General features: G+C 66.2%; 60 protein-coding genes and 1 pseudogene (2 of these 61 running past the window's edge). 33 read left to right on the top strand and 28 right to left on the bottom strand.

From position 1 onward, the window contains the following. Both purT and ACFPME_RS03280 read left to right on the top strand, forming a co-directional pair. Positions 1 to 1,010, top strand: the 3' portion of a protein-coding gene (gene purT / locus ACFPME_RS03285; RefSeq protein ID WP_377301976.1) for a formate-dependent phosphoribosylglycinamide formyltransferase. It extends 172 nt beyond the left edge of the window; the window shows 1,010 of its 1,182 coding nt (coding positions 173–1,182); its start codon lies beyond the left edge, outside the window; it ends in the stop codon at positions 1,008 to 1,010. Between the two features lie 57 nt (positions 1,011 to 1,067). Beyond that, positions 1,068 to 2,573, top strand: coding sequence for an FMN-binding glutamate synthase family protein (locus tag ACFPME_RS03280; protein ID WP_377301974.1), 1,506 nt, complete (start codon positions 1,068 to 1,070; stop codon positions 2,571 to 2,573). Positions 2,574 to 2,618: 45 nt separating this feature from the next. On the opposite strand, the gene ACFPME_RS03275 is transcribed toward ACFPME_RS03280, so the two are convergent. From ACFPME_RS03275 to ACFPME_RS03240, 8 genes are all read right to left on the bottom strand, one after another. Continuing rightward, positions 2,619 to 3,326 (bottom strand): arginyltransferase, encoded by a 708-nt coding sequence (locus tag ACFPME_RS03275; protein WP_377301972.1) that lies wholly within the window; start codon positions 3,324 to 3,326, stop codon positions 2,619 to 2,621. 47 nt (positions 3,327 to 3,373) lie between these two features. Beyond that, positions 3,374 to 3,766: a hypothetical protein gene (locus ACFPME_RS03270; protein WP_377301970.1), complete on the bottom strand. Its 393-nt coding sequence runs from the start codon at positions 3,764 to 3,766 to the stop codon at positions 3,374 to 3,376. A 17-nt stretch (positions 3,767 to 3,783) separates the two neighbouring features. After that, complete coding sequence (locus tag ACFPME_RS03265; protein ID WP_377301968.1) at positions 3,784 to 4,650, bottom strand: acyl-CoA thioesterase; 867 nt, start codon at positions 4,648 to 4,650, stop codon at positions 3,784 to 3,786. A gap of 55 nt (positions 4,651 to 4,705) precedes the next feature. Beyond that, positions 4,706 to 5,749 (bottom strand): saccharopine dehydrogenase family protein, encoded by a 1,044-nt coding sequence (locus tag ACFPME_RS03260; protein ID WP_377301966.1) that lies wholly within the window; start codon positions 5,747 to 5,749, stop codon positions 4,706 to 4,708. Next, on the bottom strand, positions 5,746 to 6,111 hold the full coding sequence (locus ACFPME_RS03255; protein ID WP_377301964.1) for a hypothetical protein: 366 nt from the start codon (positions 6,109 to 6,111) through the stop codon (positions 5,746 to 5,748). Before ACFPME_RS03255 ends, ACFPME_RS03260 begins: the two co-directional genes overlap by 4 nt. Beyond that, positions 6,108 to 6,245, bottom strand: coding sequence for a hypothetical protein (locus tag ACFPME_RS03250; protein ID WP_377301962.1), 138 nt, complete (start codon positions 6,243 to 6,245; stop codon positions 6,108 to 6,110). Before ACFPME_RS03250 ends, ACFPME_RS03255 begins: the two co-directional genes overlap by 4 nt. Before the next feature lie 83 nt (positions 6,246 to 6,328). Further along, positions 6,329 to 6,553, bottom strand: a complete 225-nt coding sequence (locus ACFPME_RS03245; RefSeq protein WP_377302839.1) for a helix-turn-helix domain-containing protein — start codon at positions 6,551 to 6,553, stop codon at positions 6,329 to 6,331. Positions 6,554 to 6,577: 24 nt separating this feature from the next. After that, positions 6,578 to 7,132: an N-acetylmuramoyl-L-alanine amidase gene (locus ACFPME_RS03240; RefSeq protein WP_377301960.1), complete on the bottom strand. Its 555-nt coding sequence runs from the start codon at positions 7,130 to 7,132 to the stop codon at positions 6,578 to 6,580. Positions 7,133 to 7,222: 90 nt separating this feature from the next. On the opposite strand from ACFPME_RS03240, the gene ACFPME_RS03235 reads away from it, so the two are divergent. The 3 genes from ACFPME_RS03235 (at position 7,223) to ACFPME_RS03225 (ending at position 10,469) form a co-directional block, all read left to right on the top strand. Continuing rightward, positions 7,223 to 7,750 (top strand): alpha/beta family hydrolase, encoded by a 528-nt coding sequence (locus ACFPME_RS03235; RefSeq protein ID WP_377301958.1) that lies wholly within the window; start codon positions 7,223 to 7,225, stop codon positions 7,748 to 7,750. Then, positions 7,747 to 9,948 carry a bifunctional 23S rRNA (guanine(2069)-N(7))-methyltransferase RlmK/23S rRNA (guanine(2445)-N(2))-methyltransferase RlmL gene (rlmKL, locus tag ACFPME_RS03230; RefSeq protein ID WP_377301956.1) on the top strand — a complete coding sequence of 734 codons (2,202 nt, stop codon included), beginning with the start codon at positions 7,747 to 7,749 and terminating at the stop codon, positions 9,946 to 9,948. Before ACFPME_RS03235 ends, rlmKL begins: the two co-directional genes overlap by 4 nt. 62 nt (positions 9,949 to 10,010) lie before the next feature. Then, positions 10,011 to 10,469, top strand: a complete 459-nt coding sequence (locus ACFPME_RS03225) for a hypothetical protein (RefSeq protein WP_377301954.1) — start codon at positions 10,011 to 10,013, stop codon at positions 10,467 to 10,469. A gap of 90 nt (positions 10,470 to 10,559) precedes the next feature. On the opposite strand, the gene ACFPME_RS03220 is transcribed toward ACFPME_RS03225, so the two are convergent. After that, positions 10,560 to 11,012: a DUF6491 family protein gene (locus ACFPME_RS03220; RefSeq protein ID WP_377301952.1), complete on the bottom strand. Its 453-nt coding sequence runs from the start codon at positions 11,010 to 11,012 to the stop codon at positions 10,560 to 10,562. A gap of 236 nt (positions 11,013 to 11,248) precedes the next feature. On the opposite strand from ACFPME_RS03220, the gene egtB reads away from it, so the two are divergent. Further along, complete coding sequence (gene egtB, locus ACFPME_RS03215) at positions 11,249 to 12,496, top strand: ergothioneine biosynthesis protein EgtB (protein WP_377301950.1); 1,248 nt, start codon at positions 11,249 to 11,251, stop codon at positions 12,494 to 12,496. Beyond that, the gene (gene egtD / locus ACFPME_RS03210; protein WP_377301948.1) at positions 12,493 to 13,482 is read left to right on the top strand and encodes an L-histidine N(alpha)-methyltransferase; all 990 of its coding nucleotides are present in this window, start codon (positions 12,493 to 12,495) and stop codon (positions 13,480 to 13,482) included. The genes egtB and egtD overlap by 4 nt, the downstream gene beginning before the upstream one ends. Before the next feature lie 3 nt (positions 13,483 to 13,485). On the opposite strand, the gene ACFPME_RS03205 is transcribed toward egtD, so the two are convergent. From ACFPME_RS03205 to ACFPME_RS03195, 3 genes are all read right to left on the bottom strand, one after another. Further along, a complete protein-coding gene (locus ACFPME_RS03205) occupies positions 13,486 to 14,988 on the bottom strand; it encodes a S10 family peptidase (RefSeq protein ID WP_377301946.1) in 1,503 nt (500 codons plus the stop codon). A 109-nt stretch (positions 14,989 to 15,097) separates the two neighbouring features. Next, positions 15,098 to 15,724 (bottom strand): NADPH-dependent FMN reductase, encoded by a 627-nt coding sequence (locus ACFPME_RS03200; protein ID WP_377301944.1) that lies wholly within the window; start codon positions 15,722 to 15,724, stop codon positions 15,098 to 15,100. Between the two features lie 37 nt (positions 15,725 to 15,761). Then, entirely contained in the window at positions 15,762 to 16,364 is a 603-nt protein-coding gene (locus ACFPME_RS03195; RefSeq protein ID WP_377301942.1) for a LysE family translocator, read from the bottom strand. Positions 16,365 to 16,456: 92 nt separating this feature from the next. Here ACFPME_RS03195 and ACFPME_RS03190 point away from each other — a divergent pair, with 92 nt between their 5' ends. After that, entirely contained in the window at positions 16,457 to 17,365 is a 909-nt protein-coding gene (locus tag ACFPME_RS03190; protein WP_377301940.1) for a LysR substrate-binding domain-containing protein, read from the top strand. Between the two features lie 9 nt (positions 17,366 to 17,374). On the opposite strand, the gene trxC is transcribed toward ACFPME_RS03190, so the two are convergent. Beyond that, entirely contained in the window at positions 17,375 to 17,818 is a 444-nt protein-coding gene (gene trxC / locus ACFPME_RS03185; protein WP_377301938.1) for a thioredoxin TrxC, read from the bottom strand. Positions 17,819 to 17,918: 100 nt separating this feature from the next. Here trxC and ACFPME_RS03180 point away from each other — a divergent pair, with 100 nt between their 5' ends. Further along, a complete protein-coding gene (locus ACFPME_RS03180; protein WP_377302837.1) occupies positions 17,919 to 18,386 on the top strand; it encodes a hypothetical protein in 468 nt (155 codons plus the stop codon). 5 nt (positions 18,387 to 18,391) lie between these two features. On the opposite strand, the gene ACFPME_RS03175 is transcribed toward ACFPME_RS03180, so the two are convergent. The 5 genes from ACFPME_RS03175 to ACFPME_RS03155 form a co-directional block, all read right to left on the bottom strand. Next, the gene (locus ACFPME_RS03175; RefSeq protein WP_377301936.1) at positions 18,392 to 19,306 is read right to left on the bottom strand and encodes a hypothetical protein; all 915 of its coding nucleotides are present in this window, start codon (positions 19,304 to 19,306) and stop codon (positions 18,392 to 18,394) included. Positions 19,307 to 19,364: 58 nt separating this feature from the next. Further along, positions 19,365 to 19,505: a hypothetical protein gene (locus ACFPME_RS03170; RefSeq protein WP_377301934.1), complete on the bottom strand. Its 141-nt coding sequence runs from the start codon at positions 19,503 to 19,505 to the stop codon at positions 19,365 to 19,367. Between the two features lie 197 nt (positions 19,506 to 19,702). Beyond that, on the bottom strand, positions 19,703 to 20,497 hold the full coding sequence (locus tag ACFPME_RS03165) for an SH3 domain-containing protein (RefSeq protein ID WP_377301932.1): 795 nt from the start codon (positions 20,495 to 20,497) through the stop codon (positions 19,703 to 19,705). 94 nt (positions 20,498 to 20,591) lie between these two features. Continuing rightward, the gene (gene msrB / locus ACFPME_RS03160; RefSeq protein WP_377301930.1) at positions 20,592 to 21,194 is read right to left on the bottom strand and encodes a peptide-methionine (R)-S-oxide reductase MsrB; all 603 of its coding nucleotides are present in this window, start codon (positions 21,192 to 21,194) and stop codon (positions 20,592 to 20,594) included. Positions 21,195 to 21,232: 38 nt separating this feature from the next. After that, positions 21,233 to 22,954 (bottom strand): cytochrome c biogenesis protein DipZ, encoded by a 1,722-nt coding sequence (locus tag ACFPME_RS03155; protein ID WP_377301928.1) that lies wholly within the window; start codon positions 22,952 to 22,954, stop codon positions 21,233 to 21,235. 189 nt (positions 22,955 to 23,143) lie between these two features. Between ACFPME_RS03155 and ACFPME_RS03150 the strand changes: the two genes are divergently transcribed. Both ACFPME_RS03150 and ACFPME_RS03145 read left to right on the top strand, forming a co-directional pair. Beyond that, positions 23,144 to 23,749 carry an RNA polymerase sigma factor gene (locus ACFPME_RS03150; protein WP_377302835.1) on the top strand — a complete coding sequence of 202 codons (606 nt, stop codon included), beginning with the start codon at positions 23,144 to 23,146 and terminating at the stop codon, positions 23,747 to 23,749. Between the two features lie 4 nt (positions 23,750 to 23,753). Continuing rightward, the gene (locus ACFPME_RS03145) at positions 23,754 to 24,407 is read left to right on the top strand and encodes an NrsF family protein (RefSeq protein ID WP_377301926.1); all 654 of its coding nucleotides are present in this window, start codon (positions 23,754 to 23,756) and stop codon (positions 24,405 to 24,407) included. A gap of 40 nt (positions 24,408 to 24,447) precedes the next feature. On the opposite strand, the gene ACFPME_RS03140 is transcribed toward ACFPME_RS03145, so the two are convergent. Then, the gene (locus tag ACFPME_RS03140; RefSeq protein ID WP_377301924.1) at positions 24,448 to 24,930 is read right to left on the bottom strand and encodes a YajQ family cyclic di-GMP-binding protein; all 483 of its coding nucleotides are present in this window, start codon (positions 24,928 to 24,930) and stop codon (positions 24,448 to 24,450) included. A gap of 103 nt (positions 24,931 to 25,033) precedes the next feature. Here ACFPME_RS03140 and ACFPME_RS03135 point away from each other — a divergent pair, with 103 nt between their 5' ends. Both ACFPME_RS03135 and ACFPME_RS03130 read left to right on the top strand, forming a co-directional pair. Then, positions 25,034 to 26,257, top strand: coding sequence for a BaiN/RdsA family NAD(P)/FAD-dependent oxidoreductase (locus ACFPME_RS03135; protein WP_377301922.1), 1,224 nt, complete (start codon positions 25,034 to 25,036; stop codon positions 26,255 to 26,257). Positions 26,258 to 26,351: 94 nt separating this feature from the next. Continuing rightward, entirely contained in the window at positions 26,352 to 27,236 is an 885-nt protein-coding gene (locus ACFPME_RS03130) for an NAD(P)-dependent oxidoreductase (protein ID WP_377301920.1), read from the top strand. Between the two features lie 32 nt (positions 27,237 to 27,268). Here ACFPME_RS03130 and ACFPME_RS03125 read toward each other — a convergent pair whose 3' ends face one another. Next, positions 27,269 to 28,144: a PhzF family phenazine biosynthesis protein gene (locus tag ACFPME_RS03125; RefSeq protein WP_377301918.1), complete on the bottom strand. Its 876-nt coding sequence runs from the start codon at positions 28,142 to 28,144 to the stop codon at positions 27,269 to 27,271. Between the two features lie 200 nt (positions 28,145 to 28,344). Between ACFPME_RS03125 and ACFPME_RS03120 the strand changes: the two genes are divergently transcribed. From ACFPME_RS03120 to ACFPME_RS03105, 4 genes and pseudogenes are all read left to right on the top strand, one after another. Beyond that, positions 28,345 to 28,953 (top strand): rhomboid family intramembrane serine protease, encoded by a 609-nt coding sequence (locus ACFPME_RS03120; RefSeq protein WP_377301915.1) that lies wholly within the window; start codon positions 28,345 to 28,347, stop codon positions 28,951 to 28,953. A gap of 128 nt (positions 28,954 to 29,081) precedes the next feature. Continuing rightward, positions 29,082 to 29,813 carry a hypothetical protein gene (locus tag ACFPME_RS03115; protein ID WP_377301913.1) on the top strand — a complete coding sequence of 244 codons (732 nt, stop codon included), beginning with the start codon at positions 29,082 to 29,084 and terminating at the stop codon, positions 29,811 to 29,813. 132 nt (positions 29,814 to 29,945) lie between these two features. Continuing rightward, positions 29,946 to 30,422: a hypothetical protein gene (locus tag ACFPME_RS03110; RefSeq protein WP_377301911.1), complete on the top strand. Its 477-nt coding sequence runs from the start codon at positions 29,946 to 29,948 to the stop codon at positions 30,420 to 30,422. Positions 30,423 to 30,463: 41 nt separating this feature from the next. Beyond that, positions 30,464 to 31,525 (top strand): annotated as a pseudogene (locus ACFPME_RS03105) (aminopeptidase). 40 nt (positions 31,526 to 31,565) lie between these two features. Here ACFPME_RS03105 and ACFPME_RS03100 read toward each other — a convergent pair. Then, positions 31,566 to 32,378, bottom strand: coding sequence for a cytochrome c (locus ACFPME_RS03100; RefSeq protein WP_377301909.1), 813 nt, complete (start codon positions 32,376 to 32,378; stop codon positions 31,566 to 31,568). A 411-nt stretch (positions 32,379 to 32,789) separates the two neighbouring features. Here ACFPME_RS03100 and pncB point away from each other — a divergent pair, with 411 nt between their 5' ends. The 4 genes from pncB (at position 32,790) to ACFPME_RS03080 (ending at position 36,743) form a co-directional block, all read left to right on the top strand. Further along, positions 32,790 to 33,989, top strand: coding sequence for a nicotinate phosphoribosyltransferase (gene pncB, locus ACFPME_RS03095; RefSeq protein ID WP_377301907.1), 1,200 nt, complete (start codon positions 32,790 to 32,792; stop codon positions 33,987 to 33,989). 316 nt (positions 33,990 to 34,305) lie between these two features. Further along, a complete protein-coding gene (locus ACFPME_RS03090) occupies positions 34,306 to 34,791 on the top strand; it encodes a glutathione peroxidase (protein WP_377301905.1) in 486 nt (161 codons plus the stop codon). A gap of 195 nt (positions 34,792 to 34,986) precedes the next feature. Beyond that, positions 34,987 to 35,469, top strand: coding sequence for an FKBP-type peptidyl-prolyl cis-trans isomerase (locus ACFPME_RS03085; protein ID WP_377301903.1), 483 nt, complete (start codon positions 34,987 to 34,989; stop codon positions 35,467 to 35,469). Between the two features lie 101 nt (positions 35,470 to 35,570). Continuing rightward, complete coding sequence (locus ACFPME_RS03080) at positions 35,571 to 36,743, top strand: FAD-dependent oxidoreductase (RefSeq protein ID WP_377301901.1); 1,173 nt, start codon at positions 35,571 to 35,573, stop codon at positions 36,741 to 36,743. 17 nt (positions 36,744 to 36,760) lie between these two features. Here ACFPME_RS03080 and ACFPME_RS03075 read toward each other — a convergent pair whose 3' ends face one another. Then, positions 36,761 to 37,852 carry a phospholipase A gene (locus ACFPME_RS03075; RefSeq protein ID WP_377301899.1) on the bottom strand — a complete coding sequence of 364 codons (1,092 nt, stop codon included), beginning with the start codon at positions 37,850 to 37,852 and terminating at the stop codon, positions 36,761 to 36,763. Positions 37,853 to 37,989: 137 nt separating this feature from the next. Next, positions 37,990 to 38,187 (bottom strand): hypothetical protein, encoded by a 198-nt coding sequence (locus tag ACFPME_RS03070; RefSeq protein WP_377301897.1) that lies wholly within the window; start codon positions 38,185 to 38,187, stop codon positions 37,990 to 37,992. A gap of 28 nt (positions 38,188 to 38,215) precedes the next feature. Between ACFPME_RS03070 and ACFPME_RS03065 the strand changes: the two genes are divergently transcribed. Continuing rightward, positions 38,216 to 38,722, top strand: coding sequence for a hypothetical protein (locus ACFPME_RS03065; protein WP_377301895.1), 507 nt, complete (start codon positions 38,216 to 38,218; stop codon positions 38,720 to 38,722). Positions 38,723 to 38,776: 54 nt separating this feature from the next. Continuing rightward, positions 38,777 to 40,033, top strand: coding sequence for a winged helix-turn-helix domain-containing protein (locus ACFPME_RS03060; RefSeq protein WP_377301893.1), 1,257 nt, complete (start codon positions 38,777 to 38,779; stop codon positions 40,031 to 40,033). Between the two features lie 15 nt (positions 40,034 to 40,048). Here ACFPME_RS03060 and ACFPME_RS03055 read toward each other — a convergent pair whose 3' ends face one another. After that, positions 40,049 to 40,507 carry a hypothetical protein gene (locus ACFPME_RS03055; protein ID WP_377301891.1) on the bottom strand — a complete coding sequence of 153 codons (459 nt, stop codon included), beginning with the start codon at positions 40,505 to 40,507 and terminating at the stop codon, positions 40,049 to 40,051. A 469-nt stretch (positions 40,508 to 40,976) separates the two neighbouring features. Between ACFPME_RS03055 and ACFPME_RS03050 the strand changes: the two genes are divergently transcribed. The 5 genes from ACFPME_RS03050 to ACFPME_RS03030 all read left to right on the top strand — a co-directional run bounded on the left by ACFPME_RS03050 (position 40,977) and on the right by ACFPME_RS03030 (position 44,555). Further along, positions 40,977 to 41,186: a cold-shock protein gene (locus ACFPME_RS03050; protein WP_007507924.1), complete on the top strand. Its 210-nt coding sequence runs from the start codon at positions 40,977 to 40,979 to the stop codon at positions 41,184 to 41,186. 94 nt (positions 41,187 to 41,280) lie between these two features. Further along, on the top strand, positions 41,281 to 42,216 hold the full coding sequence (locus tag ACFPME_RS03045; RefSeq protein ID WP_377301887.1) for an alpha/beta hydrolase family protein: 936 nt from the start codon (positions 41,281 to 41,283) through the stop codon (positions 42,214 to 42,216). Positions 42,217 to 42,273: 57 nt separating this feature from the next. Further along, on the top strand, positions 42,274 to 43,335 hold the full coding sequence (locus ACFPME_RS03040) for an NADH:flavin oxidoreductase/NADH oxidase (protein ID WP_377301885.1): 1,062 nt from the start codon (positions 42,274 to 42,276) through the stop codon (positions 43,333 to 43,335). 14 nt (positions 43,336 to 43,349) lie between these two features. After that, on the top strand, positions 43,350 to 44,225 hold the full coding sequence (locus ACFPME_RS03035; RefSeq protein WP_377302833.1) for a pirin family protein: 876 nt from the start codon (positions 43,350 to 43,352) through the stop codon (positions 44,223 to 44,225). Between the two features lie 27 nt (positions 44,226 to 44,252). Continuing rightward, on the top strand, positions 44,253 to 44,555 hold the full coding sequence (locus ACFPME_RS03030) for an Mpo1-like protein (protein ID WP_377301883.1): 303 nt from the start codon (positions 44,253 to 44,255) through the stop codon (positions 44,553 to 44,555). A 39-nt stretch (positions 44,556 to 44,594) separates the two neighbouring features. On the opposite strand, the gene ACFPME_RS03025 is transcribed toward ACFPME_RS03030, so the two are convergent. Then, the gene (locus ACFPME_RS03025) at positions 44,595 to 44,993 is read right to left on the bottom strand and encodes a cytochrome c (protein WP_377301881.1); all 399 of its coding nucleotides are present in this window, start codon (positions 44,991 to 44,993) and stop codon (positions 44,595 to 44,597) included. A gap of 138 nt (positions 44,994 to 45,131) precedes the next feature. Between ACFPME_RS03025 and ACFPME_RS03020 the strand changes: the two genes are divergently transcribed. Continuing rightward, entirely contained in the window at positions 45,132 to 45,920 is a 789-nt protein-coding gene (locus ACFPME_RS03020; RefSeq protein ID WP_377301879.1) for a tRNA threonylcarbamoyladenosine dehydratase, read from the top strand. A gap of 96 nt (positions 45,921 to 46,016) precedes the next feature. On the opposite strand, the gene phbB is transcribed toward ACFPME_RS03020, so the two are convergent. Next, entirely contained in the window at positions 46,017 to 46,757 is a 741-nt protein-coding gene (gene phbB / locus ACFPME_RS03015) for an acetoacetyl-CoA reductase (protein WP_377301877.1), read from the bottom strand. Between the two features lie 103 nt (positions 46,758 to 46,860). Further along, a complete protein-coding gene (gene gluQRS / locus ACFPME_RS03010) occupies positions 46,861 to 47,727 on the bottom strand; it encodes a tRNA glutamyl-Q(34) synthetase GluQRS (RefSeq protein ID WP_377301875.1) in 867 nt (288 codons plus the stop codon). A gap of 145 nt (positions 47,728 to 47,872) precedes the next feature. Between gluQRS and htpX the strand changes: the two genes are divergently transcribed. The 4 genes from htpX to ACFPME_RS02990 all read left to right on the top strand — a co-directional run bounded on the left by htpX (position 47,873) and on the right by ACFPME_RS02990 (position 53,800). Then, positions 47,873 to 48,766: a protease HtpX gene (gene htpX / locus ACFPME_RS03005; RefSeq protein ID WP_377301873.1), complete on the top strand. Its 894-nt coding sequence runs from the start codon at positions 47,873 to 47,875 to the stop codon at positions 48,764 to 48,766. A gap of 98 nt (positions 48,767 to 48,864) precedes the next feature. Beyond that, positions 48,865 to 50,733: a molecular chaperone HtpG gene (htpG, locus tag ACFPME_RS03000; RefSeq protein WP_377301871.1), complete on the top strand. Its 1,869-nt coding sequence runs from the start codon at positions 48,865 to 48,867 to the stop codon at positions 50,731 to 50,733. 528 nt (positions 50,734 to 51,261) lie between these two features. After that, positions 51,262 to 52,578 (top strand): ABC transporter permease, encoded by a 1,317-nt coding sequence (locus tag ACFPME_RS02995; protein WP_377301869.1) that lies wholly within the window; start codon positions 51,262 to 51,264, stop codon positions 52,576 to 52,578. 13 nt (positions 52,579 to 52,591) lie between these two features. Next, positions 52,592 to 53,800: an ABC transporter permease gene (locus tag ACFPME_RS02990; RefSeq protein ID WP_377301867.1), complete on the top strand. Its 1,209-nt coding sequence runs from the start codon at positions 52,592 to 52,594 to the stop codon at positions 53,798 to 53,800. A gap of 162 nt (positions 53,801 to 53,962) precedes the next feature. Here ACFPME_RS02990 and ACFPME_RS02985 read toward each other — a convergent pair whose 3' ends face one another. Then, positions 53,963 to 54,237: the 3' end of a protein NO VEIN domain-containing protein gene (locus tag ACFPME_RS02985; RefSeq protein ID WP_377301865.1), read on the bottom strand. Its footprint extends 625 nt past the window's final position; only the last 275 of its 900 coding nucleotides appear in the window; the start codon falls outside the window, past its right edge; its stop codon occupies positions 53,963 to 53,965.

Genomic DNA, 54,237 nt, shown 5'->3' with positions numbered 1-54,237 from the left:
TGATCGACATGCTGGACGGCAAGGCGTTGCGCGCAGTGATCGAACTGGAAAAACCCGACCTGGTGGTGCCGGAGATCGAGGCGATCCACACACCGACCCTGATCGAGCTGGAGAAGGAAGGCCAGCGAGTGATCCCGACTGCCCGTGCGGCGTGGTTGACGATGGATCGCGAAGGCATCCGCAAGCTGGCCGCCGAGGAACTGAAGCTGCCGACCTCGCCGTATCGCTTCTGCGATAGCGAAGCGCAATATCGAGAAGCCGTTGCCGCGATCGGCTACCCGTTCGTGATCAAGCCGGTGATGAGTTCGTCCGGCAAAGGCCAGAGCGTGGTGCGCGGCGCCGACGAATTGCAGCACGCGTGGAACTACGCGCAGTCCGGTGGGCGTGCCGGCAAGGGCCGGGTGATCGTCGAGGGCTTCGTCGACTTCGACTACGAGATCACCCTGCTTACCGTGCGGCACGTCGATGGCGTGAGCTTCTGCGCGCCGATCGGCCATCGCCAGGAGGAGGGCGACTACCGCGAATCGTGGCAGCCGCAGCCGATGAGCGATGTGGCGCTGGCCGAAGCACAGCGCCAGGCTGCGGCCGTGACCGGCGCGCTGGGTGGCTGGGGCGTGTTCGGCGTGGAGTTCTTCGTGAAGGGCGATGCGGTGATTTTCTCCGAGGTCAGCCCGCGGCCGCACGACACCGGCCTGGTCACGCTGATCTCGCAGGAGTTTTCCGAGTTCGCGCTGCACGCGCGGGCGATCCTCGGCCTGCCGATTCCGGTGATCCACCAGTACGGGCCGTCGGCTTCGTGCGCGGTGCTGGTCGAGGGTGACGGCGCGGCGCCGCGCTACCACGGCGTTGCCGAAGCGCTGGCCGAGCCCGATACGCAACTGCGCATCTTCGGCAAACCCGAAGTGAAAGGGCGACGGCGCATGGCCGTGACGCTGGCGCGCGCCGCGTCGGTGGAGGCGGCAGTGGGCAAGGCGGTGCGTGCGGCGAGCCGCCTGCGCATCGAGTTGTGAACGCAGGGCGATGCGATAGGCTTGCTGGACACGAAAGCGGATTGAAGGAAACGGGACATGGAATCGAGCGGATTTGCGCATTGGCTGGTGCTCGTGGTGGAGCTCGGCGTGGCGTTCGCCCTGTTGCTGCTGGCGCTGGCGGTCGTGGTGCTGATGGCAACCTGGGTCGTCGACCGCAACCAGACCGGCAACGCGGTGCTGCGCAACTTCCCGGTGATCGGCCACTTCCGCTACTGGTTCCTGCACCTGGGCGAATTCTTTCGCCAGTACCTGTATTCCAGCGACCGCGAGGAGATGCCGTTCAATCGCGCGCAGCGTACCTGGGTCTACCGCGCCGCCAAGGATGCGGACAACACCAGCGCGTTCGGCTCCAGCCGCGACCTGCGTGCGGAGGGCGTGCCGTTCTTCGTCAATGCGCCGTTTCCCGATCTTGGCGTGGATCATGTCGAGCCGGTGCCGTTGACGATCGGTCCGCATGCGCGTGAGCCCTACAGCCACGCCGCGTTCTTCAACATCTCGGCGATGAGCTTCGGCGCGCTGTCGGCACCAGCGGTGCGCGCGCTGTCGCGCGGCGCGGCGAAGGCGGGCATCTGGATGGATACCGGCGAGGGCGGCCTGGCGCCGTATCACCTCGAAGGCGGCTGCGACATCGTCTTCGAGATCGGCACCGCCAAGTACGGCGTGCGCACGCCCGAGGGCAAGCTGGACGATGACAAGCTGCTGGCGATCTGCGCGCACCCGCAGGTGAAGATGGTCAGCATCAAGCTCGGCCAAGGCGCCAAGCCGGGCATGGGCGGCTTGCTGCCGGGCGCCAAGGTCACCGCCGAAATCGCCGCGATCCGCGGCATTCCGGTCGGCGAGGACTCGCAAAGCCCGAACCGCCACCTCGACATCGGCAGCGTGTCGCAGCTGATGGACAGCATCAGTCACATCCGCGAGCTCACCGGCAAGCCGGTCGGCTTCAAGGCGGTGCTCGGCGGGGTGGAATGGATCGGCGAGCTGTGTGACGAGGTGTGGAAGCGCGGCATCGCGAGCGCGCCGGATTTCATCATCGTCGACGGCTCCGAAGGCGGCACCGGCGCCGCGCCGCAGACCCTGATGGAAGGCGTCGGCCTGCCGCTGCACGAGGCGCTGCCGGCGCTGCTCGACATGTTGATCGTCAAGGGCCTGCGCGAGCGCATCAAGGTGGTGTGCTCGGGCAAGTGCATCACCGCCTACGACGTGGCGTGGGCGCTGTCGATCGGCGCGGACTTCGTCAACTCTGCGCGCGGCTTCATGCTGGCGCTGGGTTGCATCCAGTCGCTGCAGTGCAACCGCAATACATGCCCCACCGGCATCACCACGCAGAACCCGAAGCTGCAGCGCGGCCTGGTCGTGACGGACAAGAGCGAGCGCGTCTATCACTATGCGAAGAACGTGATGAAGGAGGTCGGCATCATCGCGCACAGCTGCGGCGTCAGCGAACCGCGGCAGCTCAACCGCGGGCATTGCCGGGTGGTGGGTGACGACGGCTTGTCGATTCCGCTGGAGAAGTTGTTTCCGTATCCGGCACCGGCCGAATGATCGCGCCCGCGGGCTCGTTCATATGCGCTGTGCGCACAGGCATACCTACGACATCGTGGTCCAGCCTTCGGCGGTGCGGATCTGCAGCGGCCTGAAGCGCCGCTTGTAATCCATCTTGGGATGGCTGTCTATCCAGAAACCCAGATAGAGCCACGGTATGCCGCGAAGGCGCGCCAGTTCAATCTGTTGCAGGATCGCGCAGGTACCGAGGCTGCGCGGGCCTTCGTCGGGATCGTAGAACGTGTAGACGGCCGAAATGCCGTTGAGGCAGATGTCGGTCACAGCCACGGCCAGCAGGCGTTCGCCCAGGCGCAGTTCCAGAAACAGGGTGGGGCTCCACGGCGCGGTGAGGAAACGGCGAAAATCGCTGGCCTCGGCATCATCCATGCCGCCACCGACGTGGCGGGTCTGCAGGTAGCGCTCGTACAGGGCGTGACGTTCGCGGTTGTAGCCGGGAATGGATTCGCTGATGGTGAGATCGGCGTTGCGCTTCAGGCAACGGCGCTGGGCACGGTCGGGCTCGAAGTTCGCCACGTCGATGCGGCACGGCGTACAGGCATGGCACTGCGCGCAATGCGGGAGATACAGATGGCCGCCGGCACGTCGAAAACCGCGTTCCAGCGCGGGGCCGTACAGCTGGTCGAGCTGCGGCGCGGCCGGGTCGAGCACCAGGTTCTGCGCGGTACGGTCGGCGTAGTAGCCGCACGCGTGGGGCAGGGTCTGGAACAGGCGGACTTGGTCGGAGCGGGACATGGCCCGATTCTATGCCCGTGCAGCGCCAACGCACCATCGGCAAAGTGTCAAATGAGGCGCAGGTAGCGCAGCATCACCACGGCGAAAGCGGCAAGCACCAGCAGCAACGTGATGTGCCGTGCCCGCGCCACCGTGTGCTGGCGTCGCGTGGCGGGCGTCGGATGGCGCGCTGCGGCCAGTTCCTCGCCATGGCGGATCACCGGCTCGATGCCGATCTCGCGCAACAGCGCGCGCGCGCGCGCGTAGTCGTCGGCGTGGGTGATCCAGACCTGCGCCCAGCTGTCGCGGTTGTCCTGCCGCTGCGAGTAGCTGAAACGCTGCCAGGTCGCACGGCTGTAGTTGGAACGATTGGCCACGCTGGCCTCGATGCCGTGCTCGGCCATCAGGGCGATCACGCGGTCGATGTTTTCGTGGCGAGGCGAGGTATAGATCTGGCGCATGCGTGGAGTTTACGCGATCAGTCGCTGCGAACGCGGATCAGGCCTTCCTGCGCGGTGGAGGCGACCAGCCGGCCATCGCGGCTGAAGATCTGCCCGCGCGCCAGCCCGCGGCCGCCCTGCGCGGTAGGGCTGTCGAACGAATACAGCAACCACTCGTCGACGCGGAACGCCCGGTGGAACCATAGTGCGTGATCGAGGCTGGCCATCTGCACGTTGTGGGTGAGATAGGAGATGCCGTGTGGCAACGTGGCGGTGCCGATCAGATGGAAGTCCGAGGCATACGCGAGCAGGGAACGGTGCAGGATGGCCGAGTCGCTGATTGGCGAGGTCAGCTTGAACCAGATGTGCTGGATCGGCGGGCGCTTCGCCGGGTGCCGTTCGTCGCGGGGCCACACCTGGCGAAACTCGAACGGACCATCGATGCCCATCCAGCGTTGCAGCTTTACCGGCAACCGGGCCAGCTCGTCCGGCGGCAGCGGATGCAACGGTTCCAGATCCCCGGGCGCGGGCACTTCGGGCATCGAGGTCTGGTGTTCCACGCCCTGCTCGGGTACCTGGAACGACACCGAGCCGTTGAGGATCGGCTGGCCATGCTGGATCGCCACGACGCGACGTGACGAGAACGTGCCGCCGTCGCGGGTGCGCTCCACGTTGTAGACGATCGGCGCCTCGATGTCGCCCGCACGCAGGAAGTAGGCGTGCAGCGAATGCGCCTCGCGCAACGGATCAACGGTTTCCTGTGCCGCTGCCAGGGCCTGCCCCAGGACCTGGCCGCCGAAGACGAAGCGCGTGCCGATATCGCGGCTCTGACCTCGGAACAGGTTGTCCTCCAGCCGTTCCAGCTGCAGCAGCTCGACAAGTTCGGCAACGTGGTCTTCGCTCATGGCGTGTCCTTGCAGGGGGCCGCCAGTATAACGGTGGCGGTGCCCGACCCTGCATTCAGCGGGCGCCGATCGACCCCGCGCCGACTTCGAACGTGACCGTAACTGCCGCGGGATCGAGCGCGGCGAGAAAGTCGCGTGCGTCGAAGGCCTGGCCCGCGGCGAGCGCGCCGCGAGCGCGGACGCGGCCGTCGAGAATGCGTTGCAGCGCCTCGACCAGCAGTGGCGCGGTGACGGCGTAGATGTCGCGTCCGCTGGCGATGGCGCGGCATGCGTGGTTGCCGCGGCGCACGCGCACGTCGACCGCGAAGCGCTGCACGGAGCGGCCGCTGTCGTCGGCGGCGACCGGCGCTGGTGTGGCCGGATCGCGCAAATCGCGCAGCGGGGCCAGGTTCATCCACGCGTGCAGGTTGCGGCAGGCGATGTGGTGAGGTACCACGACGGCCTCGGACAACGGCAGCAGCACCGTTTCCAGCCGCCCGAACGGTGCCGGGAAGTCGGTCTCGCGCACCGGCGCGGGGTCGGGCACGGTGCGGGTGCGGCCATGCTCGATGTACGTGCGCGGGTAATGGTTGCGCTCGCCGGTGAGGCGGGTGCCGCGCGTCGGATGCCAGCCGTCGAGCGCGACGGCGATGTCCACCGTGTCCGCGTCGGTGGCGCCGTCGAGCGCGGCGCTGGCCAGCAGATCGGCAAGGCCGCCATAGAAGGCCATTGCCGGCACCACCGTCACGCCCGCGGCTTTCGCCTCGTCATCGCGCGCCAGGACGTCGGTCACGGCACGCTGTTCCGCCGCCACATCGAGGTAGTGGATGCGTGCGCGCAGCGCCGCCTCCAGCACCGGCGCGGCGGTGTCGAGAAAGGGCCCGGCGCAATGCAGGACGGCGGCGGTGCCGGCGAAGGCGGCATCCAGCGCAGCGGGGTCATCGGTGGAGGCGACGCGGACCTCGACGTCGGCGACCGCGGCCAGTTCATGCAGCCTGGCCGCGTCGCGGCCGCAGGCCACCGGCACGAAGCCGCGGCGGCGCAGTTCGGCCAGCACGAAGCGACCGGTATGGCCGTAGGCGCCGTACACCGCGATGCGAGGGAAAGGATGTGTCGTCATGCCTGGTCTCCCTGCGCAGCCCACAGTCGCCGCGCTTCCTCGGCGATCACATCGGGGTGTTCCTCGGGCCACAACGGCTTGCTGCCCTGGCACGCGCCCAGCCAGCGGTCGAGCACACCACCGCGCCAGTGGAAGCCGTAGAGCGGGAAGCCGAACAGCGCCGCCGGCCCGCTGCCACGTTCGACGTGGGCGATGCGGCCGAATGCGGTACGGGTATAGCGGCGCGCGGCCTGGAAGCCCGCCGCTTGCATCGGTGCCGACACGGCGCCGGCCAGCGTACCCGCGGACGCGGCGAGGAAGCAGCGCCGGTTCATGCCCGGCGCTGCCAGTCGTGCGGCGAATGATGAGGTTCCGCCGCTCACGACTTCGCTTCCGCCTCGCGCAGCTTCTGCGCGCACTCCTCGCAACAGACCTCGACGGTGCGGCCGCCGATGGTGACCTTGATGGCGTTGCCGTCGAGCGGATAGTCGCAGGCGGCGCAGGTGTTCTCGTTCATGGCGTATCTCCGGTAAGGCCCGCGATCGGGCAGGCACAGGAGACCACCGGCCGGCGGCGGCGGCTGTCAGGATATTTAGCGATTCACGACGACTGCGACAGCGCGACCCGGCGGAACGCCGTGGGTGTGCGGCCGTAGGCCTGGTGGAATGCGGCGCTGAAATGGCTGTGGCTGGAGAAGCCCAGGTCCTGCGCCAGCGCGGCGACGTCCTCGCAGTCGGCCACCAGCATCGCCGCTGCAGCACACGTCGTGCACTGCGACGGTGGTCGATTGCAGCAGCGGCTGGACGTCGAACTCCGGCCATGGATGCGGCTCGAAAGGGGCGATGCGGTCTAGCGCAGTCGCTGCAGGCCGCAGGCCGGGACGATGTCGGTCCAGGGGAAGCGCGGGCCGGGGTCGAGCTTGCGGCGGACCTGCAGCGCGGGATCGTCGCTGGACGGCATCAACGCGGTGTCCAGGTCCTCATGGCCGGCGATCTGGCGAAGGTTCGGGAATTCCGCACGCAGTTGCGCCAGCAGGGCATTCAGTGCCGCGATCTGGGCTTCGCCGTACGGCTCGGTCATCTGCTGGTGGCGCGAGTCCCACCACTGCGGGTAGCGGCCAAGATTGACCAGTTCGATGCCGATCGAGCCAGGGTTGTGCCCGCGCACGTGGTTGGCCACGCGCGTGCCGGGTACGTAGCGATAGATCGCGCCGTCGCGGTCGATGTAGTAGTGCCCGCTGTTGCCGGCGCCGCTGGGGTGCAGGACTTTTTCGCCGTACTCGCGTGCCGTGGCCAGGTCCGGCAGTTCGGTGCAGTGGATCACCACCAGCTCGACCGCGCCGGCGGAACGCTCGGGCAGCACGTCGACGTAGGGCAGTGGCTGGTCACGGATGCTCAGGCTCATGCGCGGCAGTTTCGCATGCAGCAAGGCCCTGCGGAAACGCCGCCTGTTACCATGAACACCTTGCATTCTGCAGTTTTCATGGAGACCGCCATGCGCGGCCAGATCATTCTTTCCCACGGCTCGGACTCCGGCCCGGACGCCACCAAGGTGAGCGCGTTGGCGGTGCTGGCCGAATCGCTGGGTTGGCGCACGCAGCGGCCGGACTACGGCGCCGACGATGCGCGCGGCCATGCCGGCTCGGTGGAACCACGCATCGCCCGGCTGCGCGCCACCATCGCGGCACTGGATACGCCGCCCCTGCTGGTCGGTTCCAGCATGGGGGCGTTCGTGTCGGGGCTGGTCTCGCTGGACGTGCCGGTGGCCGGCTTGCTGTTGCTGGCCACGCCGAGCGAGATCCCGGGCCATGCACGCAAGTTCGATCTGCGAAGCAATGCGCCTACCCTGCTGATCCACGGTTGGCGCGACGAGGTTTGTCCGCTGGCGGGCGTGCAGGCGTTCGCCGCCCGGCGCAAGCTGCCGCTGCTGGTGCTGGACGACGACCACCGACTGAGTGGCAGCATGGACATGATCGCTGCGCAGTTCCGGCTGATGCTGGACCAGCTGGCGACCATCGCATGAGCCCGCTCCCGTCCAGGGCATTCTTCGCGACCTGCCCGAAAGGCCTCGAGTACCTGCTGCGCGACGAACTGGTCGCCATGGGTGCCGGCGACGTGCGCGAGGCGCTGGCCGGCGCGCATTTCTCCGGCACATTGGAAACCGCGTACCGCGCCTGCCTGTGGTCCCGCCTGGCCAGCCGCATCCTGCTGCCGCTGGCCGAGTTCGATGCGGTCGACGACGATGCGTTGTATCGCGGCGTGCAGGAGATCGACTGGAGCCAGCATCTCGCCGCTCATGCCACGTTCGCGGTGGATGCCGGTACCGCAATGAGCAAACTCACCCACAGCCAGTTCATCGGCTTGCGCACCAAGGACGCGATAGTCGATCAGTTCCGCCAGCGCGACGGCAACCGGCCGGGCATCGATACGGACGAGCCGGACATCCGTATTAACGTGCGTGTGCGTCGCGACCGCGCCACGCTATCGCTGGATCTGGCTGGCTCGCCATTGCACCGGCGCGGTTGGCGCGAAGAACAGGGCGAGGCGCCGCTGAAGGAAAACCTCGCCGCCGCGATGCTGCTGCGCGCGCGCTGGCCAGAGGTGTACGCCGCCGGCGGCGCGCTGCTCGATCCCATGTGCGGTTCCGGCACCTTGCTGATCGAAGGGGCGCTGATGGCGGCTGACGTGGCGCCGGGCTTGCGCCGCGAGTATTTCGGCTTTCTCGGCTGGCAGCAGCACGACATCGCGCTGTGGCGGGGCTTGCTGGATGAGGCGAAGCAGCGCGCCGAAACCGGCCTGCGCGGATTGCGCAGTGTGTTCTTCGGCAGCGACGCCGACCCGCGCATGGTGCAGATGGCCAAACGCAATGCACAGGAAGCGGGTGTCGCCGGCTTCTTCACGCTGGACAAGCAAGACGTGGCGCATGCCGCACCGCCGCCTGGTGTTGCGTATGGATTGGTGATCACCAATCCGCCGTATGGCGAGCGCCTGGGCGAACGCGCCGAGATGCCGAAGCTGTATCGCGCCCTGGGGGATGCCTTGCGTGCCCACTTCACCGGCTGGCGCGCTGCCGTGCTGGCTGGCGATGTGGAACTGGGCCGGGCGATGCAGCTGCATGCGGACAAGCGCTATGCGTTGTACAACGGCGCACTGGAAACCGTGCTGCTGACCTTCGACCTCGGCAGGCGCGACGAAGCCCCGCGCGAGCCCAAGCCACTGTCTGCCGGTGCGCAGATGCTGAAGAACCGGCTCGAAAAGAACGTCAAACACCTGCGCAGGCGGCTCACCCGCGAAGGCATCCATTGCTGGCGCGCCTACGATCAGGACCTGCCCGAGTACGCAGCCGCGATCGACGTCTACGGCGACACCGCCGGCAACGATCACTTGCACATCCAGGAGTACCGGGCACCGGCCGACGTGCCACCGGACATCGCCCGCCTGCGCCTGCGCGAGATCGCTCGCGTCGCCGGCGAGGTGCTGGGCGTGCCGCGCGAGCGCATCGCGATCAAGACGCGCGAACGCGGCAAGGGTGGTTCGAAATACGGTCAGCTCGACCAGCGCAACGAGTTCATCGAGGTGGAGGAGGACGGCCTGAAGTTTCTGGTCAACCTCACCGACTATCTGGACACCGGCCTGTTCCTCGATCACCGGCTGGTGCGCGCCAAGGTGCGCGAACTGGCGGATGGAAAATGTTTCCTCAACCTGTTTGCCTACACCGCCACCGCCAGCGTGCATGCAGCTGCCGGTGGCGCGCTTGAAACCACCAGCGTGGATCTGTCCGCCACATACCTGGACTGGGCGTCGCGCAATCTCGCGTTGAACGGGTTCAGCGGAGCCAGCCATCGACTCATGCAGTTCGACGCGCTGGAGTTCCTGCAGCGCGACCGTGGCCATTACGGTTTGATCTTTGTCGATCCACCCACCTTTTCAAACTCCAAGCGCGCCGAGGATTTCGACGTGCAGCGCGACCACGTCAAGTTGCTCGACGCCTGCAACGAACGGTTGACCCGCGATGGCGTGATCGTGTTCTCCAACAATTTCCGCCGTTTCAAGCTCGATCGGGCGGAGCTGGAGCAACGCTTCGAGATCGAGGACTGGACCGCTCCCAGCATCCCGTTCGACTTCGCCCGCCGCGCCGACATTCACGGTTGCTGGCTGCTGCGGCGACGCAAGGCCGACCCCGGGATAAATCCGTGGGATACGGCACGCATCAAAAAGTGAACGCTTCAGTCCACATTAAGTGTGATCAGCCGAGCATCCGTGCTGCACAACGGAGAGAAATCATGACTCGACATTTCAGTGGCGCGAGCAAGCTGGCGGTACTCGGTTTCGCGATGATGGCAGTGCTGGCCATGCCGCTCGGCGCGTCGGCACACGGCTGGGGTGGTGGGCACGGCTATCACGGCGGGGGCCACGGTGGTTACTACGGCGGTCATGGTTACTACGGCGGCCATGGGGGCTATTACGGCCATGGTGGCGGGCACTGGAGCGGCGGGCGCTGGATCGCCGGCGCCATCGTCACCGGCGCCGTGCTTGGCCTAGTAGCTGATTCTATGCGACCGGCGCCGGTGTATTACAGTGCGCCGGTCTATGCTCCGCCGCGCACGGTCATCTACGAAGACGGCCCGCCGATCGTGCGACGTCGCGTGGTCGAAACCCGCACCGTGGTGTACGACAATCCGCAGACGCGGTACATCCGCGACGATGGTTACGATCAGGACGACGGTTACGACGGCGACTGAGATGCACGACGTTGCCATTTGACGCAGAAGAGCCCGGCATGTCCGGGCTCTTCTGCTTTCGGCTTTCCGCATGCTGGGTCGGGCGGGGAACTAGTGGGCCGGGATGGCCGTCGGCTGGTCCGCACCGCTGCCATGGCGCTTGGCTTGCGCGCTCATTTCATCAAAGCGGGTCTTGTCGATCTTGCCGATCGACTCGATCGCACATGGCGGCTGGTTGCGCGAGCGCACGGTCTCGCCAACCTCGCCGCAGATGCGGCCCCGGTTGACGGCTGCGTTGGACCGGTTGGGCCGGAAGATCAGGCCGGCAGGCGGCATGCCCAATCGCGGACACGCGTGCTGCAAAGTCACCAGATAGCGTTTCGGTCCGGTGCGCACGATGGCAGTATGTGCGTCCACGATGTGCCACTCGTTGATCTGGGTGGTGTCGATGCACTCAGCCGCCGGCAGCGGTGATCGCGCGGCTGCGGTTTCGGACGCCTTGACGGGGCCGACATGGGTGCACGCAATGACGATGAGCAGCAGGGTGGGAGTGATCATTTTCATGGGCGTTACCTCGGTCTGTCGGGCTGGACGCGTGCCGTGGCGGGGCCACGGGGAAGGGCTTGTGCCGGCATCGGCGCAGGTGCGTCGGACGGCCGATGCAAAGTATCTGACATCCCCCTATCACAAGAAGTGAACGGCAGGCACGGCATGCTGACGGCCATGTTTTTGAACGATAAGCGCTACCCGATGCCCCGGCTTGCCGCCGCCGCTCCGGCCTTGCCGGGGCAGCAGTGACGATGACCGCCCGGCAGATGCCAGCGACATCCGCGATGGCGGCACGCTTCGACCACGTGCGCCGTCGCACGCTGGATCTATGTGTCGGCCTGAGCGCCGAGGATCTGCAGTTGCAATCGATGCCCGACGCCAGTCCCGGCAAGTGGCATCTGGCGCATACCACCTGGTTCTTCGAGCAGTTCGTGCTGGGGCGCGATCCGGCCTACCGGCCGCGCGACGCCACATGGAGCCGACTGTTCAACTCCTACTATGAGTCCGTCGGGCCGAGGCATGCGCGCCCCCAGCGCGGCCTGCTGTCGCGGCCTTCGCTGGATGACGTGCGTGGCTATCGGCACGCCATCGACGACGCGGTGCGCGACCTGCTGTCCCGCGATAGCGATCCGGAGCTTGCCACCCTGGTCTCTTTGGGCCTGCAGCACGAGCAACAGCATCAGGAGCTGTTGCTGACCGACATCAAGCACGCGCTCTGGTGCAATCCGCTGCAGCCGGCGTATCGCGCGCCGATGCCGCCGACAGCCACGGCCACCGTGCCCTTGCGCTTCATCGACGGCCACGACGGCATCGTCGAGATCGGCCATCGCGGCGACGGCTTTGCCTTCGACAACGAAACCCCGCGCCACCGCACCCTGCTGCATCCGCATGCGCTGGCCAACCGGCTGGTAACCAACGCGGAATACCTGGCGTTCGTGCGCGAGGGAGGGTATCGCGAGCCGGGCCTGTGGTTGTCCGACGGCTGGGCCACCGTGCAGCGCGAAAGCTGGCAGCACCCGCTCTATTGGCGGGATGATCTGGCCAGCGAGTTCACTCTTGCTGGCGTGCGGGCGCTCGATCCGCACGAACCGGTCTGCCATCTGAGCTACTACGAGGCCGAGGCGTTTGCGCGCTGGGCCGGTGCCCGACTGCCCACCGAGGCGGAGTGGGAGACGGCGGCGCAGCGCGTTCCCGTGGAGGGCAACCTGCAGGACGAGCAACGCTTCCAGCCGCGCGCGGCGCACGGCGATGCGGATCTGCTGCAGATCTATGGCGATGTATGGGAGTGGACGGCTTCGCCGTACATCGGTTATCCCCGCTTCCGTCCGCTGCCCGGTTCGCTGGGCGAGTACAACGGCAAGTTCATGTGTGGCCAGTGGGTCTTGCGGGGAGGTTCGTGCGTCACCCCGCGCGATCACCTCCGCGCCACCTACCGCAACTTCTTTCCACCTCACGCCCGTTGGCAATTCGCCGGGCTGCGATTGGGACAGGACCGATGAGCAGTGTGCAACCTTGTGGCGTCAGCGACGACGATCGTCGCCCGCCCGTAAACGATCTGCTGGAAATCGCCCAGCGCGGACTGGCGCTCAAGCCGAAGCGATTGCCGTCGTGGTTGTTCTACGACGAACGCGGCTCCGCGTTGTTCGACAAGATCTGCGAGCAACCTGAGTACTACCTCACGCGCTGCGAAATCGCGTTGATGGACGAACACGCGCAGGACATTGCCGATACGCTCGGCAGCGAGGTGCGCCTGGTCGAATACGGAAGCGGCAGCGCGCGCAAGACGCGCATGTTGCTGCAGCATCTGCATGCGCCCATCGCCTATGTGCCGGTGGAGCTCTCGGCCGAGCCCCTGCGGCGCAGCGTGGAGCAACTGGCGATGGACTTTCCGCAGCTGCCGCTGCAGCCGCTGTGCGCGGATTTCAGCAAGCCATTGCGGCTGCCGATTCCGCCACGGGCGCCGCGTCGCACGGTGGTGTATTTCCCCGGTTCCACCATCGGCAACTTCGAGAACCGCGAGGCCGCCGTACTGTTGCGCAAGATGCGCAACGAGATGGGCGATGCCGGCGGCATCCTGATCGGCGTCGACCTGAAAAAGGATCCGGCGGTGATCGAGGCGGCCTATAACGATCGCGCCGGCGTCACCGCCGAGTTCACCCTCAACATGCTGCGCCGGTTGAATCGCGACATCGGCAGCAATTTCGAGCTGTCGGCCTTCGCCCATCGGGCGCATTACAACCCGATGGCCGGACGCATCGAGACCCATCTCGTGAGCCGCCGCGAGCAACACGTCAAAGTGGGTCGCGTCAACGTGCCGTTCCGCGCGGACGAAGCGATCCAGGTCGAGTACAGCTGCAAGTATTCGCTGGAGGATTTTGCCGCCCTGGCGGCCAGGGCCGGCCTGGCTGTCCAGCAGGTCTGGACCGACTCCGGACGCATGTTCAGCGTGCAATATCTGGTGCGCGCCAGCACGCTGGTGCGCTGAGCGCTACTTCACGCCGTACAGCGCCCGCACATCCGCGGTCAACGCGGCCTGGCTGTCCGCGCGCGCATAGAACATGTGGCCGCCCGGATAGCTCTTCACCCGCACGCGGGTCGAGTCGCCCATGGCCGGCATCTGGTCGACGATCAGCACCGAGGCCATGAACGGGCAGGAGAGGTCGTCCCAGCCGTGCGCGATCAGCACGCGCAGGCGCGGGTCGTTCGCCACCGACTCGCGCAACTGCGACACCGAACCCTCGCGGGCGTCGTCGTCCTCATGCCACAGCTTGGCCACTTCGTAGCTCAGCGCGTTGTAGCGGCCGTCGTACTTCCAGCCTACCGTCCGGGTGACGAAGTCGACCATTGCGCTGGTGGTCGGCGCAATGATGCCGTTGAGTATCGGGTCGCCGGTCTGCTGATGTGGCGCATACGGGAATGGATCCCAGGCGGTGACGTTGGAGTCGTAGCGGCTGCCGAGCCGGCCTTCGGCACGGTACACCTCGCGCAGGTAGGCCTGGGTTTCCAGCCGACCGCCGGAACGCTTCACGAACAGCGGGTCGAGCCCGGTCAGCTCGGTCACCTTCTTGATCACGCGAGCGGTCGCCTGCGGTTCGGAGCGGCCGCGCATGAGGTCGCTCGCGTACTCGCCGCGGGTGTACTCGATCACGCCAGCCATCGCTTCAGGGGTGAGCTTGTGCTCGCGTTCCAGGTGCGCCGCGGCGATCGAGGGCAGCGTCAGCATCCACGGCAGCGGCGACACGTTCTCGTCGTCGGACGCTGCCGGGTCGAGGTAGGGCGACAACAGCACCACGCCATTCATCGCCACGCCGAGCCGGGTCTGCAGGTAGTCGGTGATGCGCGGGCCGCGGAAACCACCATAGCTTTCGCCCACCAGATACTTGCGCGAGGTCATGCGGCCGTTCTTGACCAGCCAGTCGTAGACGATGCGCGAGAGGTATGTGATGTCGGTATCGGTGCTGTAGAACTGTTTGGTGGCTTCCTTGTCTTCCACCAGTGCCCGGCTGTAACCGGCGCCGACCGGATCGATGAACACCAGGTCGGTGAAGCCCAGCCAGGTGCCGGGATTGTCGTGCAGCGTCACCGGATCGGAAGGGTTGTCGCCCTCGACGCCGAAGTTCACCTTTTTCGGGCCGATCGCGCCGAGGTTCAGATACACCGACGACGCACCCGGCCCGCCATTGAGCGCGAACGTCACCGGCCGATCCCTGCCGGCCATGGTGTAGGCGGTGAACACGACTTCGCCGGTGATGACACCCTTCGCATCGCGGACGGGCAGCGAGCCGACGGTCACGGTGTACTTGAGCGTCCTGCCGTTCGCGGTGGTGGATTGCGTGACGTGTGCATCCGCCGGGAACGGCTGCAGATGGAAACCGTTGCCGCCGGCGTCGTCTGCCGCTGCCGGCTTGCGGGTGTCGGCGGCAAGCGTGGGCGCGCTATTGAATGCGGCCAGCACGAAGGCCAGAAGGGCAGATTGCAGGGGCTTGCGCACGGGCCGCTTCCTCGCGACGAAAGCGCCAAGCCTACCTGCCTGCACGGCGGCGGGAGTGTGCGTAAAGGCATGGGTGGCGGGAACCTGCGCCATCCGGACACGTCGGCGATCAGCGCGCCATCGCCAGCGCGGCTTGCGGCCGGGCGGGCGCCGGCGCGACGCGGGCCATCCACTGTTCGAAGGCCAGCACGAAGCGCTGCAGCGATTCCGCGGTGGCCGGGTCGACCAGCGCGGCATTTTCATCGAAGCGGGCGGCGGCGTTGGCGATGAACAGGGTTGGCGCCGGCATCACCAGCGCGCCGCAGGTGTGCAGCACTTGCCGCAGCGATGCCTGCGCCAGGCGCGTGCCCCATGGACCCGCGCTGGCACCGAACACGGCCACCGGCTTTTCCACCAGCACCTCGCCCTGGGGGGATTCGCGCGAGAGCCAGTCCAGTGCATTCTTCAGCACGCCCGGCATGGCATGGTTGTATTCGGGCGTGGCGATGATCAGGCCGTCGGCGGCGGCGACCGAAGCACGCAACGAGCGCACGCCGGCGGGGCCATCGGGCTCATGTTGTTCCAGATCCTCGTCGAACATCGGTACGGCAGCCAGCCCACCGCAGACGTCCAGATGCAGCGTCGCGGGAGCGTGGGCCGCGGCCACGCCCAGCAGCCGCCGGTTCCACGAGTCTCGGCGCAGGCTGCCGGCCAGGCACAGCACGTGGCGGACGGGAGGTGCATTGGAAAGGGTCATGTTCGATCTCCGGGGTGTTTTGACTGACAAGCGGCAATCACGGTTCAAGCAGCAAGAGCGAAGCGCAGGCGACCAGTAGAACGCCCATCACGATGTCGACGCCGCGGCGTACCACGGGTCGGACCAGCCAGCGTGCGAGCCATGCGCCGAGCGCGGCCCACAGCAACAGGCACACGGTGGGAATCAGCACGAACAATCCGGCCAGCGGCAGGTAATCGCGCAGGGCCGCCGCCGGCAGCGCCGCCAGCGCGGTCAGCACCATGACCCAACTCTTCGGGTTGAGGAACTGGAAGCCAAGCAGGCCCAGCGCGCCCGCCGCCGGGACCGGCTCCGCCGAGGTGGCGCGAGATTGTCGGGGCGACACGCCACCGACGCACAGCGATACGCCTAGCCACGCCAGATACAGCGAGCCGATGGCGCCGATCCCTTGTTTCAACGATGGATGCGCCAGCAACGCCGCGCCGGCGCCAAGCACCGCCAGAGCGAGCAGCAGCAGGCCACCGAGCACGATGCCGGCGATGGCCGGCACCGCGGCGCGAATGCCGCCATGTCCCGCGGCACGCAGCACCACCAGGTTGTTGGGGCCGGGCGTGATCGCGGCAATGCAAAGCAGGCCAGCCAGGGCGATCAGGCGATCCATCGTGATGTGTCCTTCGGCGGCGATTGAATGACGCTCATCATGCGGCGGGGATCTGGTCCGTGGGGGAGGTTCAATGGTCTAGAATTCCGACCATGAACGAATTGCCGTTGAATGCACTGCGCGCCTTTGCCATGGTCTATGCCCACGGCGGCGTCCGAGCTGCCGCCCGCGAGCTGGGCATGGCGCACTCCTCGGTGAGCCGGCATCTGGGCGAACTGGACCGCTGGCTCGGTGTGCCGCTTTTGCGTGCTTCGGCCGGGCGAGGCGCGCTTGTCTTCACGCCGCAGGGCGACACGCTGGGCCGCGCCACGCTGGCTGGCCTGCGCGGGATCGAACAGGCGGTGGCGGCGCTGCGCGAAACCCGCCCTGCACACGCCGTGACCTTGTCGACCTCGCCGTCGTTTGCAATCCGCTGGCTGCTGCCGCGGCTGCCGGCGCTGGAAAAGGCGCATCCGAAAATCGAGCTGTCGGTGCAGGTCGAGCAGCGGCTGGATGCGCTGGACGACGGTCGCATCGATCTGGCCATCCGCATGGGCACGGGACCTTGGCGGGAGCTGCATGCCGAGCCGTTGATGGACGATGCGCTGTATCCGGTGATGAGCCCGGCGTTGTGGCAGACGTCCGGACGTCCATCGAAGCCGGTGCAGCTGGCGGGGCTGCGCCTGCTGCATGACCGCGACCCGCAAGCGTCGTGGGAGTTGTGGCGGCAGGCGCATGGCCCGGCCAGGCTGGCACTGCAGAGCGGTGCGCGCTATACCTCGTCCGACCTGGTGTTGCGTGCGGCGATGCAGGGCCAGGGCGTGGCGCTGGCCCGCCATCGGCTGGCGGCGGACGACGTGGCCAATGGCAGCCTGCTGCGTCCGTTTGGCGAACTTGGCGTGCCGTTGGGATCGTCTTACTGGGTCGTGCGGCCGCTGGCGAAGCCGCGCCCGGCGGTAGCCGCCGTGATCGACTGGCTGCACTGGCAGGCGGCAGGCGGCAACGCGGTGCGCAAGGGCTGAACCCGCCGATCAGCCGCGCGCCAGCGCGCCTTCGACGAACTGCTGCAATTGCGTCGCGTCGAGTGCTCCGGATTGTCGGGCAAGCTCGCGTCCCTGCTTCAGCATGATCAGCGTGGGAATGCTGCGGATGTTGAAGCGCTGGGCCAGCTGCGGCTGCGCTTCGGTGTCCAGCTTGGCCAGCCGCAGGCGGGGTTCGAACTGGCCGGCGGCTCGCACGAATACCGGCGCGAAGCCGACGCACGGCCCGCACCACGGCGCCCAGAAGTCCACCAGTACCGGCAGGTCGCCGCGACCGGCGATCGCGTCGAAATTCGCGGTAGTCAGCTCCGTCGGATGGCCATTGAACAACGCCTGCTTGCAGCGGCCGCAGTTCGGCCGCTCGGTGGCACGGTCCGCCGGCACGCGGTTGAGTGCACCGCAGTGCGGGCACGGGATAGCCAGTGGGGTATTCATGGCAGACTCCGACAAGGGGATGCGCGCACGGCACCGTAGCCGACAAGATGGCGACGGCGGCGCGCAAAGCCAAGTCACGCGCAGGTGTCGCTCCATGACAATGCCGTATCGGTCAACCGGTTTTCGCCGGCGAAGCTTGCCTCGCGGCGTGCTGGCGCTCGGCATGCTGTGGACGCTGCCAAACAGCCTGGCCGGTCTGCTGCTGGGCGTGATCGGTCTCGCTTTCGGTGCGCGGATGCGCTGGCAGGCGCGCGGACTGGCGTTGGTGGTGCGACGCTGGCCGTGGGGCAACGGTGGCGCACTGACCCTTGGCAACGTGATCCTGCATACCGGCGAACGGCTGGATACGCCGTGCTTCACCTATGCGCATCGCGCTGGCCACCGCATCGAGTCGGCCGTCTCGCTGGCCGATCACGAACGGGCGCATGTATATCAGTACATGGCGCTCGGCCCGTTGTTCCTTCCGTTGTATCTGCTGAGCGGCGGGATCAGCGTGCGCAACCGGTTCGAGCGGGCGGCCGATCGTTATGCACTCCATGGCCACGGCTGGTGGCCATGGAGTGCCTGAAGCGGTCAGCGCAGTGGCGCGCTGCGTGCGTACCGGCGCAGGTGATAGACCCGATGCACATGCGCAGCGCCGATCCATCCACCGAACGCCGCGGCCAGCAGCGACAACAGCAGGCTGACGAACAACACCCACATCGCCATGGCGCTGTAGTGGGCCGCGGTGTCGGCCGCGGCCTTCAGGTTTGCCTTGGCCTGACTCACGTCGGCAGAGAGACCCTGCACGGTGCTGTCGATGTCGGCCTGCGACATGCTTGTGTTGGCGCCGAGCAGCGCCCTGGCGGTGTCGGGGTGATCGGCCAGCAGCGCCAGGGTGGCTGCGTTGGCCGTGCGTGGATCGAGCGGTGGTGCGCTGCGCCTGTCCATGCCGCTGCCCGCTGCGGATGCATCTGCCAGCGGCGCGCCAGCGCTGCTTGTCTGCCTGATCCGCTGCATCAGCTGCGCCTGCAGCAAGGTGCTGGCATCGCTGTCGCCCATGCCGCGGATGCCGTGATGGGTCATGGCGCGTCCATGCACGCCACCGGCCGCGCCGCTCACCAGAGTGGCACCACTGCCGATCGCGCCACCGATACCCAGCGCCAGCAGCAGCCCCGAAGCCGCAATGGAAAGCCCCCACACGGTGATGCCGTGCATCACGCCGGTGGTCTGGTCGTCGCGACCGTCGAACCAGCTGGCGAACATGCCGCCGACAAACAGCGACACGACCCAGGTCAACACCAGCCACGCACAGGTGCCCGCGCCGATGCCTTTGGCGGTGGCGTCCGCGTCATAGGGATCGAACGCGGAAAAGCCCATGGCCAGCCCGGCGACGTACATCAGGAAAGCGATGCCCACCGCAACCAGCCAGCCGGCGAGGATCGCGCCCCAACTCATCCCGGCGGGTGACACATCCACGATCGTGGTGCGTTCGACGTCTACGGCCATGTCCTTCTCCTTGTACGTGATCGGCTCGGCAAGATTCGACGAAGACTGCACGCGCGCGTCAGGTGCAGCCACGCAGCAGGAACAGCAGGATAAGTACGGGTATCGGTATGCCGAGCAGCCACAGCAACACCCAGCCGATGCCACCGTTCTGTCTCTGCCGGTCCAGTTGCCGGCGGTAGGTTTCCATTACGGTTCTCATGGGCACTCCTGTCGTTGATGACTGAACGCCGACGCGAACAACTCAGCCGCCGGACGCGCAAAGGCTGCTATGCCGCCCGTGGACAAGGGGTGACGTGCGCGTTGCAAGCCCTACACGCAACGGCATCGCGCAGGCGGCATCGGGCGGCGAGCTTGCTGCGGACGGATGGACCAACGGCGCATGGATGCATCGGGTGATCAGTGCTTGTCGCGGTCGCCTTTCTCGTCGCCGGCCTTCGCCTTGCCCTTGGACGGCCTGCCCGCCGGCAGGACATGGCCGGCCGACGGTTCCGGGCGATGGGATGCCGGTACCGCCGCGCTTCCCGTTGGGCGGGCAGGCCGGGGCATCGTGTGCCCGGCAGGTCGATTGGCCGATTCGTCGCGGCCCGGCCGGGCACCCGATGGCTTGGGTCGATTGCCCGGTACCGGTCGCAGGCCGGGCGGCGGCGTGATCGGCCCTGGCACGGGTCGATGCGAGATCGGCCGTGGCGGATTGGCCGGCGGCCGGCCATGGCCGGGGGAGCCATGCGGAGGTGGCCGGTACGGATGACGCACTGGCGGTGGTGGCGGCCGGCGCGGGATCGGCCGTCGGTACCAGCGGCTGCGTTCGCGGTAGAACGGCCGGCCGCGATAGTGACTGTCCCAATAGTTGCCGATCACGAAGGTGACGATCGGTATGCCGATCCGCGCGCCGTAGACGGGCAGCAGTACGGGCCGGTCCTCGTATTCGTATTCGACATAGTTGCCCGCGATCCAGCCGCGGTTGCCATAGGCGATCACGTCGCACCATTCCCAGGCCTCGGTGCAGCCCAGCACGTCGACCTCGGTGCCAGCCGGAATCAGCGCGATCAACGGGTAGTCCGGCGCCGGTCCGGCGCGCAGGCTGACATTGCCGGTGACGTAGCCGTCGGCGGCATGCGCCAGCGCGGAGGCGGCCAGCGACACCGAGGCCAGTGACAGCGAAATCCAGGCGGACCGGATCAGGCGTTTCATGCGCACCACCTCCAGTAAACGATAAGCAACGATGGATGGCCGGATGGTTATGCGCGCGCGAACGTGATGGCGATGTTGTGGTCCCGGTCCAGGCTCACGCGGTCGTCCTGGGCACGAAGCGCAGCGCGACCGAGTTCATGCAATAGCGCAACCCCGTCGGCGCCGGCCCGTCGTTGAAGACGTGGCCGAGGTGGCTGTCGCAGCCGGCGCAGCTGATCGCGGTGCGCTCCATGCCGAACAGGCGGTCGCGTTGTTCGACCACATTGCGCCTGGCGATCGGCTGCCAGAAGCTGGGCCAGCCGGTGCCGGAGTCGAACTCGGTGGCGACGTCGTAAAGGGCGGTGGCGCAGGCCATGCAACGGAACAGGCCGGCGAGGGCAGGCCTCTCGTGTTCGCCGCTGAATGCGCGCTCGGTGCCGTCGCGGCGCATGATTTCATACGAGGCCGGCGACAAGCGTTGCCGCCATTGCGCGTCGGTCAACACCAGTTTCGGCACCGTACGGGCGCCGAGATCGCGGCCGTCGTCACTGAAAATTTCCAGCACCACGCTGCCCGGCTTTCCGAGAGGTGTGTTTTCTGCGGCAAACAATCGCGGAACGAGCACGCTTGCCCCGGCAGCGAGCATGGCGCCGCCGACGAGGCTGGCGCGCAGGAAGCGGCGTCGGTCCATGGCGAGAGTTTCATCGATGCGTGACATGGCAGCCTCCGTGGAGTGTCGTGTATTGCAGGTTTGTCTCAGCCGAACGTGAACGCATAGGCCTGTGCCCCCGGATCGAGGAAGCGGATCTCGAACAACCGCTCGCCGCTGCCATTGGCCTGGCGCACCAGCTGGTACAGGCGTTGCGCCGTGATGGTGCCGTTGCCGTCGGCATCGGTGTCCATGCCGTGGTCGGCGCCGGGCGGCTTGCCGTCGATGGTCACGCGGAAGCGGATCGGCTTGCCGCCGCTGGCCGGACCCAGCACGAGATGCAGGTCGCGGCCGCGGAAGCGGTAGACGACGCCGTCGCCAGGCTGCATCGATTGCGCGTTCTCGGCGTGCACGGTCCAGCGACCGTCAAGCGACCATTGATCGGCGCCCAGTGCATGCGGCGCGCGGTAATCCCACGCATCGTCGTGCGCCACCCTGCCGCCGGCGAAGTTCTGCGCGCGGGCATAGCCGACGTAGGTCTCGGGCGAACGGGTGGAATCGCTCGATGCGGCGGCCTCGACGCCACGATGCGCATCGCTGATGTAGCCGCCGGGCAGGTTTTTCTGGCCCGCCGCGGTCAGCAGCAGGCGGATCACGTCTTCGCTTTCCCGGTAGTCGCCTTCGCCGAAGTGGTGATTGCGGATCCGGCCCTGCGCGTCGATGAAGTAGTGTGCCGGCCAGTACTGGTTGTTGAAGCCCTTCCAGATGGCGTAGTCGTTGTCCAGCGCGACGGGGTAATCGACGCCCAAGTCCTTGACCGCCCTCGCTACGTTGGCCGGATCCTTCTCGAAGGCGAACTCCGGCGCGTGCACGCCGATCACCACCAGGCCATGGTCCCGGTACTTGCCGGCCCAGCCGCGTACATAGGGCAGCGAACGGATGCAGTTGATGCAGGAGTAAGTCCAGAAGTCGACCAGCACCACCTTGCCGCGCAGCGATTCGCTGGTCAGCGGCGCGCTGTTGAGCCATCGGGTGGCACCGTTCAGCGACGGCATCTGGCCTTCCACCGGCAGCGGCTCGCCGGCCTTCCGCACAGGCGCGGCGGCCGGTGCCGGGCGCACCGCATTGATCAGCTTCTGCTCGATGCCGCCGGTGCTGGCCAGCGAAACGCGGGTAAGCAAGCCGGTATCCAGCCCCAGCGCGATCGCCGCCACGCCGCACAGCACCAGGACGCCGAGCGCACGACGCACCCATTCGCCTGCACCCAGCGAGCGCTTCATTACGGCGAACACCTTGCCGCCGACGAGCAGCGCCAGGCCCAGCGACGTGGCCGCGCCAGCGGCGTAGGTGAGCAGCAGCAGGGTGGTCTGCACGCTGGCGCCATTGAGTGCCGCGCCGGTCAGCAGCAGACCCAGGATCGGCCCCGCGCACGGCGCCCACAACAAGCCAGTGGCGACGCCGAGCCCGGTTGCACCCCAGATCGAATCGCCATCGCCCGCCGAACGCTGCGACAGCCGGTTGCCCAGCACGACGAACGGACGGGTGAGCCACTCCGCCAGGTGGGTGGACAGCAAGGTCAGGCCGAGGAACGCCAGCACCACCAGCGCCACGATGCGCCCGTACTGGTTCGCATGCACGGCCCAGCCGCCGCCCAGCGCAGCCAGAGTGGCCACTCCCGCAAAGGTGACCGCCATGCCCAGCAGCATCGGCAGGCCATTGCGCATGAACGGCTTGTCCGAGCGGGCGAACACGAACGGCAGCACCGGCAGGATGCAGGGGCTGAGGATGGTCAGTACGCCGCCGAGGTAGGCGAGGATCAACACGAGCATGGGAGCGGCTTCCGTGGGAGTTGTCTGCTTATTCGCCGTCAGGCGGACGACGGTTACCTGCGTAGTACGAAGTAACGCAGGCGTGGGATGCAGCGAAAGACCTGGCAGGAACCCCGCTGTGGATCGCGCATGTCGCAAACCTTGACCGCCACCGGCTTCATGGGTCTAGATAGTGGACTTTCCCATGGGATGGGTCGCGTCCGGACCGTGCCAGTCGAGCCCGCCACTGCCAGCACCAGCGAAACGCCCGACCGGCGGCGGGCAGCGTGGATGGCTGCCGCCCAGGCGGGCGACCGGCGCACCTACGAGAAGCTGCTGGCCGACTCGGTGGCACTGATCCGTGTGGCCGCCCGGCGGCAGGGCGTGGCGCAGGATCACATTGACGACGTGGTGCAGGAAACCCTGATCACCGTCCATCGCGTTCGCCACACTTATGATCCAACCCGTTCATACGATGCGTGGCTCACGGCGATCGCCAACCGCCGCGCGATCGACGCGCTGCGCAGCCGCGGCCGGCGCGACAGCCGCGAAGTGCGCGATGACCATGCGCTGGACAGCCACCCGGACCAGCACGATGCCAGCGCAGCCGCCGAGAGCGGGCAACGCGCCCGGCGGCTGCGCGAGGCGATCGCCGAATTGCCGCCGGGCCAGCGCGAGGCGGTGGAGCAACTGGGCCTCAGGGAGCGTTCGCTGAGCGAAGCCGCCGAACTGACCGGGCGCAACACCGGCGCGCTGAAAGTGAACCTGCATCGAGCGCTGAAGGCGCTGCGCGACCGTTTCCATGGAGAACCCTGACGCCATGTCCGACCCGCGCCCCCTTGAGGCATTGATCGACCGACTCGGTACCGGACTGGTGCCGGTGCGGCGTCTGTTGCCGCCATGGTTGCGCACCGCCGGCTGGTTGCTGCTGGTGGCGATGCTCGCGTCGATGCTGCTGATGCATTACGGCGTGGAGCCCATGTCGCGGCGCTGGGCCGCCACGCCCGATCTGGCGTGGGCCGGCATCGGCGCGGCGATCACCGCCGTGAGTGCGGCGTGGGCAGCGTTTGCGCTGGGCGTGCCGGGGCGTAACCCGGCCTGGGCGTGGCTGCCGCTGCCCGGCGCGCTGCTGTGGATCGGCGCCAGCGGTCTCGGTTGCCTGCGTACGTGGATCGCGCCGGGCACCGCGATCGCCGGTGTGCATCAGTCCGCGGATTGCCTGCTTTTCATCATCGGCTTTTCGATCCCGCTGTCGGTGCTGCTCGTCGTGTTGCTGCGTCGCGCCTGTCCGTTGCGCCCGGTTCTCACCGCGGTGCTGATCGGCCTGGCGAGCGCGGCGGCTTCGGCCAGCCTGCTGGAGATCTGTCACGCGTTCGACTCCGCGGCCACCGATCTGCTGACGCATGCGCTGGCGGTGGCGGCGGTGGTGGCGGTCAACGCCGCCATGGGCGGGCGGCTGTTGTCGAAAGGCTGATCTCGGGTCCTGTCGGAGCGACTCGCTGCCGTGGAATGCGTCAGTCGCGGAAGTTGTCGAACTGCAGCGGCAGCTCGACTTCCGATTTGCGCAACACGGCCATGGCGTCCTGCAGGTCGTCGCGCTTCTTGCCCGAGACACGCAACTTGTCGCCATTGATCTGCGCCTCGACCTTGAGCTTGGCGGCCTTCAGTTCGGCCACCAGCTTCTTGGCGATCGGCTGCTCGATGCCCTGCTTGACGGTGATTTTCTGCCGCGAGCCGCCCAGGTTGGTTTCCGGCTCGCCCACGTCCAGCGCGCGGATGTCGATCTTTCGCGCCACCAGCCGGGCGCGCAGGATATCCAGCATCTGTTGCAGCTGGAACTCGCTCGGGGCGCTCTGCGTGATGACGAACTCGTCCAGCGCGTAGGACGCATCCTGACCCTTGAAGTCGAAACGGGTCGACAGCTCGCGGTTGGCCTGGTCGACCGCATTGGTCAGTTCGTGCTTGTCGACTTCGGAGATCACGTCAAAGGAAGGCATGGCGGCAGCTCTTGAGAACGGTAAGCCAGTGTAAGCGATGCCATGCCACGCGGCTGATGGATAATGCGCCGCTGCAACACAAACCGGTGAAGGCGATGGCGGAATGAAAGTGGATGTGCTGATCATCGGCGCCGGTGCTGCCGGGCTGATGTGCGCGATCGCCGCCGGCCAGCGCGGCCGCAGCGTGCTGGTCGTGGATCACGCCAACAAGGTCGGCAAGAAGATCCTGATGTCCGGCGGCGGCCGCTGCAATTTCACCAACACCGGTACGACGCCGGCCAATTTCCTTTCGGCGAACCCGCATTTCGCCAAGTCGGCGCTGGCGCGCTATACGCCGTGGGATTTCATCGCGCTGGTCGAAAAGCACCGCATCGCGTATCACGAGAAGGAACTCGGCCAGCTGTTCTGCGACGATTCCTCCAAGCAGATCGTGCGCATGCTGCTGGGCGAATGCGCTGCCGTCGACGTCACGGTGGAGGCGAGCTGCGGCGTGCGGGCGGTGCGCAGGGCACCGGAAGGTTTCAGCGTGGCCACCGCCCGCGGCGAGGTGCATGCGCAATCGCTGGTGATCGCCAGCGGCGGCCTTTCGATTCCGAGCATGGGTGCCAGTGGCTTCGGTTACGAACTGGCGCGCCAGTTCGGCCATGCCGTGCTGCCCACGCGTGCCGGCCTGGTGCCGCTGACGCTGAGCGGCAAGCATCAGGAGCACTACCAGGATCTGGCCGGGGTGGCCTTGCCGGTGGTGGAAACGCGCGTGGGCAAGCAGTCGTTTCGCGCCGGGTTGCTGTTCACCCATCGTGGCCTCAGTGGCCCGGCGATCCTGCAGATCTCGTCGTATTGGCAGCCCGGAGACGACCTGCGCATCGACCTGCTGCCCGATCAGGACGCCGGAGCCTGGCTGGTTGAGCAGCGCGCGGCGCGGCCGGCGGCCGAGCTGAAGACCGTGCTCGGCGAGGCACTGCCGAAGCGGCTGGCGCAGCGCCTGTGCGAGCGATGGGTCCTCGCCCCCCAGGACGGCGGCCATCCGTGGCCGCTCCCCGCGCACGAGAGCCGGCCGATGCGCCAGTACCGCGACGCCGAGCTGGTGCAGGTTGGCGCCCGGCTCAACGCGTGGCCGATCACTGCCAGCGGCACGGAGGGCTATCGCACCGCCGAGGTCACCCTGGGCGGCATCGATACCGACGGCCTGTCCTCCAGCACGCTGCAGTCGAAACTCGTGCCCGGGCTGTATTTCATTGGCGAAGTCGTCGATGTCACCGGCTGGCTCGGCGGCTACAACTTCCAGTGGGCGTGGGCATCGGGACAAGCGGCCGGGGCAGTGGCGTGAAGGACGCCATGCACATCTGGCGCACGGACGATTTCGCGCGGATTGAATCTCCCGCATGCTCCACTGCGTACCGGATCACATGAGGTAGAACTGCATGAAAGTCGGATTCATCGGTCTGGGCGCAATGGGCAGCGCGATGGCCAGCAACCTGATCGCGGCCGGCCATACGGTGACAGTGTGGAATCGCACCGCGGCGGCCGCCGAACCGCTGGTATCGCTCGGCGGCCGGATCGCAATTACCGCGGATCGGGCGGCGCAGGGCGAGGTCTTGTGCAGCATGCTGGCGAACGATCAGGCGGTGCGCGAGGTGATGCTCGATGGCGGCCTGCTCGACGCCATGGATCGCGGCACCGTGCACGTCAATCACGCCACGATCTCGGTGGCGCTGGCGCAGCTGCTGGCCGAGGAACACGAAAAGCGCGGGCTGGAGTACGTGGCCGCGCCGGTGTTTGGCCGTCCGGACATGGCCGCTGCGGCGAAGTTGAATATCCTCGTGGCCGGCAAGCCTGCCGCGATCGAGCGCGTGCAGCCGCTGCTCGAAGCGATGGGCAGTAGGTTGTGGCCGCTGGGCGAGGCGCCCGAACGCGCGAATGTGGCCAAGATCGCGGGCAACTTCATGCTGGCGAGCGCGATCGAAAGCATGGCCGAAGCCACGGCGCTGACCCGCGCGCACGGCGTCAGCGCGGCGGATTTCCTCGAGGTGATGACCAGCACCCTGTTTGCCGCACCGGCGTATCAGGGCTACGGCAAGCTGATCGCCGAGCAGCGCTTCAAACCGGCCGGTTTTGCGCTGACACTCGGGCTGAAGGATGTCGAACTGGCCTTGTCAGCGGGTTCGGCGGCGCGGGTGCCGCTGCCGTTTGCCGGCGTGCTGCGCGACAGCCTGCTGGAAGCCCTGGCCGCCGGCGATGCCGGGATGGACTGGTCGGCGCTGGCCCTGGTGGCGGCGCGGCGCGCGCACCTGGACGAACGCGGGTAATCGCGTTTCGTAGCCAGCGCCTGCTGCTGGTGTCAGGGCTTCCAGTCCAGGGTGCCGTCGACCACGGTGTGGCTGCGACCGCCTACCCAGATGGTCCTGCCATCGATACGCACGATCAATCGGGCGTCATGGCCGATCTCGCGACCCTGGCTGACCTGATAGCCGCCAGCCAGCGCGCCATGAGGCTCGGCGTGCGCGATGTAGGCGGCGATCAGCCCGTTGGCCGCACCGGAGGCGGGGTCCTCGACGATGCCTACGCCGGCCGGGAACGCGCGCACCACCAATTGGTAATCGTGGTTGCTGCGCGCGAACACGCATAGCCCCATGCTGTCGCTGGCTCGCGCCAGCGCCCCGATCGCCGCGTGATCGGGTTGCCAGGTGCGCAGGTTCGCCTCGTCCGCCACTTCGGCCAGCCACCAGCGCCGGCCGCCATCGACCAGCGCCGGCGGCAGCCTGCCGCGATCGATGCCGTTCAACGTCGCCGCCAGCAGCGGGTGCGCATCATCACCGGTGGCCACCACGCGCTCGCCGGGCGATTGCAGCAGCAGTTCGCGCGCGATGCCGCCGCCTTCCACGCGGATCGGCAGCAGGCCAGCGGCACACTCCTGCCACAGCAGGCCACCGTGCGGCTCGGTCAAGCCGCATTCCAGTGCCGCATGCGCGCTGCCGATACTGGGATGCCCTGCGAACGGGATCTCCTTGTGCGGCGTGAAGATGCGTACGCGATAGCTGGTCTGCGGATCCGTTGGCGGCAGCAGAAAAGTGGTCTCGACCAGCGCTGTCCAGCGTGCGAAACGCTGCATCGCCGCGGCACTCCATTCATTCGCGCCGATCACCACGCCAAGATGATTGCCTCCGCCAGGCGTGGCGGCAAAGACGTCCAGATGCAGATAGCGTAGCGCGGCCATGGTGTCCGTCAGGCGGCGAAGGGCCGCACAAAGTGAGGAATGATAGCGGCGCGGCGGTGTACTTGGCAGTGATGCTTGGCCTTGCCGGTGCAAAAGCAGGCATGGGCGCTCGCCGCGCGGCCTGCCGCAGCGGCGCCCGGTCGACAAGGACGGGCCGGGACGCCAAGATGCCGAGCTTTGCCGCTGCCGTGGAACCGTTCATGCCGATCACCCTCGTCATCCTCGCCATCACTTGCGTTGTCTCGTTCATGGCTTTCAAGAACAGCCGGCTGATGAACGATCTGATCCTGTGGCCGCCGGCCATCACCGGCCAGCGCGAGTACCACCGGCTGGTGACGTACGGCTTGGTGCATGCCGATTTCAGCCACCTGCTGTTCAACATGTTCACGCTGTATTTCTTCGGCCGCGCGATGGAGCCGTTCTTCAGCGACTCGCTGGGCACGTTCGGATTCGCCTTGTTCTACATCGGCGGCCTGGTGGTTTCCATCCTGCCGACCTATCTGAAGAATCGCGCCAACCCCAATTACCGCAGCCTGGGCGCGTCCGGCGCGGTGTCGGCCGTCTTGTTTGCTTTCATCCTGCTGGCGCCCTGGCAGCAGATCATCGTGCTGGTGATACCGATGCCGGCGATCGTCTATGCGGTGCTGTACACCGGCTACTCGATCTACATGGACCGGCGCGGACAGGGCAACGTCAATCACAGCGCGCATCTGTGGGGCGCCGCGTACGGCGTGATCTTCACCCTGCTGGTGAACCCCCGCGTGCTTCCCCATTTTCTCGATGCGCTGCTGCATCCCAGTTTCCGCTGACGTGTATCGGCGACGGCGCCGTCGTTTCGACGCATCGAGCGTGAATGCCTGCCGCAGCACCTGGTGCCCATGACGGCACAGGCGCGCATACTGGTGCCGTCAATCGACCACCGCAGGAGAACGAACGCATGGCTATGACCCGCAAGTCAGCTGCGAAGAAGTCCGCGGCAAAGAGAGCATCCCCCGGGAAGACCCCGGCGAAGAAGGCAGTGGCCAAGGCAGCGCCACGCAAGGCAGCCATGAAGAAGCCGGCAGCACGCGCGCCGGGGCGGCCGGCGGTGAAGAGCGTTGCGACTGGAAAGGCTGCGCCGAAGAAGGCCACCGCCACGAAAGTGGCGACGAAGAAGCTCGCCGCAAAGAAGGTGCCTGCGAAAAAAGTCGCTACGAACAAAGCCGTCGCCCGAAAGCCGGCAACGAACAAGGCTGCCGTCAAGAAGGCCGCTGCCGGAAAGGTTGCCAGGAAAGCGGTGGCGAAGACGCCGCCCGCCAAGAAGGCGGCACCACGCAGAACAGCTGGCAGCTCCACTGCGTCGGCGATGAAGCCACCGCAGGCAGCCGCCGCCAGCGGAAGTACGGCACCGACAAAGTCGGCTGTCCGCGCGAAGCCCGCCAGGCGCAAACCCCGGGAAGCGCCGGTGCATCACATCAGCCAGGAAGACGCAGTGGCGAAAATCCAGGCGCTGCTCGAAGCCAAGCAGGAACGAGTGCGCCAGGGACCGAGCTGGCCCGACGCCAATCCGCCCCACCCCAGTTCAAACGGGGCCGAGATGCACCCGCCTGTGTCGATTGAAACGGGCGGCGAGGGCGCTACCCGGACACTGGCGTCCCAGCGTGGCGACCAGGCCCGGCACAAGGATTGAATGTCGCCCGCCGCGGCGCGGGTTGCCGGCACATGGCTGGCAGGTAAACGCCTGCCAGCCATGTGCCGCAAACTCATCACGCGTTCAAGGGGCGCGTCCTAGCGTGGTGGCGTCACCCTGTGGAGACGGATCATGAAACGCCTGTTGGCCAGTCTTGCCCTGATCGCTGCGGTCTCAGCGCTGTCAGGTTGCTATTACGATCCGGGCTACAGCTATGTACGCAGCACCGGCTATAGCGGCGATGCCTACTATGGCGAGGGCGGCAACGCCTACTACGCGGCGCCGGGGTATTACGACGGGTATTACGGCAGCGGCTACTACGGCTATTCGCCCGGGGTCAGCATTGGCATCAGCAGCGGCTGGTACGGCGGCTCGCGTTATCGGCATGACGACTATCGCGGGCATGGCGACTATCGCGACTATCGGCGCCACGCCGGCCAATGGCAGGGGCGGCGCGATGGCGACGACCGCGACCGTGGTGGCCGTGGCGACCAGGGTCATGGGAGCTACGGCCAAGGTGGACGGCCATCCGGCGATCATGGACGCGGCAGCAGCAGATCGCATGATGGCGGTCAGGATCGGAGCGGCCACAGGGATCGTCGCGATTGACGCCTGACGGACCATCCGGACGTTGGTCGCATCTGAAGTTCGTGCGGTCGCGCACCGGCATTTCATGGCTCATCGCCGTCGCGGCGGTGAGCCTTTTGCTGTGCGCGTGCACCAATCTGCGCTACTACGCGAAAGTCGCGCGCGGGCAGGGCGAGCTGGTGATGCACCGGCGTACGGTGAGCAGGCTGCTGAGGGATCCGACGACCGATCCGCTGCTCGCTGAACGCTTGCGGCAGGCCCAGCAGGCGCGCCGGTTTGCTTCGCAGCGGCTGGGTTTGCCGGACAACCGCAGTTACACCGGCTATGTGGACCTGCATCGTCCGTACGTGGTATGGAACGTGTTCGCCACGCCGCGTTATTCAGTGACAGCGGTGCCTCAATGCTTTCCGATCACCGGGTGCGTGGCCTACCGCGGCTGGTTCAGCGAGGCCGACGCCAGGGCCGACGCGGCGCGGTTGCGGGCTCGCGGCGACGACGTATGGATCGGAGGCGTGCCGGCGTATTCGACGCTTGGCTGGTTCGCCGATCCGATCCTCTCCAGCATGCTGCGCTGGGACAACGATGAACTGGACGGCACCATATTCCACGAGCTGGCGCATCAGTTGATCTACGTGAAAGGCGATACGGCATTCAACGAGTCCTTCGCCACCTTCGTGCAGAACGAGGGGCTGCGCGAATGGCGGCGGTCGCGCGGGCTTCCGCCGCAGGACGGTCATCGCGAAGCGATGGATGAAGGCTTCGCCGGGCTGGTGCTGGATCTGCGCGTGCGACTTCAAACCCTCTACGCCAGCGGGGCGGGTGAAGCGGCGATGGAAGCGGGCAAGCAGGATGAGATCGCGGCATTCCGTAGTCGCTATGTGCAATGGCGTGCGCATGGCTGGCCCGATGACCACCGCTACGACGCCTAGGTTGCGGCTCCGATCAACAATGCGCGGTTGCTGCCGTTCGGCCTGTACGATCAGTGGGTGCCAGCCTTTGCGGCCTTGTTCGAGCGCGTGGGGCGCGGCTGGCCCGCATTCAATGCACGCGTGCGCGAGTTGGCGCGCGAGCCGAAACCGCAACGCGAACGATCGCTGCAGGCGGCGTTGACGGCTCGACGCTGAAACGCCGTGTCGCGCGGGCGGACGCCCGCCGGGCTCGTCGTCAGTGCGCCGCCTTGCGCTGCGCCATGTGCCGCAGGTAAGCCAGCACGGCATCGAGATCGGCGTCGGACAGTGCCTGCGTATCGAACCCTTGCATCTTCGCCTGCGGCCAGCGGTGCAGCGACTGCGGATCGCGGATGAAAGCGCGCAGCAGGTCGGTGCGCAGGTACTCGGTGGGATTGTGCGGGAGGTTCAGATCCGGGCCGAGTTTCGCATCGCCCTCGCCGTTGAGCGTATGGCAGGCGAAACAGGTGCGCTGGAATACCGTGAAGCCCAGCTGCACGGCGCTGCCGGCGGGCTGGGACGGGTCCGGCAGGATCGCCGGGAAGCGCGCCGCCACGTCGTCAAGCCTGTGGATCGCCGCGAGCTGATATGGCCATTGCTCCGGATTCACCGGTACGCCGCGCGGCTGCGTCCAGACGATGTAGAACGGTCCGGCGCTGCCGCGATGCTGGCTCAACCCCGGCCATGGCGCTGCCGGATCCTCGATGGCCAGCCACGCTTCGCCGCCGCGCCGGTCGAGGACGAGCGCCGCAGGCATCTCGGCGGCGAAGCCGTCGCTGGCGACGAACTGCAGATGATCGCGGGAGTCGAGCCGATCGAGCAACGCGGCCAGCGGCACGGCGCGATACTGCATCGTGCGGTGGAAGGCCACGTCGTTTGGCACAGTGATCGTGCGCACGTCGGGTCGTTGCAGCAGCGCGGCGGTGGTGTAGATGGTGGCGCCATGGCCCACATCGATCTTCAGCTCGGCGGCGTGCACGAGGAAGGGCAGGGCTAGCAAGGGCAGCCAGCAGCGCAACGACAATTTCATGATGACTCCCGCGAGGATGGCGCGGCGGCGAAGGCCGGGCGCAGCGATGGTGCCACCTGAACACGCGGGCCCCAAGTGCATGGGCCGGGTGCCGGTTTTCCGCGGCGCCACGTATCGTCAGGCCCCGGAGGTGCCATGCTGTCGCCGGGCTGAACAGGCGCAGGCTTGCACGTTGAACTCACGGGCCATAGGACACACTAAGCCCTGTATCGCCGTGAGGGCGACAAAAAGTGGCGCAATCCATCGCGTCACTGAGGGGTCGGTCTTTCCTCCCCTGGAGGCCACCTGACAAACCCCATCCGTCCTCCCCTGGCGGATGGGGTTTTTTTTTTTGCGCGCCGTCATCGCATATGCGATGGCGGCGCCATGGATAATGGCCGGGTGCAACCGCACGTTCGCCTGAAGCCATTGATGATCATCGACTCGCTGCTCGATACCGATTTGTACAAGTTCTCGATGATGCAGGTGGTGCTGCATCAGTACCCCGCAGCGCAGGTCGAGTACCGCTTCAAGTGCCGCAATCCGGGCGTCGATCTGGTGCCGTACATCGGCGAGATTCGCGCGGAGCTGTCGGCGCTGTGCCAGTTGCGCTTTGCACCGGACGAACTGGATTACCTGCGCACGTGGCGCTTCATCAAGAGCGATTTCGTCGATTTCCTGGGCCTGTTCCAGCTCAATGAAAAATATGTGGAGATCCAGCCTGCCGGCAGCGGGCCGGATGCGGCAGGCCACGGCGAGATCGAGATACGCATCTGCGGACCCTGGCTGCACACGATCCTGTTCGAAGTGCCGTTGCTGGCGATCATCAACGAGGTGTACTTCCGCAACACCAGTGGCGGTATCGATAAGGTAGAGGGGCGCAGGCGGCTGCACGAGAAGATCGCCTGGCTGCGCGACACCCCCGGCTACGCCGGCTGCCGGATCGCCGACTACGGCACGCGGCGGCGCTACTCGCGGGTATGGCACGAAGAGGTGGTGACCACGCTGCGCAACGAGCTGGGCGGACAGCTGGCCGGCACCAGCAACGTATGGCTGGCGCGCAAGCTCCACCTCACTCCGCTGGGCACGCTGGCGCACGAATACCTGCAGGCGCACCAGGCGCTGGGTCCGCGCCTGCGCGATTCACAGGTGGCGGCGCTGGAGGCGTGGGCGAAGGAGTATCGCGGCGATCTCGGCATTGCGCTGTCGGATGTCTACGGGCTCGACGCCTTCCTGCGCGATTTCGACATGTACTTCTGCAAGCTCTTTGATGGCACCCGGCACGACTCCGGCGATCCGTTCGAGTGGGGCGAGAAGGTACTGGCACACTACGCCGCCAACCGGGTCGACCCGCGCAGCAAAGTGCTGGTGTTCAGCGACGGCCTCGACATTCCCCGGGTGATGCAGCTGTACGCGCATTTCCGCGACCGCTGCGTGCTGGCTTTCGGGGTAGGCACCAACCTGACCAACGACGTGGGTCCGCAGCCGCTGAATATCGTGATCAAGATGATCCGCTGCAACGGCCAGCCGGTGGCCAAGCTCAGCGATTCACCCGGCAAGAACATGTGCGAGGACCCTGCGTACGTGGCCTATCTCCGCCAGGTATTCGACATTCCACTGTCCCAGGGCTGAGCGAGAACTGCGCCGCCGAACCCGGATGACCGTTGCTTGCCACGGTTACGCCTTGCGGGCGAAGCAGCCGCTCAGCAGGAGCAGGGCCAGGATGGCGGCGGTGGCGGCGAGCAGCAAACTCATGACGGCGGTTCTCGTTCGTTCTCAACGAAGATAGGCCGTCTATACCGCCAAACGCAAATAGCCGGATCGGCGTTGCTTATAACGCGCCGATGGCGGACGCCTCGGCCGTGCGACGGCTGATCAGGCCACCGGGACGCCACTGGTGCGGCGATGGCGTATGCTGCTGGATTGAACGATCAAGACGGAGCCCATCATGTCCAGCGTTTACGATTTCACTGTTCGCGATATCGATGGCAATCCGCGCTCGCTTGCCGAATGGCGCGGCAAGACCCTGTTGATCGTCAACGTCGCTTCCAAATGCGGTTTCACGCCGCAGTACCAGGGGCTGGAAAATCTGTGGCAGGACCAACGTGACCGGGGCCTGGTCGTGCTGGGTTTTCCATGCGACCAGTTCGGCCACCAGGAGCCCGGCGACGAGGCCGAGATCAAGGCCTTCTGCAGCACGCAATACGACGTGACCTTTCCGATGTTCGCCAAGATCGAGGTGAACGGCGAGCAGGCCGATCCGCTCTACAAGTGGCTGAAAAGCGAGGGCAAGGGCATTCTGGGCAGCGAGTCGATCAAGTGGAATTTCACGAAGTTCCTGGTCGGCGCGGATGGCCAGGTGGTGAAGCGCTATGCGTCCACCGACACGCCGGAGAAGATCGGCAAGGACATCCTGGTCAGGCGGGCCAGCTGACAGTCCGGCGTGGGCGCGTTAGTTCGCGTCCGCCTGATTCGCAGACACGCATGGCCACGGCGCCGATGCGACACGGAGTCCCGTCGCACGGTCGCATTACGCGCGCCTGAAGGGGTCTTCCTGCAGCGTTCTGGTAAACTTGCGCCTTCGTGTCGGCGCCTGGCCGGCGGACTTGAACCCATACGCGAGACCTCCATGCAGATCGCCCAGAATTCCGTTGCGGCTTTCCATTACACGCTCACCGACGACCAGGGCATGGTCATCGACAGCTCCGAAGGGCGCGAGCCGCTGACCTATCTGCACGGCAGTGGCCAGATCGTGGCGGGGCTGGAAAAGCAGATGGAAGGCCGTACGGTCGGTGACAAGTTCAACGCCGAGGTGACGCCCGAAGAGGGCTACGGCGTTCGGCACGCGGAACTGATGCAGGAAGTGCCCCGCGAAGCTTTCCAGGGCGTGGAGGACATCCAGCCGGGCATGCAGTTCCAGGGCCGCGGTCCGCAGGGCGAGATCAACGTCACTGTGACCCGGGTCGAAGCCGACAAAGTGTTCATCGACGGCAACCATCCGCTCGCCGGCAAGACCTTGCATTTCGCGATCGAGGTGACCGAAGTGCGCGCTGCCAGCGAAGAGGAGCTGTCGCACGGGCATGTGCACGGCGCCGGTGGCCATCACCATTGAGCTTTGCCTGATGCCGTGTCTTCACGGCTGCAGGAGGAGCTTCGCCGCGGCGTCTTGTTGACGCCGCAGCCGTCACGGCAGGGGCGCGAATGCACGGACGCTTGCGCATTGCCATTGTGGGGTACGGCACCGCCGGCCAGGCCGCGGCGCTGTTCCTTGCCGCCCAGGGACATGCGCTGAGCGTGTTCGAGCAGGCGGCTTCGCCGGGGCCGGTCGGCGCCGGTTTTCTGTTGCAGCCGACCGGCTTGTCCGTGCTGGCCCGGCTCGGCCTGCTCACGCCGGCGCTGGCGTCGGGCCAGCGGATCGAGCGGTTGCACGGCTGCAACGATCGGGGCCGCTGCGTGATGGACATGCGTTATGCCGATCACGCGCCCGATTGTTTTGGCCTGGGCCTGACCCGCGGCAGCCTGTTCACGTTGTTGCGCGATGCCTATGCCGATGCGCCGGACATCCACACCGGCGTGCGCATCGTGTCGGTCGATGCCGCAGGCGGCCGCCTGTACGACAGCGCCGGCCGCAGCCACGGCCCGTTCGATCTGGTCATCGCCGCCGACGGCGCGCATTCGGTGTTGCGCGACGCGGCGCCCTCGCTGGTGCGGCGGCACCCGGTTTATCCGTGGGGCGCCGTGTGGTGCCTGTTGCCGGCCGAAGGCTGGCCGCTTGGCGACGTGCTGCAACAGCGCTACGGCGGCGTTCGCGAGATGATCGGGGTGCTGCCGGTGGGCCGGCGCGCCGATCGGGAAGGGCGCTGGCTGACCTTCTTTTTCAGCTTGCCGGGCGCCCAGGTGGATGCGTTTGACGCGATGGCGTTGACCAGGCTTCACGAGCGCGTCGGTGCGTTGTGGCCCGAGATGCTGCCGCTGCTGGCGAACATCGACTCACCCGGACAACTCCATCGCGCACGCTACCGCGATGTGCTGCTGCACCGGCCAGCGCTGGGCCGGCTGGTGTTCATCGGCGATGCCGCGCACGCGATGAGCCCGCAACTGGGCCAGGGCGTAAACATGGCCTTGCTGGATGCGGCCGCGCTCGCGGATGCCTTGCACGAAGCGCCCACGATGGACGCGGCGCTGCACGGCTACAGCCGCCGACGACGTTCGCATCTGGCGGTGTACCAGTGCCTGAGCCGCTGGCTGACCCCGCTGTTCCAGTCCGAACGCGATGTGCTGGCGTGGTTGCGCGATGTCGGCTTCGGGCCGCTGGGGCGTATGCCGCTGGCCAGGGGCCAGATGCTGAAGATCCTCACCGGCAGCAAGATGGGCTGGTGGCGCTGAACCGGCTTTCGGCCGGATCAGTACCACTCGAGCAGCGAAATGCCCACGCCGGCATAGGTGGCGTTGTGGTTGTAGTCGATCAGGCTTTCGCCGTAGCCCTTGAAGACCTCGGCGTAACCGCGCAGGTTGCCCGCGACCGGGAAACTCCAGCTGAACTTGGCCGCGCCGTGCTGACGGCTGCCGCCCCGGAACGAGTCGCGCAGCATCAATCCGAACTCCTGGCCCCGCCATTCGTGCACGATCTGCACTTCGCCGCGCCCCATGTAGTTGCTGATGTCCGGGTTGTCGTCGGTGCTGCGCGACTCCGGAATGCGCCACCACGGCGTGAGCATCACCGTCCAGCCGTTGCGTTCGAAGCCGACCTTCGCCATTACCCGGTTCCAGCTGCGCGATTGCGGGTTGTCGCGTCCGTTGGATTGGTGGTCGATGCCGATGCCCAGCATCCGACCGGTCCAGCCGAACACGTGATAACTGGTATCGAACACCAGCATGGCCTCGGGTTCGTAATCGGTCTCGCGAAACGGGCGCGACTGTTCCGAGTTGTAGACCTGCCACCGCGACGATTGGGTGTAGCCCACCCACAGGTCGCCGCTGTCGCCGAACATGCCCTGCCAGACCTTGGTCTTCAGGCTCAGCTGGAACTTCGCTTCCACGTTGTCCAGTTGCTCACCCTGTGGCACGACGTTGTCCGGGTTGGGGCTGGAAGGCAGCCTGTTCTGGTTGCTGGTGGCGAACACCGGCAACACGTACACCGGCTTGTAGCCGCGTACGTTGAAGGTGCCCAGCTTGCTTTCCGACGTCAGTTCCCAGCGGCTGTCGAGGAGCGACAGCGGCCGGGCCACTTCGGTGTTGGTTTCCACGGCGGCAGTGGATTCCTTGCGGTCGCGGTTGAAAATGCTCGGCGTGGACGTGTCCGCGTCCGTGCGTTTTTGCGCTATCGGCAGGTTGACGCGGCCGGTCGCATGGTCGTAGCAGGCCAGCCGCTGCGCGTCGCTTTCGATGGCAGTGCAGGCACGGATGTCGGTAGGGTCGGGATTTTGCGCGTGGGTGGCAGCAGCAAACAGGCCGGCAGTGAGCGCCAGCGGCAAGGCAATGGTGCGAGGTTTCATCAGCAGCGTATTTCCAGGGATGGACGATCGAAGTCTAGGCCATGCACCCGGGATCGCGTGAGGCCAGGTCGTCGAACCCGACAAAACGGAAGCCGGCCATGAGCGAACTCATGGCCGGATCGGCGGCATGACACGTTTTAGAGCTGTTTGGTCCAGTTGTTGTATTCGGTCTTGCTGACCTTGCCGTTGCGGTTGCGATCGGCGTTGATGAAATCGTTGGCCAGCGGCGGGTAGGCGACGGCCTGTTCCTCCGTGATCGATTTGCCGCCACCGGACAATTGCTCGAAGTCCGGTGCCGGGCCCGCGGTGGGGGCGGGCGGGGGAACGCTGCGCACGACGACATCGCCTTGCGGAGTGTGATAGGTGTTCTGGCTCGCGCCCGGCGCTGCGTCGGACATGCCCGAGGCGGCCGGTGCGCCCGCCGTCGTCGGCGTGCTGGACGGCATGGGCTCGCCCGGTGCAGGTGCGGGAGCCGGCATCGGCGCGGCGGAGGAACTAGATTCCGCCGGGGCGGCAGGCATCGGTGGAGGTGTTGACTGCCCGGACTCGGCCGGGGTGGGTGCTGGCATCGGTTCGGCTGACGAGGCCGGTTCGGCGGGCGCCGTGGGTGTCGGCGTTGCCGGCGGCATCGGCGTCGATGTGGCGGGCGCGGGCGGCATGTCCTGTGCGATCAGTGCCCCGGTGAATATCAGCGCACCCGTGGCAAGTGCGGTCAATAACGGCTTGCGGGATTTCATCATCAATTCTCCATGCCAGAATACTTCGGTGAGTTCATGCGGATGGATTGATTCGGGTGCGGCCTTCGTTGCCGGTGGCCCCACTCGCGATTACGCTACCAAGGGTTTTGTCAATGCCGGCTCCCTATCCTGATCATCAGCCCGTGAAGCTGCCGTGTCGTTCGACCGGGCTTCAGGCAGGGGCGCCATGCTGAGCCCCGCGCAGGCGCGTTTGCTGCAATTGCATGCGCAGGGGCTGCTGCAGCCGCCAAGGCGCCGTCCGCATCGCGACGACGTGGTGGCGATGGTCGAGCGCATGCGGCTGCTGCAGATCGACACCATCCACGTGGTGGCGCGCAGCCCCTATCTGGTGCTGCACGCGCGGCTCGGCGCCTACCCGACGACGTGGCTGGACGAGGCACTTGCACAAGGCCGGCTGGCGGAGTGCTGGGCCCACGAGGCGTGTTTCGTCAGCGCTGCCGACATCGCATGGCATCGCGGCGGCCCCGATCAGCGCATGCATCACTGGGCGCACCGGAGCGCGGCACGCATGCATCGCGAGCAGCGCGCGGACATGGATGCGATGCTGGCCGGCATCCGCGTTTCCGGCCCGGTGCGGGCGGCCGACTTTGCGCGCAGCGAAGCCATGGCCAAGCCGGGCTGGTGGGAGTGGAAGCCCGAAAAACGCTGGCTGGAAGCATGGTTCGCCCTGGGCGAGCTGATGGTGGCCCGGCGCGACAACTTCCAGCGGGTATACGACCTGGCCGAGAACGTGCTGGCCCGGCTCGATCCGCCGTTCGATGCCGCCGCGGCCGACATGCTGGACGCAGCGGCTCTGCGCCGGCGCGCCATCATCGACAGCGTGCGAGCGCTCGGAGTGACGCAGGCGGCCTGGATCGCGGACTACTTCCGGCTCAGGCCCAGGGTCACCGACCGCGAACTGGCTCCTTTGCTGGCCACCGGCGAATTGCTGGCGGTGCCGGTGCGGGGCTGGGTCGCGCCCGGATACGTGCACCGCGATCACGCCGACGCGCTTGCCAAAGCCCGGCGTGGCCGCCTGCGCGCCACGCATACCGCGCTGCTGTCACCGTTCGATCCGCTGGTGTGGGACAGGGCGCGGGCATTGGCGATGTTCGATTTCGAATACAGCATCGAGTGCTACACCCCGGCCGCGAAGCGGCGCTACGGCTATTTCGTGTTGCCGATCCTGCATCGAGGCCACATGGTGGGCCGGCTCGATGCCAAGGCGCATCGCGGGGAGGGCGTCTTCGAAATCAAGGCACTGTTCCTGGAACCCGGCGTGACGCCGAACCCGACCCTGCTGCAGGCGCTGGCCAAAGTGATCGCCGACACGGCGCGCTGGCACGGCACACCGGTCGTCCGGCTGGGACGAACCCGGCCGGCGACCCTGATGAAACCCCTGCGGCAGGCTTTGAACACCAGCCGGCAAGTTGCATCCGACTGACGCCATCCGGACGGATCACGGCGTGCTGCTGGCCGGTGCCGGGTTTTCCGTGCACGACTTGCCATGCAGGGCCTGGCGCAGTTGCGTTGCCAGCGAATTGCAGCGGGCCGCGAGCTGCGGGCGAACGTCCGGCTTCTGGGAATCGCGCAGCAGGCTGGTGCGCATCGCCTGATAGCGGGATTCCACCTGGTCGGGTGCATAGATGGCCGCCGCGCGATGGCAGGCGATATAGCTGGACAGATAATCGTCGCAGGCGGCGATGCCGGTGCTGTCGGGCAGGCCGGCGTCCTCGCTGGGCGGGTTGCGGGCGCTCGCGGCATGCTCGGCATGGTTCGCGCTGCGGGTCGTGGTAGTGGACGGGGCCGCCGTGGTCGAGCTGCTCGTCGTGCGCGGCGCGGGCTGCTGATGGGCGCAACCGGCCAGCAACAGGCCGGTGATCATCAGGGCCGGAGTCAGACGGGACAGAATGGGCATGATCAGCGCTCCTTGACATGGCGACCGTACCGCCGGGCCGGATGGCCTGGCGGGGGCGGGTCGGATAGTTGTCGTACTAGACAGGGTTCGAGGTCAAGAAAACCTGAACGTGTCGCCGGGCCGTCGAAAACCGATCTACTCGTTTCGACTATTCGCGCATGACGGGAGCAGTTCAGGCGTTTGCAGAGCGATGGCGCGGCTTTCCCGGAAGGTTGGCCGGTCTGGGCGGCTGCAGGGCGGCCTTGATGGCGGGTTTTTTCGGGGCCGCGCCCGGACAGTGATCAGGGCTTGACAAATCACTCGCATGCAAGAAATCCGTTATGCTGGCCCCACTGCGCTGCTTGGCCGCGTGTGGTGCCCGGGGAAAATCCTGAATATGCCCGTTGCACCCAACCCTTCGCATGCTCAGTAAACCGTCGGCCCGTTGGGGCCGGTTTGTCTAAGCGAATGGATAGGATCGGAGTGAGTCATGTCGGATCGTGAAGTGGGTACCGTCAAGTGGTTCAATGACGCCAAGGGCTTCGGCTTTATCAGCCGCGAGAATGGCCCTGACGTGTTTGTGCATTTCCGCGCCATTACCGGCTCGGGTTTCAAGAGCCTGCAGGAAGGGCAGAAGGTGAGCTTCAAGGTCGTTGATGGCCAGAAGGGCCTGCAAGCCGAGGACGTCACTCCCGTTTGATGCGGTGGGAAATCCCTTGAAGAGGCCGGCGCATGCCGGCCTCTTTTTTGTGGCCGCTTTTGTAGTGATCGCGGCAATTCGCTAGCCTGTCCGGATGTCCGATCAGTCCGTGGGTAGCTCAGCCTTTTCCGTGTCGCCGGCCGTGGCCGCGATCGAGACGACGGTCATTCCGGTGACTGTCGCCGACGGCTCGCGTTTCGAACTGCTGTGCATCCAGCCAGGTAGTACCTGCCATCGGCTGCTGTACTGGCTGCCGGCGATGGGCATATCCGCCCGGCAGTACCTGCCATTGGCCGAGGCGCTGGCGGCGCGCGGCGTGGCGGTGATCGTGCACGAATGGCGCGGCATAGGGTCCAGCGATCGGCGGGCGAGCCGCCGCTGCGATTGGGGCTATCGCGAACTGCTGGAATGGGACCTCGCCGCGGGCATGGCCGCAGTGCGAGAGCGCTGGCCGCACGCCACGTGCTGGCTGGGCGGGCACAGCCTGGGCGGCCAGTTGGCCGCGCTCCATGCCAGCCTGCATCCAGCCGAGTTCGCCGGCCTGGTGCTGGTCGCCAGTGGCGCGCCGTACTGGCGCCGCTTCCGGCACGGCTGGTTGGTTGGTGCAGCCTACGCGCTGGCGCCGTGGTTGGCAGCGCTGCAGGGTTATCTGCCGGGGCGCCGGATCGGCTTCGGTGGCAACGAGGCGCGCGGGGTGATCGACGACTGGGCGCGCAGCGGCCGCAGCGGACGCTATGCAGCGGCCGGCATGGCGCGGGATTTCGAGCAGCAAATGGCGTCGCTGCATCTTCCTTTGCTGGCCCTGCGTCTGCGCGATGACTGGCTCGGGCCGCAAGCATCGCTGGAGTGGTTGCTGGGCAAGCTGGGATCCGGCGAGCGCAGCGTGGATGTCATCACGCCGCAGGACCTTGGCGTCCCGGCCGATCATTTCGGCTGGATGAAAATGCCGTCGCCGATCGCCGCGCGCATCGCCGCCTGGATCGCCGCGCACGACACAGCGTTCGCCACGCGCAGCGAAACCGATGCTTGATTCGATCGGTCCCAGCCTGCATCTCGGGGGGCCAACCCCACCGCACCGGACGCACCGATGAACCTGTTCGACCCGTTTCCCCAGCGCAGCCTCAGCCTGCGCAATCGCCTGGTCGTGTCGCCGATGTGCGAGTACTCGGCCATCGATGGTGTTCCCAACGACTGGCACATGGTGCATCTGGGCAGCCGCGCCGTGGGTGGCGCGGGCGCGGTGATCGCCGAGGCGACCGCGGTATCCGCGCAGGGCCGCATCTCGCCGCAGGACGCCGGCTTGTGGAATCAGGCCCAAGTCGAAGCCTGGCAACCGATCACCCGATTCATCCGGTCGCAGGGCGCGGTGGCTGGCGTGCAACTGGCGCATGCCGGGCGCAAGGCCAGCACGTTGCGGCCGTGGGACGGACACGGCCCGGTGCCTGCCGGTCAGGGCGACTGGCAGACCGTGGCGCCATCCGCGCTGCCGTTCGATGCGGGCTGGAACGTGCCGCTGGCGCTGGACGAAGCCGGCATCGCGGCCGTGATCGCGGATTTCCGGGCTACCGCGCAACGTGCGTTGGCGGCCGGCTTCCAGTTGATCGAACTGCACGCTGCCCACGGCTACCTGCTGCATCAGTTCCTGTCGCCACTGAGCAACCGGCGCAGCGACAACTACGGCGGCAGCTTCGAGAATCGCAGCCGCCTCGTGCGCGACATCGTCTGCGCGGTGCGCGAGGTATGGCCGCAGGAGCTTCCGCTGTGGCTGCGTATCTCTGCCACCGACTGGGCCGACGAGGGTGGCTGGGATATCGAACAGAGCGTGCAGCTGGCGCGGCAGGTCGGGCCGCTCGGCGTGGATCTGATCGACGTCTCCAGCGGTGGCCTGTTGCCGCATGTGACGATTCCACTGGCGCCGGGCTACCAGGTGCCGTTCGCGGCGCGCATCCGGCACGAGGCCGGCATCGCCACGGGCGCGGTGGGGCTGATCACCGAAGCCGAACAGGCCGCCGCCATCATCGCCAACGGCCAGGCCGATGTCGTGCTTTTGGCCCGCGAAAGCCTGCGCGATCCCTATTTTCCGCGCCGGGCGGCGCAGCTGCTGGGTGCGCAGATCAAGGCGCCGGTGCAATATCAGCGGGCATGGTGATGATGGAGCCCATGATGGAAGCCACTCCGACGCTTATTGCCGACGCCCGCGTGCACGACCTGGGCGAGGGTTTCATGGTGCGGCGCATGTTGCCGGTGTTGCAGGCTCGCCATGTCGGTCCGTTTGTGTTCTTCGATCACATCGGGCCCGCGACTTTTTCCGCCGGCAAGGGCATGGACGTGCGCCCGCACCCGCATATCGGCCTGGCCACGGTGACCTGGCTGTTCGATGGCTCGATCCGTCATCGCGACAGCCTGGGCAGCCTGGCCGACATCCGCCCCGGCGAGGTGAACTGGATGACTTCCGGTCGGGGCATCGTGCACTCCGAACGCACGCCGCCGCAGGAGCGCCAGGATGGCCACAAGCTGCACGGCATCCAGGTCTGGGTGGCACTGCCGCAGGCCGATGCCGAGGCAGCGCCGGAATTCCATCACCATGATCGCGATGCGCTGCCGCAGATCCGGCAGCCCGGCGTGGCAGCCGTGCTGATCGCCGGCAGCGCCTATGGCGAGCGCTCGCCGGTGAAGGTGTTTGCACCGATGTTTTTCCTGGAGGTGTCGCTGGCCGCCGGGGCCGAACTGGCGTTGCCGCCGGAGCATGCCGAGCGTGGCGTGCACGTGGTCGAGGGCGCGGTCCGCTGGGGCAGCCTGGACATCGGCGCGACGCAGATGGCGGTGCAGGCAGGCCCGTCGGCGCCGACGTTGCGGGCGCATGAGGCGAGCCGGCTGATGCTGTTCGGTGGCGCGCCGCTGGATGGCGAACGCCATCTGTGGTGGAACTTCGTCGCCAGCACGCGCGAACGCATCGAGCAGGCCAAGGCTGACTGGCTGGCGCAGCGTTTCGGCAAGGTGCCCGGCGACGAGGTCGAGTTCATTCCGCTGCCGGACTAGTGGTGTCGATCAACGGAGTAGCCGTCCATGCCCAGCTTCACCAGCTTCGCCGAGTTCTACCCGTTCTACCTGAGCGAGCACAGCGATCGCCGCTGCCGACGACTGCATTTCATCGGCAGCACGCTGGTGATCGGAGTGGTCGCGCTGGCGGTGCTGAGCGGCCAGCCGCGCTGGCTATGGCTGGCGCCGGTGTTCGGCTACGGCTGCGCCTGGGTCGGCCACTACGTTTTCGAAAAGAACCGCCCGGCCACATTCAAGCACCCGCTGTACAGCCTGCTCGGCGACTGGGTGATGTACGGGCAGATGTTGCGCGGCAAGGTCAGCTTCTGACTGACTGCCTTGCTGGCCCGACCGCGGGTCGTCCGGATGTCAGCGATATTGCTGATGGCAGCTCTTGCAGGTGTCGCCGACCGGCTTGACCGCAGCGGCCAGCGCCGCACAGTCCGTGGGTGCGGCCTGCACGGCCTGCTGCAGGTGGCCTTGCAGTTCGCCGGCCTTGTCGGTGAACGCCTTCTCGTCGATGCCGAACACCGGCACGATGTCGGTGGCGGTGGATTGCATGCGCTGCAGATGCTGCTGGCTCTTCACCGGATCGCATTGTTTCGCTTTCAGCGCGTGGCTCAGTGCGCCCATGTGATAGCCCATCGTTTCCATCACCGCCTTGGGCATCGGGTTGCGTGCGGCCAGTACGCTCATGACCTGGGTTGTGCCGAGCACGCCAATCACCAGTCCCAGCAAGATCATCAGGGCTACGCGCATCGGTTTCATGTCCCAAGTCGGCAAGAAGTTCTCAAGAATAACCCGGACCGGTAGGTTGCAGGCATGCGCGCACGATAAAATGGCCACTGCATCGCCACAGGGCCGCACCGTGATATACGCAGAAAAGACCAGCGCAGGCGTCGCGGCATGAACACGATCGATTTCCCGGCCGAACGCTTCGCCGGCGTGGAGCGCCTGTACGGAACCGGCAGCGTCGCCACGCTGGCGCGCGCCCATGTGTGCGTGATCGGCATCGGTGGCGTGGGTTCATGGGCGGCCGAGGCGCTGGCGCGCAGCGGCGTGGGCCGGCTCACCCTGATCGATGCCGACGAGGTCTGCGTGTCCAATACCAATCGCCAGCTGCATGCGCTGGATGGCGAGTACGGCAAGCCCAAGGTCGGCGTCATCGCGGCGCGCGCGCACGCGATCAACCCGACCATCCGGCTGGAGGCGATCGAACGCTTTCTTACCCCATCCACGCTGGACGAGTTGCTCGACCGCGGCTACGACGTGGTGCTGGACGCCTGCGACGCGTTCCGGGTGAAGCTGGAGACGATCGCCTGGTGCCGGCGGCGCAAGTTGCCGATCGTCAGCGTCGGTTCGGCCGGCGGGCGCACCGACGCCACCCAGATCCGCGTACGCGACCTGTCGCGTACCGAGCACGATGCGATGTTCAGCCTGATCCGCAAGAAGCTCCGCACGGATTTCAACTTTCCGCGCAACCCGGATCGCTACTTCGGCGTGTCGGCCGTCTATTCGCTGCAGAACGTGCAGTACCCGCAACCCGACGGCACGGTGTGCGGCACGCGGCCGCCCGGTAGCGACGCGCTGAACCTGGCTTGCGGCGGCGGGCTGGGCGCCGCCACCCACGTCACCGGCGCGTTCGCGTTCGCCGCGGTGGGCAAGGTATTGGAAAAACTGCTGGCTACCCCGTAGGAGCCCGCTCGCGGGCGATGCTCTTGCTGTGAATCTCCAAGCATTAAAGCCAGAGCCTCGCCCGCGAGCGGGCTCCTGCACGGTGGGGGATGGCGCTCACCACCCCATGTAGTGGCCACCGTTGATCGCCAGGTTCGCCCCGGTGATCCACGCCGCCTGCTCGCCGGTGAAGAACGCCACCGCGTGCGCGATTTCATCCGGCCGTCCCAGCCGCCCGACCGGGATCTGCGCCACGATCTTCTCGCGCACTTCCTCGGGCACGGCCATCACCATGTCGGTGCCGACGTAGCCGGGCGAGACCGTGTTGACGGTGATGCCGAACTTCGCGTTTTCCTGCGCCAGCGAGATCGTGAAGCCATGCATGCCGGCCTTGGCGGCCGCGTAGTTGGCCTGGCCGTACTGGCCCTTCTGGCCGTTGATCGAGCTGATCTGCACGATGCGCCCCCACTTGCGCGCGCGCATGCCCTCGATCACCGGACGGGTGACATTGAAGCAGGCGTTCAAGTTGGTGTTCACCACGTCTATCCACTGCTGGTAGCTCATCTTGTGGAAGGTGGAGTCGCGGGTGATGCCGGCGTTGTTGACCAGGATCTCCACCGGCCCGCACTTTGCCTCGATCGCACGGATCATCGCCTCGCTCGCGACCGGGTCGGAGACGTCGCCCTCGACCATGCACACTTCGATCCCTTCATTGGCCATCGCCTTGTGCCAGGCCTCGGCCTTGGTCGCGTCGCGGTAATTGGTGGCGACCTTGTGGCCCTGGCTGGCCAGGTAACGAACGATCGCACTGCCGATGCCGCCGGTGCCCCCGGTGACCAATGCCGTACGTTGGGTCATATCCTTGATCTCCTGTGAGGTGAAGCAGAGGCTGTATCGGCAGGATGCCGGGGCTTTGCTGCCATCCCGCGACACGCCGATACATAACCTGCTTTATAGCGTTTCAGCTCACAGAGTGACCGCTGCAATGCGGCAAAAGTGCCGGGTCGAAATCCGCCAGCGCGCGCGCCAGCAGGTCGCCCGCGTCCATGGCGCTGGCGCTTGCCGGCACCGACAGGAAGGCCAACGCTTCCCGCAAGGCGGGCAACGGGTCGGCCGGGTCGACCGGGAGCGCCTGCTCGGACTTGGACAACTTGCGGCCATCCGCTCCCATCACCAGCGGCAGGTGCCGATAGGTCGGCGTAGGCAGATCCAGGCAGCGTTGCAGCCAGATCTGCCGTGCGGTGGAATCGAGCAGGTCGCTGCCCCGCACCACGTCGGTGATGCCCTGGTACGCATCGTCCACCACGCAGGCCAGCTGGTAGGAATAAAAGCCCTCGGCGCGGCGTATCACGAAATCGCCGACGCTCCCGCGCAGGCTTTCGCGCTGCGAGCCATGCAGCGCGTCGTCGAATGCCACGTCGATATCCGGTACACGCAGCCGCCACGCCGGTGGCCGATCGGGATCGGCCGCAGCCACGCAGTGCCCATCCCGGTGCAGGCCGCCGCCGGCAGCGAGCTCGCTGCGGCTGCACCAGCACGGAAACAACTGGCCGGCCGTGCGCAGTTGCTCGAACGCCACGTCATACGCCGCAATGCGCTGCGACTGGAACAGCGGCGGCGCATCCGCGACGAGTCCGAACGCCGGCAGTGTCCCGATGATGCCGGCGGCCGCACCGGAAACTTCGCGCGGCGGGTCGATGTCCTCCATCCGCAGCAGCCATTGCCCGCCAGCATGCCGCGCGCACAGCCAGCTGCCGACGGCCGCCACCAGCGAGCCGAAATGCAGTGGTCCGGTGGGCGAGGGGGCGAAGCGGCCGCGATAGGTCATACGGCCATTTTAAGGCACGCATCCGCCCCCGGTGGGGGCCGCCAGCCCTTGAAACTGTGCACCCGCGCCCCGAATTTTCATCCACGCGCCAGGGTCGGCATCGGCGCGTGTCCCCTTCATGACTGCCACACCCAGAGAGACAGCCATGCGTCGCATTGCATTGTTCATCGGCACCAACCTCGCCGTCCTGCTCCTGCTGAGCATCGTCTGCCACCTGTTCGGCATCGACCGGATGGCGGCTGCCCGCGGCTATGGCGGCATGACCGGCCTGCTGGTCTACGCCGCCGTGTTCGGCATGGGCGGCGCGTTCATTTCGCTGGCGATGTCCAAGATGATCGCCAAATGGTCCACCCACGCGCGGGTGATCACCCAGCCGCAGAACGAGACCGAGCGCTGGCTGGTCGACACCGTACGCCGCCACGCGCAGAACGCCGGCATCGGCATGCCCGAGGTGGCGATCTACGAAGCGCCGGAGATGAACGCCTTCGCCACCGGCATGACCAGGAACAGCGCGCTGGTGGCGGTCAGTTCCGGCCTGCTGCAGCAGATGGATCGCGAGCAGGTCGGCGCCGTGCTCGGTCACGAGATCGGCCACGTGGCGAACGGCGACATGGTCACGCTGACCCTGATCCAGGGCGTATTGAACACGCTGGTGATCCTGGCCGCCCGCATCGTGGGCCAGCTGGTCGACAGCTGGCTGTCGGGCGGGCGCAACGACAACCGCGGGGGCGGCGGCATCGGCTACTTCGTGGTGGTGATGGTGCTGCAGGTGGTGTTCGGCCTGTTCGCCTCGATCATCGTCGCCGCGTTCTCGCGCTGGCGCGAGTTCCGCGCCGATACGGCGGGTGCGCAGTTCGCCGGCCGCGGCGCGATGATCTCCGCGCTGCAACGGCTGAAAGGCAATCATGGCGAGAGCACGCTGCCGCAGACGATCGCCGCCTTCGGTATCTCCGGCCCGCTGACGGACGGCCTCAAGCGATTGTTCATGAGCCACCCGCCGCTGGACGAGCGCATCGCGGCGCTGCAGAACGCCAGCTAGACACCACAACCCGTAAACTTTCGAATCCGCCATTCCTGCTTGCGCCGGCATGGCGAGCCACAACATTCAACCTCCACGCAACAACGGAACATCCACGCATGAACGCACCCGCCGAAACCCGCAAGTTCGAAGCCGAAGTCGCCCAGGTGCTGCACCTGGTCACCCATTCGCTGTACTCGCACAAGGAGATCTTCCTGCGCGAGCTGATCTCCAACGCCTCCGACGCCTGCGACAAGCTGCGCTTCGAGTCGATCGCCAAGCCCGAGCTGATGGCCGGCGACAGCGAGCTGCACATCGACGTGAGCTGGGATCCGGACGCGCGCACCGTCACCATCCGCGACAACGGCGTCGGCATGAACCGCGACGAGGTGGTGGCGAACATCGGCACCATCGCCAGCTCCGGCACCAAGCGTTTCCTCGAAGCGATGTCGGGCGAGCAGAAGGCGGACGCGCGGCTGATCGGCCAGTTCGGCGTGGGCTTCTATTCCGCCTTCGTGGTGGCCGACAAGGTCACCGTGCTCAGCCGCCGTGCCGGTGCGCCGGCGGGCGAAGGCGTGAAGTGGGAGAGCGACGGCAAGGGCGAGTACTCGCTGGAGCAGGTCGAGCAGGCCGAGCGCGGCACCGCGGTCACCCTGCACCTGAAGGCCGACGAGGACGAGTTCCTCAAGCGCTGGCAGCTGCGTTCGCTGATCACCAAATACTCCGACCACGTCGCCTTCCCGATCCGCATGCCGAAGGAGAAGGACGACAAGCCGACCGACGAATGGGAAACCATCAACGCGGCCTCGGCGCTATGGACCAAGCCGAAGTCCGAGATCAGCGACGACGACTACCAGAGCTTCTACAAGTCGCTGGGCCACGACTTCAACGACGCGCTGGCGTGGACGCACAACCGCGTCGAGGGCAGCCAGAGCTTCACCACCTTGCTGTACATCCCGTCGCAGCCGCCATTCGACCTGATGATGGGCGGCCGCGACGAGCGCAAGGGCCTGAAGCTGTACATCAAGCGCGTCTTCATCATGGACGCGGCCGAGGAACTGCTGCCGAACTACCTGCGCTTCGTGCGCGGCGTGGTCGACGCGGATGACCTGCCGCTCAACGTCAGCCGCGAGATCCTGCAGCAGAACCGCCAGCTCGAGCGCATCAAGTCCGCCTGCGTGAAGCGCGTGCTCGACCTGATCGAGAAACTGGCCAAGGACGAGCCGGAGAAGTTCACCACCTTCTACAAGGCGTTCGGCAACACGCTCAAGGAAGGCATCAGCGAAGACGCCAACAACCGCGAGCGCATCGCCAAGCTGCTGCGCTTCGCCTCCACCAAAGGCGAGGGCAGCGCGCAGACCGTCTCGTTCGACGACTACATCGGCCGCATGCCGGTAGGCCAGGACACCCTCTGGTTCATCACCGCCGACAGCTACGCGGCCGCCATCGGCAGCCCGCAGCTGGAAGCGTTCAAGGCCAAGGGCACCGAAGTGCTGCTGATGTCCGACCGCATCGACGAATGGATGCTCGGCTCCCTGAGCGAGTACAGCGGCAAGAAACTGCAGAACGTCGCCAAGGGCGAACTGCCGCTGGACGAAGCCGACAAGAAGAAGCAGGAGGCATCCGCCAAGGAGGCCGAGCCGCTGGTCAAGAAACTCAAGGACCTGCTCGGCGACCGCGTCGGCGACGTGCGCGTCTCCGCCCGCCTCACCGATTCACCGTCCTGCCTGGCGCTGGCCGACTACGAGATGGCCCCGCACCTCGCCCGCCTGCTGCGCGAAGCCGGCCATGACATGCCCGACAACAAGCCTACGCTGGAGATCAATCCGCAGCATGCGCTGCTGAAGCGCGTCGAGGCGGAGACCGACGAAGCGAAGGCGAAGGACCTAGCCACGCTGCTGCTGGAGCAGGCGGAGATCGCGGCCGGTGCGCAGTTGCCGGATCCATCGGCGTTCGTGCAGCGGTTGAATCGGGTGTTGCTGGGGTGAGGCGCGGGGCGCCTTGCTGACAAGAAGAGGCCCGCCATCGGCGGGCTTTTTCTCGGCTCTCTCTCCCTCCGGCGACCGAAGAGCGTCCCCTTGTGGGTGAGAGGGTTGGGGAGAGGGTTCGGCTCTCGCCACGAACCTGCCGGCGGAACCGGCTTCTTGAGAGAGCGAAGCAAGAGCTTTCGGTCCGCTGCGCGGCCCGAGTCACTTTCTCTTTGCGTGGCCAAAGAGAAAGTAACCAAAGAGAAAGGCCACCCCGCTTGGCGCTTGCCGGGCATCCATGCCCGGCAAGTCCGTGAGCTGGGGCCGGGCTTTTCGACAGCACTCCCCCCGTTTTTGCCTGTGAACCGCGGCTTCTTCATGGGAACCTGCCGGGCGACACATGCCAGGGAGTTCCGCTTCAGAGGTGCCTAGCTGGCGGGGGGGCTTACGGCTCTCAATAGTCGGCAGGTGTTCGATAGTATGCGCAAGGCCGGTTGGTCGAAGTCAGGCCCAGACAGCATGGCGTCGATGGCAGAAGGGGGAAACGGAATGTTTGCTTACTACCTCGAACTGGCTGTGCGCAGCTTGCGGCGCAATCCTGGCCTTACGGTGCTGATGGTCCTGGCGATCGGCTTTGGTGTGTCGGCGTCCATGACGATGTATGCGGTGTTCCGTGGCGTGTCCGCCGATCCGATTCCGTGGAAGTCGTCAAAACTGTTCGTACCGCAAATCGATGCCTGGGGACCGGATCACCGCGAAAATGGCGAGCCGCTCAGCAAGCTGACCTATATCGATGCTATGGCGCTCATGCATCAACATCGGGCCTTCCGCCAATCGGCGATCATTGGGGTGTCTCGACTGATAGTGCCGCCGCGAGATAACCAAAACGACGGCCTGTTCAACGCCTCCGGCTATGCTGTCTTCAGCGACTTTTTCCCCATGCTGGATGTGCCGTTCCACTACGGCGGCGGCTGGAGCGCGGACGATGACGCGCGTCAAAACCCGGTCATCGTGATCGGCGATCACTTGAACCAGGTGATGTTCGGTGGCGGCAACAGTGTCGGCAAGACCATCGCGATCGACGACCACATCTATCGTGTCGTGGGTGTGCTCAGGCACTGGAATCCGCAGCCGGAATTTTTCTTTCTCCGCCGGTTCCGCAGAGACGGGCCTGATTTCTTTTTGCCATTCCAAACCGAGATTTCGAATAGCGCGCAAGGCCGCGGCGAGATGGGCGCGACCTGCGGGCCCAGTGACGGTTCAGTCCAGACATTCAAGGAACTATTGCGTTCGGACTGTGTGTGGATCTCGTACATGGTCGAGCTGGACGATCAAGCAGCGGTGCGGGCGTACCGGCAATACCTCGATGCGTACGCCAGCCAGCAACAACAGCTGGGTCGCTTCCAGTGGGGGCCGAACAATCGCCTGCGTGACCTGCCGGCATTTCTTGCTAATGAGCATGTTGTACCCAGTGATATCCCGGTGTCGCTCGTGGTGGCGCAAGGTCTCTTGGTCGTATGCTTGCTGAATGCCATGGGGTTGCTATTCGCGAAGTTCCTCCGACGTAGCAGTGAGATCGCCGTGCGGCGCGCACTCGGTGCATCGCTGGTATCCATCTATGCCCAATTCCTCATTGAGGCGGCTGTGATTGGTGCCACGGGAGGCCTTCTCGGGCTGCTGTTGACAGTCATAGGCGTGCTCGGCATCGGGGTAGTGATGCCGCCATATCTCGCGGCGTTGGCGCAAGTTGATCCATCTTTGCTGGCACTCACGCTGCTGGTGGCAGTGACAGGCACCCTGCTTGCCGCCCTGTATCCGACCTATCGGGCGTCGCGTGTGCCGCCTGCGTTGCAGCTCAAGGGATAGTGAGGACTGCGCCGTGAACGTCCATCCAATCATCGCGGCATTGCGGCGACAGAAGGTCGCGGCACTGCTCATCGTGCTGCAAATCGCGCTGACTTTGACGATTGTCGCCAACGCATTTTTCATTATCGGCAACACCATCGAGGACATGATTCGCCCGACCGGAGTGGAAGAAGATGGCTTGATCTGCGTTGTGCAGGGATTGACAGGTATCTCTGGCAGTGATGCCGCCGTTATCGAGAAGATAGATGCGCTGGAGCGCGCAGATCTGCAAGCCATACGGAATCAGCCCGATGTGCTGGAGGTTGCGGCGTCGATGCAAGGCGGTAACGTGGGCGTCATTTCGCTTGACGCGGATCGCAAAGGCAAACTCCTGCATGCAGACTACTTTTATGGAGACGAGCACTTGCAATCGACCTTAGGGGTGCATCTGATCGCCGGTCGGGACTTTTTTTCGAGCGAGATTCGACACGGCCATGCACTCCCGGATTTACCGGTCGTCATCGTGAGCAAACCCCTGGCCGATCAACTCTTTCCGAATGGCAACGCACTCGGTCAGACGATATTCCAGGACGGCAACGCTGCCACGATTGTGGGCATTGTCGGACCGCTGCAGTCATCTGGGGACGGCAATCCGGACTATTACTCGGTAATCGAGCCAAAGCGGGTAGATGCCTTCTGGCCGAAGTATTACGCGCGCGCGCGCCCCGGTCGCACAGCATCGGCGCTACGCGAAATCCACACGGCACTTTTTGCATTGAATCCGATTCGCCAAATGCCTCGTGGCGCCGGCATCTACACGTTTGCCGAGGAACAGGCCAGGGGTACGCGCGATGAGCGCGGCATCGCGATTCTGATGGCTGTGATTTGCGCCATTCTGCTGAGTGTTACCGCCGCAGGCATCGTCGGCCTGACCAGTTTCTGGGTAAGTCAGCGGCATCGGCAGATTGGCGTACGGCGAGCACTTGGTGCCAAAAAGATCGACATACTGCGTTATTTCCAGATTGAGAACCTGCTGATCGTTGGATGCGGATCGACACTTGGCGTGCTGTGTGCCTTTGGCCTCAACGGATGGTTGATGAAGCACTACGAAATGACCCACCTGCCGCTCTTCTACGTAGCCATAGGCGCGCTTGTCATGCTTTTGCTTGGTCAGGCCGCCGTCCTGATGCCAGCGCGCCGCGCCTCCAAAGTACCGCCGATCGTTGCGACACGATCCGTTTGAGCTTTGGCGAAAAGGAATCAGCTTCCTGCCGGTTCCCGCTATGTGACCTATCGTCTCCAACTCACTGCCGCACAGGGCCCGGGTAGAGCGGCGGGCCATCCTGGCCGGCACTCGGTGCACTTGATGCGCGGAGGATGTGAACGGATCCAGACTTTGAATAATTCAGCCGCTGAAGCGAGCCAGGTATGTCACCGGATCGAGCTTGCAGTGGGTTTCTATCGAGCCAGGCAGCTGAAATACCCTGGGCTTCTCGCGAAAGTCGAAGAGTCTATACAGACGGTACCTGTCTGCGTCGGCGTTTGATCGAGCGATTTCGTTGCGGCTGACGTAGAACGGTGTTAGCTCACCGAATGCTGTTGTCTTGACCTCTATCAGGCGTTCGCATCCATTACTTTCAAAAGAGAGGATGTCGTAGCCCAAGCCATCGCCTTGGCTTG

This window comes from Rhodanobacter umsongensis (genome assembly GCF_042654965.1).
GTDB lineage: Bacteria > Pseudomonadota > Gammaproteobacteria > Xanthomonadales > Rhodanobacteraceae > Rhodanobacter > Rhodanobacter umsongensis.
Note: the sequence above shows the minus strand (reverse complement) of the source record. Positions and strands in the feature narration are given on the sequence as shown.

Coding starts and splice junctions, on each gene's coding strand:
- ACFPME_RS03135 (WP_377301922.1), top strand. CDS start 25,034: ATGAAAGTGGATGTGCTGATCATCGGCGCCGGTGCTGCCGGGCTGATG.
- ACFPME_RS03120 (WP_377301915.1), top strand. CDS start 28,345: ATGCCGATCACCCTCGTCATCCTCGCCATCACTTGCGTTGTCTCGTTC.
- ACFPME_RS03265 (WP_377301968.1), bottom strand. CDS start 4,650: ATGAGCGAAGACCACGTTGCCGAACTTGTCGAGCTGCTGCAGCTGGAA.
- ACFPME_RS02995 (WP_377301869.1), top strand. CDS start 51,262: ATGTTTGCTTACTACCTCGAACTGGCTGTGCGCAGCTTGCGGCGCAAT.
- htpG (WP_377301871.1), top strand. CDS start 48,865: ATGAACGCACCCGCCGAAACCCGCAAGTTCGAAGCCGAAGTCGCCCAG.
- ACFPME_RS03190 (WP_377301940.1), top strand. CDS start 16,457: ATGAACGAATTGCCGTTGAATGCACTGCGCGCCTTTGCCATGGTCTAT.
- ACFPME_RS03155 (WP_377301928.1), bottom strand. CDS start 22,954: ATGCTCGTGTTGATCCTCGCCTACCTCGGCGGCGTACTGACCATCCTC.
- ACFPME_RS03150 (WP_377302835.1), top strand. CDS start 23,144: ATGGGTCGCGTCCGGACCGTGCCAGTCGAGCCCGCCACTGCCAGCACC.
- ACFPME_RS03145 (WP_377301926.1), top strand. CDS start 23,754: ATGTCCGACCCGCGCCCCCTTGAGGCATTGATCGACCGACTCGGTACC.
- trxC (WP_377301938.1), bottom strand. CDS start 17,818: ATGAATACCCCACTGGCTATCCCGTGCCCGCACTGCGGTGCACTCAAC.
- ACFPME_RS03020 (WP_377301879.1), top strand. CDS start 45,132: ATGAACACGATCGATTTCCCGGCCGAACGCTTCGCCGGCGTGGAGCGC.
- ACFPME_RS03025 (WP_377301881.1), bottom strand. CDS start 44,993: ATGAAACCGATGCGCGTAGCCCTGATGATCTTGCTGGGACTGGTGATT.
- ACFPME_RS03180 (WP_377302837.1), top strand. CDS start 17,919: ATGCCGTATCGGTCAACCGGTTTTCGCCGGCGAAGCTTGCCTCGCGGC.
- ACFPME_RS03090 (WP_377301905.1), top strand. CDS start 34,306: ATGTCCAGCGTTTACGATTTCACTGTTCGCGATATCGATGGCAATCCG.
- ACFPME_RS03250 (WP_377301962.1), bottom strand. CDS start 6,245: ATGAACGAGAACACCTGCGCCGCCTGCGACTATCCGCTCGACGGCAAC.
- msrB (WP_377301930.1), bottom strand. CDS start 21,194: ATGTCACGCATCGATGAAACTCTCGCCATGGACCGACGCCGCTTCCTG.
- ACFPME_RS03110 (WP_377301911.1), top strand. CDS start 29,946: ATGAAACGCCTGTTGGCCAGTCTTGCCCTGATCGCTGCGGTCTCAGCG.
- ACFPME_RS03270 (WP_377301970.1), bottom strand. CDS start 3,766: ATGCGCCAGATCTATACCTCGCCTCGCCACGAAAACATCGACCGCGTG.
- ACFPME_RS03260 (WP_377301966.1), bottom strand. CDS start 5,749: ATGACGACACATCCTTTCCCTCGCATCGCGGTGTACGGCGCCTACGGC.
- pncB (WP_377301907.1), top strand. CDS start 32,790: ATGATCATCGACTCGCTGCTCGATACCGATTTGTACAAGTTCTCGATG.
- egtD (WP_377301948.1), top strand. CDS start 12,493: ATGAGCAGTGTGCAACCTTGTGGCGTCAGCGACGACGATCGTCGCCCG.
- ACFPME_RS03040 (WP_377301885.1), top strand. CDS start 42,274: ATGAACCTGTTCGACCCGTTTCCCCAGCGCAGCCTCAGCCTGCGCAAT.
- ACFPME_RS03125 (WP_377301918.1), bottom strand. CDS start 28,144: ATGGCCGCGCTACGCTATCTGCATCTGGACGTCTTTGCCGCCACGCCT.
- ACFPME_RS03045 (WP_377301887.1), top strand. CDS start 41,281: ATGTCCGATCAGTCCGTGGGTAGCTCAGCCTTTTCCGTGTCGCCGGCC.
- ACFPME_RS03175 (WP_377301936.1), bottom strand. CDS start 19,306: ATGGCCGTAGACGTCGAACGCACCACGATCGTGGATGTGTCACCCGCC.
- ACFPME_RS03050 (WP_007507924.1), top strand. CDS start 40,977: ATGTCGGATCGTGAAGTGGGTACCGTCAAGTGGTTCAATGACGCCAAG.
- ACFPME_RS03030 (WP_377301883.1), top strand. CDS start 44,253: ATGCCCAGCTTCACCAGCTTCGCCGAGTTCTACCCGTTCTACCTGAGC.
- ACFPME_RS03225 (WP_377301954.1), top strand. CDS start 10,011: ATGACTCGACATTTCAGTGGCGCGAGCAAGCTGGCGGTACTCGGTTTC.
- ACFPME_RS03055 (WP_377301891.1), bottom strand. CDS start 40,507: ATGCCCATTCTGTCCCGTCTGACTCCGGCCCTGATGATCACCGGCCTG.
- ACFPME_RS03280 (WP_377301974.1), top strand. CDS start 1,068: ATGGAATCGAGCGGATTTGCGCATTGGCTGGTGCTCGTGGTGGAGCTC.
- ACFPME_RS03115 (WP_377301913.1), top strand. CDS start 29,082: ATGGCTATGACCCGCAAGTCAGCTGCGAAGAAGTCCGCGGCAAAGAGA.
- ACFPME_RS03100 (WP_377301909.1), bottom strand. CDS start 32,378: ATGAAATTGTCGTTGCGCTGCTGGCTGCCCTTGCTAGCCCTGCCCTTC.
- ACFPME_RS03170 (WP_377301934.1), bottom strand. CDS start 19,505: ATGAGAACCGTAATGGAAACCTACCGCCGGCAACTGGACCGGCAGAGA.
- gluQRS (WP_377301875.1), bottom strand. CDS start 47,727: ATGACCTATCGCGGCCGCTTCGCCCCCTCGCCCACCGGACCACTGCAT.
- egtB (WP_377301950.1), top strand. CDS start 11,249: ATGACCGCCCGGCAGATGCCAGCGACATCCGCGATGGCGGCACGCTTC.
- ACFPME_RS03035 (WP_377302833.1), top strand. CDS start 43,350: ATGGAAGCCACTCCGACGCTTATTGCCGACGCCCGCGTGCACGACCTG.
- ACFPME_RS03060 (WP_377301893.1), top strand. CDS start 38,777: ATGCTGAGCCCCGCGCAGGCGCGTTTGCTGCAATTGCATGCGCAGGGG.
- ACFPME_RS03235 (WP_377301958.1), top strand. CDS start 7,223: ATGCGCGGCCAGATCATTCTTTCCCACGGCTCGGACTCCGGCCCGGAC.
- ACFPME_RS03220 (WP_377301952.1), bottom strand. CDS start 11,012: ATGAAAATGATCACTCCCACCCTGCTGCTCATCGTCATTGCGTGCACC.
- ACFPME_RS03200 (WP_377301944.1), bottom strand. CDS start 15,724: ATGACCCTTTCCAATGCACCTCCCGTCCGCCACGTGCTGTGCCTGGCC.
- ACFPME_RS03165 (WP_377301932.1), bottom strand. CDS start 20,497: ATGAAACGCCTGATCCGGTCCGCCTGGATTTCGCTGTCACTGGCCTCG.
- phbB (WP_377301877.1), bottom strand. CDS start 46,757: ATGACCCAACGTACGGCATTGGTCACCGGGGGCACCGGCGGCATCGGC.
- ACFPME_RS03140 (WP_377301924.1), bottom strand. CDS start 24,930: ATGCCTTCCTTTGACGTGATCTCCGAAGTCGACAAGCACGAACTGACC.
- ACFPME_RS03075 (WP_377301899.1), bottom strand. CDS start 37,852: ATGAAACCTCGCACCATTGCCTTGCCGCTGGCGCTCACTGCCGGCCTG.
- htpX (WP_377301873.1), top strand. CDS start 47,873: ATGCGTCGCATTGCATTGTTCATCGGCACCAACCTCGCCGTCCTGCTC.
- rlmKL (WP_377301956.1), top strand. CDS start 7,747: ATGAGCCCGCTCCCGTCCAGGGCATTCTTCGCGACCTGCCCGAAAGGC.
- ACFPME_RS03085 (WP_377301903.1), top strand. CDS start 34,987: ATGCAGATCGCCCAGAATTCCGTTGCGGCTTTCCATTACACGCTCACC.
- ACFPME_RS03130 (WP_377301920.1), top strand. CDS start 26,352: ATGAAAGTCGGATTCATCGGTCTGGGCGCAATGGGCAGCGCGATGGCC.
- ACFPME_RS03275 (WP_377301972.1), bottom strand. CDS start 3,326: ATGTCCCGCTCCGACCAAGTCCGCCTGTTCCAGACCCTGCCCCACGCG.
- ACFPME_RS03195 (WP_377301942.1), bottom strand. CDS start 16,364: ATGGATCGCCTGATCGCCCTGGCTGGCCTGCTTTGCATTGCCGCGATC.
- ACFPME_RS03240 (WP_377301960.1), bottom strand. CDS start 7,132: ATGAGCCTGAGCATCCGTGACCAGCCACTGCCCTACGTCGACGTGCTG.